We start from the raw sequence: 56,750 nt of genomic DNA, 5'->3' as shown, positions 1-56,750 counted from the left end.
GAGCGACCCGCGCGCCGATCGCGGCGGGCAGGCCGTAGCCGAGCGTCGCGTAGGTGGGCGTGTACAGCAGCGAGTGCGGATGCCGTGCCTGCAGCACGCTGCCCAGCGCCATGTAGACGATCTGCGAGGAGTCGCCGGCGACGATCGCGTCGGCGGGCAGGGCGTCGGCGATGATCTCGGCGAGCGCGACGGCCTCGGGTGCGGTCGCGCGCATCTCGGCATCGATCGCCGCCCGCTCGGCCGGCAAGTCGGGCGTGGGTCGCGGCTCCGACGGGAGCAGCGCCAGCAGTACTCTGCCGACGGCAGCCGCGTCTCCGGTGATCCCGACGGTCGCGACCAGGTTCTTGTCGCGCTGCGCGGGCGAGATGTCGACGCGCACGACGGTGCCACGCGCCTCCAGCCGCGGAGCCCACAGCTCGGCCTCGCCCAGCTTCGAGCCGATCACGAGCAGCACGTCGGCGTCTTCCGCCACGGCACGGGCAGCGGCGAGCCGCAGGTTCGATCCGAGGGAGAGCGGATGCCCTTCATCGACGACGCCCTTGCCGTTGAGCGTCGTCAGCACCGGAGCCCCCAGGCGCTCGGCGAGCGCGGTGACCTCGGCAGCGGCATCCGTCGCGCCGCCGCCGGCGACGATCACCGGGGTGCGGGCGGAAGCCAGCAGGCGCGCGGCATCCGCGACGGAAGAGGGGTCGCCCGCGGCGGGATCGGGCGCGGGGCGCGCTTTCCGATCCGCGAGGGGGACACGCGCGGGGGCTTCGAGAACATCGAGGGGGATCTCGATATGCACGGGCCGCGGGCGACCGGTTCGGAAGAGGGTGAAGGCGTCGTGCACGGCCTCGACGGCCTCGGCAGCCGAACGCACCCGGCGCGACCACTCGGCGATGGCGCCGACCATGGCCGTGGCATCCTTCGTCTCGTGGAGGGTGCCGACGTCGGCGAACTCGGCACCCAGCGGAACGCCGGGTGAGAGCACGATCATCGGACGCGACTCGCAGAACGCCGTGCCGATCGCGCTCATGGCGTTCTGCAGTCCCGGTCCGGAGGTCGTGATGACGACACCCGGGAGGCCGGTCTGCTGCGCCCAGCCGTCGGCGCCGTAGCCGGATCCCTGCTCGTGACGGTTCGTCACCGCGCGGATGCCGAGGTCGGCGAGCGGCCGATACAGCTCGAGGTTGTGGGTGCCCGGGATCCCGAAGATCGCGGTCACCCCGTAGGCGCGGATGGTCTCGAGGACCGCGCGGCCCGCGGTGTCGGCGTAGGTCTCGTCGGAATCAGGCACGGTACCGACGCTCCCCATCGACCCAGGTCTCACGCACCGTGATCGCGGCGATGTCCTCCCCGGCGACCGCGAGCGGATCATCGGAGAGCACGGCGAAGTCGGCGTACTTGCCGACTTCGAGCGAGCCCAGGTCGTCTTCGCGGCCGATCGAGATCGCGCCCTCGATCGTGTGGGCGCGGAGGGCGGCGAGCGCGGTCACCCGCAGGTCGTCGGGGCCGAGCTTGTGCCCGCGACGCGTCACTCGCGTGACGGCGGTCTGGACGGCCTCGAGCGGGATCGGCTCGGCGACCGGGGCATCCGAGGAGATCGTGAACGGCACGCCGGCGCGCTCGAACTCGCCGAGCGGGTTGAAGCGCTCGCCCGGAGTGCCGATCGCCTCTTCGACGCCCTCGCCCCAGTTGAAGTAGTGCTGGGTCTGGTTCACCGGACGGATGCCGGAGACGGCCATCCGCTCGATCTGCTCGGGCGTCGGCAGCCCGCAGTGCTCGATGCGGTGCCGGGCATCGGCATCCGGACGCTCGGCGAGCGCGGCCTCGATCGCGGAGACCACCATCTCGATCGCGGTGGGTGACTGCGCATGCGTCGCGGTCTGGAGACCTGCGGCGTGCGCCTTGCTGATCAGGGCGGTGTACTCGGCGGGCTCGTGGTACAGCTGGCCCGTGCGGCACGGGTCGCCCACATAGCCGTCGGGGAAGTACGCTGTCCAGCCGCCGAGCGTGCCGTCGGCGTAGAGCTTGATGCCCGCGAAGCTGAGGTGGGCATTGCCGAACTGGCCGACGAGTCCCATCTCGAGCGCTTCGTCGAGCAGATGCGAGAGCAGGTACATCGACACGCGCAGCTCGAGGCGCCCGGCCTCGGCGAGACGCAGGTACATGTCGAACTCGCGGCGCGTGACCTGCGCGTCTCCGATCGAGGTGACGCCGCCGGCGAGGAACCGCTGGGTCGCGGCATCCAGTTGGCGCAGGTGCTCCTCGGGCTCGTCGGCGAGGTGGAAGTTCGGGCCGTGGTGGCCGATCTTCACGCCGTGCACCCCGGTGAGGATGTTGCACGCGGCATCCGACAGCTCGCCCGTCAGCTCGCCGTCGGCGTCGCGGAAGAACTCGCCGCCGTCGGGGTTCGGGGTGTCGCGGTCGACGCCGTTCACGGTGAGCGTGTGCGAGTTGACGACGCCGCCGTGACCGGACGCGTTCATCAGGTACACCTCGCGGTCGGCCGCGACCTCGTCGAGCTCGAAGCGAGTCGGATGCCGCTTCTCGGCGAGGTTGCGCTGCTCGTAGCCGTAGCCGCGCACCGGCCGTCCCGCGGGGGTCTCGGCGGCGGCCGCCTGCAGCAGCGCCACGATCTCCGGGATGCTGCCGGCCTTCTCCGGCCCGCAGTCGACCCAGGTCATCAGCTGGCCGTACATCAGGGGGTGCGCGTGCGCGTCGACGAAGCCGGGGACGACGACCGCGTCGCCGAGGTCGACCCGTTCGGGGGCGAGGCCGGCGCGGTCCGCGGCGGACTCGCACTCCTCCACGCTGCCGACCGCGAGGATCCGCCCGCGGTCGGTCAGCATGGCCGTGGCCGTGGTGGCGACGGCATCCGCGGTGTGGATCGCCCGTGCCGTGAGGAGTCGCGGCGCGGTCTGAGCCGAGCGGTCGAAGGGGGTGAGCTTTCTCATGGGAGCCTGTTCGCGATCGTGTCGGTGCGGGCGGGGAAGGAGTCGGCGCCGATCAGGGCAGCCGGTTGGCCGTGGTGTCGGTGCGGGCGGTGAACGATGCCGTGACCGGAGCCTCATCCGAGTGCTGCGGCGCGAGACGCGTGCAGATGCCGGCGATGACGGCCATGCCGATGAACATCGCGATGACCGACCAGACGCTGCCGGTCCAGGCGATGAGCTGCGTCGCGAACCAGGGCGAGAAGCCCGCCCAGAGCGCGGCGCCGACGCCGTAGGACAGCGCGAGCGAGGTGTACCGGGCCTGAGGACGGAACATCTGCGCGAGCAGGGCTGCGATCGGCGCGTAGGTCGCGCTCATGGCGATGCGCACGAGCGAGGCGAAGAGGAAGATCAGCGGTTCGACCCGGCCCGGCATGATCAGCAGGAACGGCACGAACGTGAGCACCGAGGTGACCAGACCGATGTACATGACGTTCTTGCGACCCCACTTGTCGCCCAGCCAGGCGACCGGGAGCGTCACGACGAACTCCACGAACGAGGCGATCGTCATCGCGTCGAGGATGACCTGCTCGCTGATCGCGATGGGCTCGCCCGTGGCGTAGGCCGTGGCGAACGTGGTCGCGAGGTAGTAGCCGCCGGTCGAGATCGGCAGGATGCCGATGCCGAGCAGGATCGGGCGCCAGTTCGTCCGCAGTGCGAAGGCCAGCGGCATCGACTGCTTGCGACCCTCGACCTTCGCCTCGAAGACGGGCGTCTCCTCGACGCGGTAGCGGACCCAGAACCCGACGCCCACCAGCACGATCGACAGCAGGAACGGGATGCGCCATCCGCCGTCCATGATGAAGTCCGGGCTCACGCGCGACATGATCGCGAAGATGCCCGAGGCGAGGAGCGCACCGGCCGGGTTGCCGAGCTGCGTGAAGCCGCCGTAGAACGTCTTCGACTTCTCGGGGGCGTGCTCGACGCTCATGAGCACCGCGCCGCCCCACTCGCCGCCGACCGCGAGGCCCTGGAGGGCGCGGAGCAGGATCAGGAGGATGGGCGCGAGGATGCCGACGTTCTCGTAGGTGGGGAGGCAGCCGACCAGGACGGTCGCCGCCCCCATCAGCAGCAGGGTGATGACGAGCGAGGTGCGGCGGCCGAGCTTGTCGCCGATGTGGCCGAAGATGATGCCGCCGAGGGGGCGGACGAGGAAGGCGACGGCGAAGGTGGCGAAGGCGGCGGCCGTCTCGGCGAGCCGGTCGCCGCTCGGGAAGAACAACGGGCCGAAGACGAGGGCGGCGGCCGTCGCGTAGACGTAGAAGTCGTACCACTCGATGGTGGTGCCGACGAAGGCGGCGACGCCTGCGCGTCGCGCCTTGCTGTGCGTGGAAGTCATGGGGTAACCGCTCCTTTGCGGAAGATGTCGGATATCGGAGGATGCTACGGGCGCATGGAGCTGGCGGCAAGGCCAGAACTCCAGCGATAGGAGCCATTCACTGGAGAAATGATCGGCTGATGAAGCAAGTATCGCCTTCCCGCCGGTAGAGCGACCTCCTATGCTGATGATGTGCTCGCGCCCGCGAGCGATCCCGGGAAAGTGACGAATCGAGGGAGATCCATGGATTTCGACGCCGAGCTCATCCGGGCGCTCCAGGAAGACGGACGCGCCAGCATCCGCTCGCTGTCCGTGCGTCTCGGGCAGTCCCGGGCTGCCGTCGCGGCGCGGTTGAAGGCCATGCTCGAAGATCGCACCGTGCGGGTGGTCGCCGCGGTCGATCCCGTCTTCCTCGGTCAGCACGTCCTCGCACACGTCTCGATCCGCACCGACGGCGCCGTCGAGGTCGTCGCGGAGCACCTGCGGGACCTCGACGAGACGGTGCTGGTCTCGGCGGTCGGCGGAGCGCACGACGTCGTGACCGAGATCCGCGTCGGCTCGATGTCGGAGCTGCACGACCTGCTCGCCCAGATCCGCGCCATCACGGGCGTGCTCGACATCAGCACCATCATCTACTCCACCGTCGTGAAGGGGTTCTTCGTCTCGGAGTACCACGGCGGGGTGACGCTCGACGCGATCGACGAGGCGCTGATCGAGCAGCTGCAGACGGACGGGCGCCGGAGCTTCCGCGCGCTGGGTGAGCAGGTGCGGCTCTCGCCTTCCGCTGTGGCCACCCGCGTGCAGCGGCTCATCGACGCGGGAGTCATCAAGATCAGCGCGGTCGAGGCGCGCGGTCTCGCGCACCGACAGCTGTCGATGGGCGTCGGCATGATCCTCGGCGACGACGACGAGGCCGTGATCGACGAACTCCGGCGCGGCCGCGGAGTCGACTTCGCCGCGCGCACGCTGGGGCGTTTCGATGCGGTCGCGACCCTCGTCGAGCCCTCGGCGGGCGCGCTGTACGCGAGCCTCGAGCGCCTGCGCGCTCTGCCCGGCGTCACACGCATCGAGGCGTGGCTGCACCTCGCCGTACTGAAGGAGGACTACGCCCGCACGCTGCGGCCGCTGCGCACGGAGTGATCCGCTCAGTCCGGCATCCACGTGCGGCGCGCCGTCACCGCCCGTTCACCGGGCAGCGCCAGACTTCGACCATGAGCGAACCTGACGCGCGTCCCGGCGTTCCGGAGCCTGCCGCCACCGCGAACAGCGGCGCCGTCGGCGTGATCGGCTTGGACCTGCGCGGCGAGACACCCGCCCCGAGGAAGCAGGTCTACTCGTGGGCGCTGTGGGACTGGGCGACGCAGCCCTTCAACACCGTGATCCTCACGTTCGTGTTCACGGCGCTGTACCTGGTCGGCGAGGGCTTCCTCCCCGCCGACATCGCCGCGCTCGACTCGTCCGACCCGGCCCGCATGGCCGCCGAGGCCGACCTCGCGTCGGGGCTCGGACTGGGGTCGACGATCGCGGCGTTCGGCATCCTGCTGCTCGCTCCCGTGCTCGGCCAGCGAGCGGATGCCGCCGGCCGGCAGAAGCTGTGGCTGGGGATCGGCACCGGCGCCCTGGTCTTCTGCATGCTCGGCCTGTGGTTCGTCGAACCGACCCCCAGCCTGTTCTGGCTCGGCGTCGCGCTGATCTCGGCGGGGTCGGTGTTCGGCGAGATCGCGGCGGTGAACTCCAACGCGATGCTCATCGGCATCGCGACCCCGAAGAACGTCGGTCGCATCTCGGGCCTCGGCTGGGGTTTCGGGTACATCGGCGGCATCCTCGCGCTCGTCGTCGTGGTCGTGCTCGACACCTTCGACTGGTTCGGGATGTCGACCGACAACGGCCTCGCCTACCGGCTGATCGCGGTCGGATGCGCGGTCTGGACGATCATCTTCAGCATCCCGATCTTCCTGAACGTGCCGGAGCCCTCGCTCGGCCGCCCCGAGCGCAAGGTGGGCTTCTTCCAGTCCTACGCGCTTCTGGTGAAGGACGTCGCCGGTCTCTACCGCGACCCCGAGACCCGGCCGACCTTCTGGTACCTGCTCTCGAGCGCCGTCTTCCGCGACGGGCTCGGCGGCGTCTTCGCGTTCGGCGCCATCATCGGCACCGCGGTGTTCGGCTTCGAGACGCAGGCGATCATCATCTTCGGCATCGCCGCGAACCTCATCGCCGGCGTCTCGACGATCCTCGCCGGACGCCTCGACGATCGCCTCGGACCGAAGCGCATCATCCTCGCCTCGATCGGGTCGATGGTCGTCGCGGGCCTCGCGGTGTTCTTCCTGCGCGACGGCGGCGCGATGGTGTTCTGGGTCGGCGGGTTGATCCTCTGCGCATTCGTCGGGCCCGCGCAGGCGGCGGCTCGCTCGTTCCTCGCACGCGTCACGCCGGCGGGCCGCGAGGGCGAGATCTTCGGGCTCTACGCCACGACCGGCCGCGCGGCCAGCTGGATCGCCTCGGGCGCCTGGACGGTGCTCATCGTGGCGACGAGCCAGACGGCGTACGGCATCCTCGGGATCGTGCTCGTCCTGATCCTCGGGTTCGTGCTGCTGCTCCCGGTCAAGGCGCCGCGCTGACCTGTCGCCGGGCTCGTGTTCAGAGGAGCGTCTCGCCGACGTCGGCGAGAAGCATGTACAGCGTGCGCTCCTCACCGGGGAAACGAGTGAACCCGTATCGCTCGTAGAACGGCACCACGCCCTCGGTCATGGCATGCACGAGGATCGCGCGGATGCCGATCGCCTCGGCGGCCTCGACGGCCCGGACGGTGGCATGCTGCAAGAGTGACGCGCCGAGCCCCTGGCCGGCGAACGCCTCATCGACCGCAAGCCGACCGAGCAGCACCACCGGTTATCGGATCGGGCTGCTGACGGGAAAGCTCCGCCGGCACGGCGTCGCGAACGATCGCGCTGGACGACAGACAGTAGTAGCCGGCCACCCGGCCGTCACGCAGGACCGAGACCATCGTCCGTGAGGCGCCGGATCGTTCGTTGCCTCGCGCTCGCGCGCGCAGCCACGCGTCGAGCTGTTCCTCGCCGCACCGGAAGTCGCTGACACGATCGCCGGCGGCTATCGGTCTCGGTCGCAGGAACTCAGTCAACGAAGACGGAACCACGGGTCAGGAGCGAGCGGAGTCCGTCCAGGTTCTGAGCGGGACGATCGAGCACCTCGAGGAACGCATCGAACCGGATCGCGTCGACTCGCAGCTGACGATCGCGCTGGATGACCTCGTCGGCCCGAGCCACCAGCGTCTCGGCCGAGAAGTCGGTGACCGATCGCCCCTGCAGGGCCGCGGCCTCCTCGATCGCCGCCTTCTGCGCAGAGGTCACACGCAGTTCGATCCGCCGATCCTTGAGGGGAGATGCCATGCCGTCGATTGTACGGCAATCTTCCGTACGAGGGGCGGTCCTGTCCACACGTCGCGACGGGAGTAGCCTGACCGCGTGACCGTGATCATCGCCTTCCTCGCCAACGTCCTGGTCGCGATCGCCAAGACCGTCGCCGCGATCCTCACGTCGTCGGCGTCCATGGTCGCCGAGGCGGCGCACTCGTGGGCGGATGCCGGCAACGAGATCTTCCTCCTCATCGCGGACCGCCGCGGTGCACGCACGAAGGACGCGCGGCATCCGCTCGGCTACGGACGGAACGCGTTCGTCTGGTCGCTCGTCGCGGCGTTCGGGATCTTCACCGCCGGGTCGATCGTGTCGATCATGCACGGCATCCAGGAGCTGTCCGTCGGCGGGCCGGTCGAGAGTCCGGTCATCGCCTATGTCGTGCTCGGCGTCTCGTTCTTGCTCGAAGGCGCCTCGTTCACGCAGGCGATGGTGAAGTCACGCCGACTGGCGAAGGAGCGCGGCTCCTCGACCTGGGACTTCGTGCTCTCGACGAGCGACACCACCCTGCGTGCGGTGTTCTTCGAGGACTCGGCCGCCCTGATCGGACTGGTGCTGGCGGGCGGCTCGATCCTCCTCCATCAGGTGACGGGCGTCGCCGCCTGGGACGCCGTGGGGTCGATCCTCATCGGGATCCTGCTGGGTGTGGTCGCGATCATCCTGATCGGACGCAACATCGAGTTCCTGGTGGGCACCACGGCGTCGCCGAAGCTGCGGGCGCGCGTCGGCACCGCACTCCTCGCCCTGCCGCAGATCGAGCGCGTGACGTATCTGCACATCGAGTACGTGGGTCCGAACCGGTTCTTCCTCGTCGCGGAGGTCGATCTGGCCGGCGACGAGCAGGAGCACGACGTGGCCCGGCGCCTGCGCGACGTGGAGCGGCAGATCGAGGCGCACGACGCGATCGAGACCGTGGTGCTGTCGCTCTCGGTCGACGACGAGCCCTCGCTGGAGTTCGCGGTCTCGTAGGACGGCTGCTCAGCGCTGCCAGTTGTCGGCGAGCTTGTTCAGCAGCCGCGCGAGCTCGGTGCGTTCCTCCTCGGTGAACGCCGCCAGGGCGCCGGCGAGCATCTCCCGACGCTCGCCCCGCATGCCGCGCGCGAGCCTTCGGCCTTCGTCGGTGAGCGCGATGCGGGTGCGGCGCGCGTCGTCGGGATCAGCTTCGCGGCGCACGAAGCCTCGCTCGACCCCCTGCTGCACGAGACGCGAGGCCCGCGGCTGATCGACGCCGATCGCCTCTCCGAGAGCGCTGACGCTGAGCGGAGCGGATGCCGCGGCGAGCGCCTCCAGCATCCGGACGCGCGCAGGCCCGCCCATGCGTCCCGAGGGGTCGGCCATCCAGGGCGGCATACCGGGGTGCCCGCGGTGGTGGTCGGCGTGCTCACCGCGCGGGCCGCCGTGCCAGCCGTGCGGGCCACCGCGCCCTCGCTCTCCGGCGCCTCGCTCTCCCGGCCCCCGCTCTCCGGGACGGCGACCGCGCAGACGGGAGAGCGCCTGGGCGATGGCTTCGGCGGGATCGTTCGAGTCGGTGGTCACGTATCGATTTTACATGCGACTTGACATGGAACATTACTGCATGTCACACTACATATACATGACATGTGACAAGCACATGCACACTGACATCCAAGGACTGCTCATGAACACCGATACACAGAACCCCCAGAACACCTCCCGCCCCTTCGGCTACTGGCTGAAGGCCGCCGACCGCCTCATGGCGGCCGAGTTCGCCACCGCCTTCGAGGCGGAGCAGGCGAGCCGCCGCGACTGGCGGATCCTCAACGTCATCGACGGGACCGTCCCCGCGCGGCGCCCGCTGAACGGCCACAAGCTGCACCGCCTGGTCGAGCGCGGCTGGGTCGCCGCAGACGGCGACGGCTGGACGCTCACCGACGAGGGCCGCGCGGCGAAGGAGCGCCTCGGCGCCATCGTCGACGGCATCCGTGCGAAGGTCCAAGGCGCCGTCTCCGACGAGGAGATGGCGACCACCCTCGCGTCGCTCGAGAAGATCGCCCGCGCCTTCGGCTGGGACGAGGAGACCCCGCTTCCGCGTGGCCGTAGCCACGGCTTCGGCGGGCGCGGCGAAGGTCGCGGATTCCCGGGCCGATCCGGTCGACCCTTCGGCCGCGGGTTCGGTCCGGGCTTCGGTCCGGGGCGCGGCTTCGGTCGCGGGTTCGGCCCCGACGCCGACCGGCGTGACGACGAGTGCCGCCACGGCGAGCGCGGGCACGGCCACCACGGCCACCCGGGCTTCCGCGAGGGCGAGCACGGTGAGCACGGTGAGCGCGGAGACCACGGTCACCGCGGTCACGGCCCGCACCGTGCCGCGCGGTTCGCGCAGCACGCGTACGAGCGCGGCTTCGACGCGGGCTACAGCCGCGGTCGCGACGCCTGAGCTCCAGGCTCATGAACGAGGGAACGCCCCACTCGACACACCAGTCGGGTGGGGCGTTTCGTCACAGTCGGAGCAGCGCGACCGCGTCTTCATCAGCACCGGCGTCGACCGCGTAGCGGATCTGCACCCCGACATAGGCGTACCAGTCGGACAGCCCCGCGCGCACGGCATCGCTCACCGGGCCCGGCTTCGAGTCGACATCTGCCGCGTCGACGCGCTCGGCACGACCACGGGGCAGGCTCAGCCGAAATCGACGGATGCCGCGGTCAGGACCCCGGCGTGAGACGCGAGGCAGACGCCGACATCAGCTGAGGCCGACTCCGTCGCTCGCGCCCTCGTACCTCGCAAGGTAGCGCTTCGCAAATTTGCGTATGAAGCCGCTCGGCGAGTCCAGGAGTGGTCGCACCTGTGCGGCATACGCCCCGGCCCGCATCTTTATGAGAGTACTGAGGGCTTGCCCCTCCACGTCCGGGTCACCGAGTTGCGAGGCGATCTGCGGCGCATATGCCGCGAACTTCACGGAGCCGCACGCGAGGATGAACGATTGGCGACCACGCAGAGCGGCTGGATTCGTCACGATGGCGATGATCTGCTCGCACAAGTCGTCGTCGTCGCGCAGTGCGGGGTGCTCGGTGAGCAAGCCCCAGATGTCTGAGCCGTACCTCCACACCACGTGTTCGAAGCTGTGCCACCCGGGGATGTAGGCCCCTTCGCCATTCACCGCCCCGGGAAGCTCCGCTGGTCGCTCGCTCGGAACGAGCTGGCGTGCTTCGTCGAGCAGCGCCAGTATCGCCTCGCGAGCCTGCGCCCTCGTGAGCGTCTTGCCATCAACCATCAAACCCTCCGCGTTGCCGACGCAACGAATCGCTACGAGCGACCGAGCAGAAGAACCTCAAGGCGCCGGCGGGTCTTCAGAGTAGCGTCACGAACGCAGACGTTGCGGCCCCAGCGTCGGAGGTCGCGAACGGGAAGCTCCCGGAGCTCAGCAGGAACACGAGCAGCACGACCGCGGCGGCGAGCAGCACGAAGAGGAAGCCGTAGATCGCGACGGTGAGCCCACGGTAGCCGCCCGAGGTCGGGACCTCGGGCGCGACCGAGGGCTTGGCCCAGTCGTCCGCCACGGCAGCCGGCTGGTCGCCGTCGAGGATCGCGGGACGCGGACGCTCGGACGAGCGAAGACGAGCCTCGGGAGGCGGCGGGGGGATCACCGCCTCGGGAACCGCGGTCTCCGACGGCGGCGGGGTCAGGAGTCCCTCCGGGATCGGGATCTCGGGGGGAGGCGGCGGGATGACGGCATCCGCGGGCGCGATCACCGGTTCCTCCGGGGTGACCGGTTCTTCCGGAGTCGTGCCGCTGCCGTCGCTCATGTCAGCCCCCTGCTGCTCCGACGTCGGTCACGCCGACATCCGTCCGATGGAAGTTCTGGAAGGAGCGAGAGGCCGTCGGCCCCCGCTGGCCCTGGTACCGGTTGCCGTAGGGGCCGGAGCCGTAGGGGTTCTCCGCCGGAGACGTGAGACGGAAGAAGCACAGCTGGCCGATCTTCATCCCGGGCCAGAGCTTGATCGGCAGGGTCGCGACGTTCGCGAGCTCGAGAGTCACGTGCCCGGTGAACCCCGGGTCGATGAATCCGGCCGTCGAGTGCGTGATCAGGCCGAGGCGGCCGAGCGACGACTTGCCCTCGAGGCGCGCGGCGACGTCGTCGGGGAGGCTGACCTGCTCGAACGTCGCCCCCAGCGCGAACTCCCCCGGGTGGAGGATGAACGGCTCGTCCGGCTTCACCTCGATGAGACGGGTGAGCTCGGGCTGATCCTCGGCCGGATCGATGAACGGGTACTTGTGGTTGTCGAACAGCCGGAAGTACCGGTCGAGGCGCACGTCGATGCTCGACGGCTGGATCATCTCCGGCTCGTGCGGTTCCAGGCCGACGCGGCCCGATGCGAGTTCTGCCCTGATGTCGCGATCGCTGAGAAGCACGGGTTCAGCCTAGTTGTCCCCTGCGCTCTTGTCGGAAGCATCGTCATCCGCTAGATTGTGTTGACGTCGACATGTTGACGTCAACACATATCGGAATGGACAAGGATGTCTGAAAGAAGAGCGACCTCACCCCGGCGCGCGCTCGCCATGGCCGCAGTCCTCGCGGCGACAGCGAGCGGTCTCGCCGCCCTCCCTCAGGCGGCCAGCGCCGCTGAACCCGATCTCACCCTCACACCCAATCCGGCATACGCCGGCGGGCCCTTCCAGGGGTGGGGATCGAGTCTCGTCTGGATGGCGAATGCCACCGGCTCCTACCCCGAAGGGCTGCGCGACGAGCTCATCGACAAGGTCTTCGGCGACGACGGCCTGAATCTCAACATCGCGCGCTACAACATCGGCGGCGGCAACGCCTCCGATGTGCCCGACTACCTGCGCCCCGGAGGCGCGGTGCCCGGTTGGTGGAACCCCGACGCTCCCCTGTCGGACGAGAACGGCGAGATCACCTCGACCTACGCCGACCGCGACCGCTTCCGCGCCGCGTGGACGGGCGAGAACGCGAGCGACTACGACTTCTCAGCGGATGCCGCGCAGCTCGCCTGGGTGTCGGCGATCAAGGATCAGGTCGACACCTGGGAGGCCTTCAGCAACTCGCCGCCGTACTTCCTGACCGAGAGCGGATTCGTCAGCGGTGGCAGCGACGCCTCGGCCGACCAGATCCGCCAGGACTCGCTCGGCACCTTCGCGACCTACGTCAAGACGGTCGTCCAGCACGTCGAAGAGACCCAGGGCATCTCCTTCGACACGATCGACCCCCTGAACGAGCCGAACACCAACTACTGGGGCACGACTCTCGGCGACGACGGCTGGCCCACGAGCGCGAGCCGGCAGGAAGGCGCGCACGCCGGACCCGCTCTGCAGGCCGAGGTGCTCAAGGCCCTGGCCGCCGAACTCGCCGAGCCCGACACCACGACAGATGCCGCGATCTCCGGCCCCGACGAGACCAACCCCGACCGCTTCGTCGAGGACTGGAACGGATGGGACGCCGAGGCGCGCGACGTGGTCGCCCAGCTCAACGTGCACACCTACGGCACGGGCGGCCGGCACCTCGCCCGCGACATCGCGAAGAGCGCAGACAAGCCGCTGTGGATGAGCGAGGTCGAGGGCAACTGGGGCGGCGACAGCTGGAACCCGGATGCCATCGAGAACGGCCTCGGCATCGCGCAGCTGGTCAGCGACGATCTGCGTGAGCTCGAGTCGGACGCCTGGGTGCTCTGGCAGCCGGTCGAAGACCTCTACAACATGGAGAAGGTCGAGAAGAAGAACTGGGGGTCGATCTTCATCGACTTCGACTGCAACGCCGACGGCGATTCCGCCCGCCGGATCGCCGACGGCGACGCAGACCCTTCCTGCGGCATCCGCACGAACGCGAAGTACAACACGCTGCGCAACTTCACGCACTACATCGAGCCGGGCGACAAGCTCGTCAGCGCCGGCGATGACGACACCACGGCGGCGATCGACGGCGACGGCTCGGGCGCGACGCTCGTGCACACGAACACGAGCGACCAGGAGCGCACGATCACGATCGACCTGTCGCTCTTCGGCGACATCGACCAGGGTGCGACCGTGACCCCGATCGTGACGACCGAGTCCCCGGCATCCGACCCCGAGGCGAACGCGCTCCGCACCGGCAGCGCGGTGTCCGTGGCCGCCGACGGCACGGCGACGCTGACGGTGCCCGCGAAGTCGGTGACCACGTTCGTGGTCACCGGTGTCGAGGGTGTCGCCGACGAGGCACCGACCCTGCGCGACGGCGAGTCCTACACCCTCACCGGCGTGCAGAGCGGGCACGCGCTCACCGTGGTCGCCGACAGCACCCAGCTCGGCAGCGCCCGCGAACCCGAGCTGATCGACGCGCAGACCTGGACGGCGACGCTCGTCGACGACCAGCCCGGCACGTCGCGCGACCGCTTCGCCCTGCGCGCCGCCGACGGTCGCACGCTCGTCGCCGACGGCGACAGCACGGTCCTCCGCGACGTCGACGATGCCACGGCATCCGCCGACCCCTCGGCGCTGTGGATGATGACGACGACGAACGGCACGACGTTCAGCCTGCTCAACGCCGGCCGCGGGAAGGTGCTCGACGTCGGAGGCTCTTCGACATCCGTCGGCGCCTCCGTCGGCGTCTGGCAGTCGAACTGGGGCGCCAACCAGCAGTGGCGACTCGACGAGGCGCGCGATGAGATCGCTCCGTACGCGAGCTTCCGCCCCGGCCAGGAGTGGCTCGACACGAACGGCGAGGTCATCCAGGCCCACGGCGGTCAGGTCGTCCCCTCGACGGACGACGACGGCCGCACGATCTACTACCTCTACGGCGAGGACCGCACGAACGGCTACCACTCGGCGCCGGGCGTGCACGTCTACAGCTCGTACGACCTCTACAACTGGGAGGACCGCGGCGTCGCGCTTCGCGCCCTGGCATCGGAGGAGCAGTTCGACGAGCCGTACTTCGAGGCGCTCTACGGCGACTACTCGCAGGAGCAGAAGGATGCCGTGTACCGCGACCTCGGCACCGTGCCGGTCGACGGCGTGACCCCGCCGATCATCGAGCGTCCGAAGGTCATCTACAACGAGAGCACCGGCAAGTGGGTGATGTGGGCCCACATGGACGGTCCCTCCGCGACCTCGTCGGCGCAGTACGCGAAGGCCAACGCGGGTGTCGCCGTGGCGGATTCGCCCTTCGGCCCCTTCCGCTACATCGACAGCTACCGGCTGAACTACGCGCCAGCGGATGCCGATCCGCCGAACAACGCCCCGAACAACCGCGGCATGGCGCGCGACATGAACCTGTTCGTCGATGACGACGGGACCGGGTACATCATCTACTCGAGCGAGGAGAACGCCACCATGTTCATCTCGAAGCTCAACGACGAGTACACCGACCTCGCGACTCCCGCGGACGAGGCCGTGCTCGGGGTGGACTACAACCGCATCTTCGTGAACCAGTCCCGGGAATCCCCGGCGATCTTCCAACACGACGAGCGGTACTTCCTGATCACGTCCGGGACGACGGGGTGGAGCCCCAACCCGTCGCGGTGGGCGACGTCGACCGACCTCATGGGCGCGTGGACCGAGATGGGCGATCCGTTCCCGTGGTGGGCGCAGAACAATTCGTGGAACTCGCAGCCCTCCTCGGTGATCCCGGTCGATCCCGATCACGGGAAGTACATCTACATGGGCGACCGCTGGAACGGCGGCACCGATCTGAAGAACGCGCAGATGGTGTGGCTGCCGATCAGCATGGGCGAGGGCGGAGACTCCCTCTCGGTCGAGGTGCACGACGAGTGGACTCTCGATCAGCTCGACCAGTGGTCGGCGTGGGATGTCTCGGCGGTTCCGGAGACGATCCCGGTCGGCGGCAGCTTCGACGTGCCGGTCGTGAACGTGACCCGGAATGGCGTCGCGACCGAGCAGCCGGTCACCTGGAGCTTCTCCGGTTCGTTCGACGTGCCCGGCATCGTGACAGCGACGGGCACTCTCCCGGAGTTCGGCGGGCGCACCTTCACCCGCACGATCGCCGTCGTGCCCGACGGGCTCCGCTACGCGGTGAACGCCGGCGGTCAGGAGACGGCGGACTGGCTGGCGCTGCGGGAAGCCGCGGGCGTGAGCGACATGCAGAACACCGGTGCGGACCAGGCGTTCGGCGAGGACGCCGAGACCGGCGCATCCTGGGGCTACATCAGCGAAGGCAGCAAGACGTCGGGGTCCGCGGACGGCACCATGTTCTCCACCTTGCGCTACGCCGTCGAGGGGCGCGACATCGCGTACCGCTTCGGCGACCTCGAGCCCGGGAGCTACAGCGTGCACGTCGGCTACGCGGATCCGTGGGATCAGTGGGACGACCGCGGCGCGCGGGTGAGCGTCAACGGCACCGTCGTCGAGGAGGACCACGACTACGTCGCGGCCGACGAGACGCGCAGCTACGGCGACATCACCGTGGACGATGCCGGCGAGATCGAGCTGGTGCTCTCACCGACGCGCGACGCCGACGTGCAGGTGAGCTGGATCATGGTGACGCTCGACGAGCCGACGACCCCGGCGGATCCCGAGATCGCGATCTCCGCGGATGCCGTCACCGCCGGCGACAGCATCACCGTCGAGGTCGCCGGACTCGAGCAGGAGGAGGACGTGTCGTTCGCGCTGCACTCCGACCCGGTGGACATGGGCACGGTGACGGCCGACGCGGCCGGAGCAGCGTCGCTGACGTGGAGTGTGCCGACGAGCGTTCCGGCGGGCCAGCACCACGTCGTGATGACACGGGCCGACGGCTCGGAGTTCCGCGCCGCACTGACCGTGCGGGCGGCGGACCCCGGCACCGGACCGGGAACCGGCACCGGCGGAAACGGCGGAGCCTCCAGCGGCACGAGCGGCGGAGGCGGACTCGCGGCGACCGGGCTGGACGGCAACGCGCTCACCGTGACTCTGGCCCTGGCGGCCCTCCTGCTCGTGGGCGGCGGACTCGCCTTCGCCGGACGGCGACGCTGGCGCCGCTGATCGGTTGACGCAACGGGGCCATCGTGGAACAGCATCCGCGGTGGCCCCATGCTTTTGCCATCCGGCGGCGGGCAGGTAGGCTTGCGTTCACCCGCTCCTCGGAACGGGTTCGGGACTGTAGTTCAATGGCAGAACTTCTGCTTCCCAAGCAGATAGCGCGGGTTCGATTCCCGTCAGTCCCTCCATGTGAGTCCTTTCCGCACCGGGCGAATCCGTCCGAAGTGCCGATGACAGATAGGTCTCTGGTACGACGCGCTCCCGGATCATCATCGATACGGTGGGATCGTCCGCTGCACGCCCGAGGAGTCCGTCCATGCCCCGCATCGATGTCTGCCTCGCAGCGGCGGTGTGGCTGGCGGGCGTCTGCACCGTGATCGGGCAGGCGCAGTCCGGGGCCGAGTGGGTGATTGTCACGGCTTTCGCGGCCGCGTGCAGTGCCCCGCTGCTGTGGCGCAGCGTCGCTCCGCTTCGGGTCGTCGCGGTGATCGGCGCCGTGGGACTCACCGGCCAGCTGCTCCCGACCTCATCGCTGCTCGACGGACCTTTCCTCCTCGCCTTCGCGCTCGCGATCGGCACGGCGGGTTCCTCTGCCGACGGCCGGCGCCCCGTGCTCGTGGTCACCGCAGCGATCCTGCCTTCACTCATCGTCGGAGCGTGGCAGGCGGAGGACGTGGGCGGGTCCGTGCTCACCGTCGGCTGGCTGGCGCTCGCCTTCACGATCGGTCGTGCGATCGGGCTGCGCCGCTCGTACCTGGCGGTTCGCGCGGCGAACCTGCGGCTCGAGCGCGCGCGGGAGATCGAACGCGAGCTCGCGGCCGAACGACTGGCGATCGCACGCGATCTTCACGACGTGATCGCGCAGTCGGTCGAGACGGTCTCGATGCAGGCGACCATCGGTGCGCACCTCTTCGACAGCGACCCGGACGCGGCGCGCGACGCGCTGCTGAGGATCCGCAGCGCCAGCACGAGCACCTCGCGCAGCATCCGCGAGATGCTCGGAGTCATGCGTGCGTCCGATCAGGCGAGCGACCGCCTGGCGGGCCTCGAGGACCTCGCGGACCTCGTCTCGGCAGCCCGGAGCGAGGCGTGCGCGGCCTCGTTCGCGATCAGCGGCGAGCCCCGCGTCGTCGATTCGTCGATCGGCCCGGCGCTGTACCGGGTCGTTCAGGAGGCCCTGACGAACGTGCGTCGGCACGCGCGGGCCTCCCTCGTCACCGTCGAGCTCGCGTGGCAGCCGGCCGAGATCGCGGTGACGGTCGCAGATGACGGCGTGGGCGCATCCGATGACCTCGCAGAGGGCTACGGTCTACGCGGCATGCGCGAGCGGCTGGCCCTGATCGGCGGCCGACTCGAGATCGACACCGCGGCTCAGCGCGGCTTCCGCGTGCGCGCGAGCGTCCCGACCGAGGCGGTTCCATGATCACGGTGCTGATCGTCGACGACCATCAGCTGGCCAGAGCGGGCCTGCGGGCGCTGATCGATTCCGAGCACGATCTGCGCGTCGTCGGCGAGGCGGGAGACGGTCCGAGCGCCGTGACGAAGAGCCGTGAGCTGCGACCCGACGTTGTGCTCATGGACATCAGGATGCCCGGCGGAGACGGTCTCTCGGCCACGCGCGCCATCACCGCCGACCCGGAGCTGGCGCACACCAGGATCGTTGTGCTGACAAGCTACGACTCCGACGACTCGGTATCGACCGCTCTCAAGCACGGCGCGAGCGGCTACCTGCTGAAGGACTTCGAGGCCCCGGCGCTCGTGCAGGCCATCCGCACCGTGGTCGCCGGCGACGCGCTGCTGGCCCCGGCGATCGCTCGCCGGATCGCCGAGACGTGGTCGCCCGCTGACACCCGACCCGATCCGGCGACGGAACCCCGGTTGGCGGATCTGACAGAACGCGAGCGCGACGTGCTGCTGCTCGTCGCGCAGGGCCGGAACAATGCGAGATCGCCGCCGAGCTCCACATCAGCCACGGCACGGTCAAGACTCATGTCAGTCGAGCCCTGACCAAGCTGGGTGCCCGAGATCGAGCGCAGCTGGTGATCATCGCCTACGAGACCGGGATGGCGGGGCCGCCTCGCCCTGTCGTCCGCGATCAGCGTGACGGGTCCTCCTCTCCGTCATAGCCGCGGAGCTGGTCGCCCGCGAGGAACCCCAGGATCGCCTCCAGGTATGCGGGGCCGGCCTGATCGGTGATGCCGTGCCCGGCGCCGGGCAGGTAGACCAGCGTCGAGGCCGGCAGAGCATCCCGGTAGTCCCGGGTATCGACCCACGGCACGTAGTCGCATTCCGCCCGGAGGACCAGGGCGGGGGTGTCCAGGTTCCGCAGAGCCGGGCGCGGATCGGGCACCGTCTCGAAGTCGGCGTTCGTCATCTGGTTCGTGTAGAAGCCCTGCGGGTTCTGGTGGACCTCGCCGTCGCCGGGCGGCCCTCCGGGGCAGCTCGCCAGATGGCGTCCGGTGACGGCGATCTCGTGCAACCGCGAATCGGCCTCCGCATCGCCGATCAGAGAATGCGAAGCCTGAGGGTTGTTCTCCAGCAGGACCGACTGCAGCAGGAATCGCGGATCCGAGGTGAGCTCGTCGTACCGCTCGCGGTCGGCCCCGGTGAGCTCGCCCCACGGATCCACATCCGTGTCGGGGTGCGCGGCCGGCCAGATCTCGCCCGGCGAGGTGAAGACGACCTTGTCCACCCGATCCGGATGCGCGGCCAGGTACTGCGCCGCCAAGGAGCCGCCCCAGGACTGCCCGATCACGATCAGCCGTTCGGCGCCGATCAGCTCTCGCACCGCTTCGAGATCGGCGACGTTGCGTTCGACCGTGTAGCCGGTGACGTCGCTCAGCCTGGTGGAGCGACCCGCGCCGATCTGGTCGTAGCTGTACACGTCGTAGCCCGCCGCGTTCAGTTCGGCGGTGCCGTAGGGCAGGCCCTCGCTGGGGGTGCCGGGGCCGCCGTGCAGGAAGACGACCGGCACCGGCTTCGTCGGACCGGTCGCGGGGCTCGTGGTGTACGCCAGTCGACTGCCGTCGGGCAGTTCCCAGAACGCGACACCTGCGGGAATCGGCGCCGATGGCTGCACGGGGAACGGCTGCAGGAAGGTGAGGCCGAAGAGAAGCGCCAGAGCGGCCGACCATGCGACGCTCACGATCAGAGCCGGCCGCCACCCGCGCCCTGCGACGGCTGATCCTGCGCGACCGATCAGCAGGGCGACGACGAAGGCGACCACGAGCCCGGCCCCGAGGAAGAGCACGGCGGACGGGAGCTCGGCGGCCACGAGCAGGATCGCGAACGCGCCGGCGACCACCGCGACCAGGCACCCGATCGCGACGATCAGGACGCCGAAGAATCTTCGGGCGATGCGGACGGAGGGGCGTGTGCGGTGGTGTTCAGAGGTGGTCACGTCGATCGACGCTACGAGAGTCGCGGATCGCACGCGTCCGGCGGGAGGCCGAACCCGCATCTGTCTCCGGTCGCACGGCGGAGTCCGTCTGGCGGGTGATTCGCTCGCGACGCGCACCGTGTTTCAATCGAGGGCATGACGAAGCCTCTGCTCTCTGTTCTCGAAGACCATGTCTCGCGCGGTACGGCCCCGGGAATCGTCGTCGTTCGCGGCAGCGCCGACGGACCGGACGAGGTCTTCACGGCGGGTGATCTGCCGGCCGATGCGATCGTGCGCATCCAGTCGATGACGAAGCCGGTCCTGGCGGTCGCCGCACTGCGCCTCGTGCAGGACGGGCGCCTCGGTCTCGACGACCCGATCGAGCGATGGCTCCCGGAGTTCGCGGATCGTCAAGTGCTGCGCACGCCCGATTCGCCACTCGATGATGTCGAGCCGGCGGAGTCGCCGATCATGGTGCGGGATCTGCTGACGAACATGTCGGGGTACGGCATGATGACGGCGCCGTGCCCGTTGCAGGATGCGATGATCGCCAACCGGACACAGGCCGGCCAGGAACCCGTCGCCCTCGGTGCGCAGGAATGGTTGGACGCCCTCGCCGACCTGCCGCTCGCCTTCCAGCCGGGGACCGGATGGCGCTACCACCACTCCTTCGGGATCCTCGGCATCCTGCTCTCCCGCCTGGTCGACGGGTCACTCGAGGATCACCTTCGCGCCGACCTGTTCGCGCCGCTCGGCATGGTCGACACCGGGTACACCGTGCCGATCGAGCAGGCGCATCGGCTGCCTGCCGCGTATCGCCACGACGAGAGCGGCGCGCTGGTGGAGATCGAACCCGCGGCCGGCGGGTTCTCCGTCGCCCCGGCCCCGTTCGACCTGAGCCATTCGGAGCTCGTGTCCACGGCATCCGACTATGCGGCATTCGCGCGGATGCTCGCCGCCGGCGGTGTCCACGGCGGTGAGGTGTTCCTCGAGCCGCAGCTGCTCGAGCTGCTGCGCACGGATCAGGTGCCCGACGCGGCGAAGGCGGAGGACAGCTTCTTCCCCGGGTTCTGGAACGCGACCGGCTGGGGCTTCGGCGTCGCCGTCGTCACGGAGGGCGATCACGCCGGACGCTACGGCTGGTCCGGTGGCCAGGGCACCGACTTCTCCATCGACCCCGACGGGTCCTTCCAGATCGTGCTCACACAGGTCGAGATGGGCGAAGCCGTCATGGAGCTGTTCGCAGACACCCTCTGACGAGGGGTCACTCAGGCGGCAGCACCGGTCTCCCACCGCGGTGACGGCAGATGGATCAGCACCAGCCCGATGGCCGCGATCACGGCGTTCCGGAAGGCGGGATCGAGACCGTTCCAGGCAGTCGAGCGCCACATCTGGAACCACTCTCCGCCGATCGAGATGAAGCCGCCGACGAACAGCAGGATGATCATGACCAGTCCGACGGACGACCACACCCGCGCGGCATGGAACCCGTGGCCGAAGAATCCGCGGACGAAGAACACGACCGCGGTGATCAGGACGATGGCACTGGCCGACTCCCAGACGATCACGCCGATGTACGCGATGTTCCACACCACCGGGTCGGTGATGGCCCGCCACATCACATCGGGATCCAGGCCCTTGCCGGCATCCTGCCCGAAGTTGGTGGTGTCCATGGCCAGGACGTGCTGCACGAAATCGAAGTTCGTGCCGTAGTCGGTGATGTTGCCCAGGGCGACGAGGAAGATGTAGAGCCCGTTCACGAGAACGAGTGCGGCGGCCGCGAACGGAAGCGAGCCGAGAACGTGCCAGCGGGGTTCGACCCCGGTGCGAGCGTCGGTCATGGCCACAAGATAGTGGACGAGGGCGATGCGGTGCCAGGCTTTCGCGCAGGGGGACCTCTCGTCAAACCCGCGGCCGGAAGGAGATCGCGATCGGCGTCGCTGCATCCTCCGTCTCGACCAGGATGGCACCGTCGACCCGCATCGCGCTCACCGGCGACTCGCCGATCCGGGCCGTCGCCTCGTCGACTACGCCGTCCGGGTCCGGCAGCCGGATGCGGCCCCGCTGATCGGTCACCGCGTGGATCTCCTCTCCGGAGCGGGTCCATCGCAGCCACGGAGCATCCGACGGCCGCAGACGCTCTTCGGGGTGCGCACCGAAAACGGCATGGCCGTGCCGGCTGTTCCACTCCCCGATCCCCTCGAGCGTCCGCCGCTGCAGGTCGGGTATGCGACCGGATGCTTCGAGTCCGATGTTGAGCAGGAGGTTGCCGCCGCGCGAGACGACGTCGACCAGCAGCCGCACGGCGTCGTCGGCCGAGAGCATGTGCCCACTCGTCTCGTTGCGGTTATGCCCGAAGGACAGTCCGATGCCGCGGCAGTTCTCCCAGGCCTCGCCGACCTCGACGGCCGTGCCGTGCACGTACTCGCTCGTGCGGAAGTCCCAGTGCGATTCCCCCCATCGGTCGTTGACGACGCCGTGGGGCACCGCGTCGTAGAACGTGCGGAAGGCGTGGGCGAGGCTCTTCGGCCCCGGCTCGATCCCCGCAGCCGGCCAGCGGATGTCGCCCCACAGGACATCGGGGCTGTACCGCTCGATCAGGTCGATCACGTGATCATGCGCGTACTCGGCGTAGGCGAGATCGTCCGGGGCCGGATCGTCATCGTGCTCGATGGGCGGCAGATCGGAGAAGTGCCAGTCGAGCCCGCCGGAGTAGTAGACCCCGAAGCGGAGGCCCGCGGCGCGCGTCGCCGCGGCGAAGGCGCCGACAAGGTCCCGCCGCGGGCCGCGAGCGACCGTGTTGCGGCCCTCGGTCCCCGGCGCATCCCAGAGCGTCACGCCGTCGTGGTGCTTCGTGGTCGGGATGAAGTACCCGGCGCCCGTCGCCGCGACCACGGCCAGCACCTCGTCGGGGTCGAACTCCTCGGCCTTCCATTCGTCGAGGAAGTGGTCGTACGGCGCACCGCCGTGCACGGTCTGCTGATGCTCGTGCGCCGGCGAACCCTCGATGCGGATCGTGTTCGCGTACCACTCCGCGTAGGGATTGTGCGAGTACCACTGCTCCCGAGGCACCGCTCCAAGCTCCCCCGTCGGCTCCGCCCACGCAGGAACGGAGTACGGCCCCCAATGCACGAAGATCCCGAGCGCCGCACCGCGGAACCACTCCGGCAGCGGACGCTCGAACCCGCGGTACGCCTCTGGCCTCACAGCATCCGGTTTGAACATCGCCATTCTCGGCTCCTTCCGTCACACCCTTGTGGGTCGGATCGTCTATCACGTATCCTATAGGAAATATGCGCTCAAAGGAGAGAGTTTCATGACCGACGCATCGTTCCTCCGTACGACCGAGCGAATCCCCGGCGGTGAATGGTTCAGCGGCGCGGGCTTCGGCATCTTCGTGCACTGGGACCAGGCCTCGCAGCAGGGCATCGAGATCTCCTGGCCGCTGGTCGGGCGCTCGATCATCCCCGGCGTGGACGACGTCGACGACGCGGTCACCGTCGCCGGCTATCAGTCCACTGCCCCGACGTTCAACCCGACCGAATGGGATGCTGCCGACCTCGCCCGCCGCGTCAAGGCGGCCGGCGCGACCTATGTCGTCTTCACCGCGCGCCACCACGCCGGCTACAACATGTTCTTCACGGAGCAGTCCGACTTCGGCGTCGAGCACGGGCCGTTCGGCCGCGACATCACCCGCGAGTTCGTCGACGCCGTGCGCGCCGAGGGGATGAAGGTCGGCATCTACTACAGCCTCCCGGACTGGAATCACCCGGACTACCCCGCGTTCCGCGATGAGGACCTGCCGTACAAGCTCGAGCACTGGCCGGCCGCAGGCCTCGCCGAGTTCGCCGACACCCCGGGCGCCACGGATCGACACCGCCGCTCGAGCCCCGAGGAATGGGAGCGCTACCTCGAGTACGTCCGCGCCCAGCTGCGCGAGCTGCTCACGAACTACGGCACGATCGACCTGCTCTGGTTCGACGGGGACTGGGAGCGCTCGGCCGCCGAATGGACCGCACCGGGACTGCGCCGCCTCATCAAGGAACTGCAGCCTGACGTCGTGATCAACGACCGCCTCCCCGGTCAGGGCGACTATCGCACGCCCGAGCAGGGCTTCCCGCTCACCGTCCCGACCGGCCCGTGGGAGCTGTGCCTGACCATCGGCGACCACTGGGCCTGGCGCAAGGGACCCGACAACGAGAAATCGGCGCGCTCGCTGCTCGTGACGCTCATCGACGTGGTGGCGCGCGGCGGCAACCTGCTGCTCAACGTCGGCCCCGGCCCCGCCGGCACGCTGCCGCACATCGAGAACGAGCGTCTGCAGGAATTCGCCGAATGGATGCGGGCGCACGCCGAGTCCGTGACCGGCGTCGAGCCCACGCAGGGCATCGACTTCCACGGCCCCAGCACCGCCCGAGAGGGACGCCTCTACCTGCACCTCACCGCACTCCCGGTCGACGAGATCATCGTGCGCGGGCTCCCGGTGCGGCGCATCACCCGCGTGCACCGCCTCGCCGACGGCCTCGAACTGCAGCATGACGCCAGCTTCGAGGTGCACGAGTCCTCCACAGCGGGCGACGACTCCGGCGAGCTGCGCATCGTCGCCGCGGCTCCCAGCGGCGCTCTGATCGACGTGATCGCCATCGACTTCTCCGACGACTGACCCGAGCAGCACCCCCCACCCCGCATCGAAAGCAGCATCCAATGAAGGAGGCAGTCAGTATGAATGCAGTCTCGAACCGGCGCGTGAAGCGCCTCATCCTCACCGGCGCGGCCGGTCTCACGGCCCTCACACTCGCCGGCTGCGCCGGCGCCTCGGGCGGCGGCGGCGAGGCCGGCGGACCGCTCGTGCTCTACACCTGGGCCGCGAGCGAGGGCGACCAGGCCCAGTGGGCCGACTTCATCGACGGCGCGAAGGCCGAGGACCCCGACCTCGACATCTCCGTCGAAGGGCCGAGCTTCGCCGACTACTGGACCAAGGTCAAGACACGCCTCTCCGGCTCCAATCCGCCCTGCCTGCTCACGACGCAGGCGGCGCGGGCCCAGGAGCTCGGCGACCTGCTCATGCCTCTCGACGACCTGATCGAGAAGAGCGGCTTCGACGTGGACAACATCGACGCCTCGATGCTCAGCGGCATGACAGTCGACGGCACGATCCGCGCGATCCCCTACGACGCCGAGCCGATCGTGCTCTTCTACAACGTCGAGGCGTTCCAGGCCGCCGGCCTCGACCTGCCTGGTACCGAGTACACCCGCGACCAGTTCATCTCCGACGCGAAGGCCCTCACCGACGGCGAGAAGAAGGGCCTCGCGCTCGCGCCGGGCGTCTTCATCCCGAACGCCTGGTCGCTGGCCGACGGCGTGCCCGCCGTGACCGAAGACGGCGAGCTCGACCTCACCAACCCCGACTTCGTCGACCAGATGCAGAGCTTCTTCGACCTGGTCGCGGTCGAGGGCGTCGCGAAGGCGCCCGAGGCGGCCGACGGCTCCGAGGTGTCACAGCAGGCGTTCACCAGCGGTGCGGTGCCGATGCTCATCGAGGGTCCGTGGATGTACGGCAGCTTCGCGGATGCCGCAGACTTCACCCTCGGCGTCAGCATCGTCCCCTCCACCAGCGGCGAAGCGGCGGCGATGACGGCCGGATCCGGATTCGGCATCGCCGCGAACTGCGAGCGCCCCGACGAGGCGTTCGCCGCGATCGAAGCCCTCACCTCGCTCGCCGTGCAGGAGAAGCAGGCCGAGGCCCGAGGCATCGTGCCGGCTCGCATCGAGGCGCTCCCGGCCTGGGCCGAGGGCAAGACGGAGGGCTCCTCCGCGGTCGTCGAGGCCCTGCTCTCGAACGCGACCCCGCAGCGCACCACCACGACCTGGAACCAGGTCGAGACCCTGATGACCCAGTACGGCGTGCAGGGGTACCGCGGTGAGCTGACGGCCGAGGAGATCATGGAGACGATCCAGAACTCGGTCCAGGGCTGAGCGGATGGCGATCATGAGCGATCGGAGTGAGGCCCCGGCATCCTCCACGATGCCCGCCGGGGCGGGGGTGCCGATCGGCGCCCCCGCCCCGGCGGGGCCTCGGCTGCCGCGCCGACGCGGTCACGGATGGGTGGCGCTGGCGTTCCTCGCCCCCGGGATGATCGGGTTCGTCCTGTTCATCCTGACCCCGCTTTTCGGGTCGGCCTTCATCAGCCTCTTCGACTGGAAGCTGTTCGGCACCCCCGAGTTCATCGGCGTCGAGAACTACCTGAAACTGTTCCGCGATCCGACCTTCTACACGGTGCTCGGCAACACGGTGATCTTCGCCGTCGTCTACACGGCGCTGAATCTCTTCGTCGCTCTCGTGATCTCGCTGTGGCTCGGCACCCGGATGAAGGCGGCCGGCGCCTGGCGCGTGGTCTTCTTCCTCCCGGTCATCACCCCGATGGTCGCGAACGCTCTCGTCTGGCGTCTGCTGCTCTCGCAGGACGGCCTGGTCAATTCGATGCTCGCCACGGTCGGCATCGACGGTCCGAACTGGCTGTCCGATTCCGCCTGGGCGCTGCCCTCCGTGATCGCGATGTCGGTCTGGCAGTCGTTCGGCTACAACGTGATCGTGCTGTCGGCCGGTCTCAGCGCCAACCCGAAGGAGCTGCTGGAGGCGTCTCGCATCGACGGCACCAGCGCCTGGCAGCGTCTGCGGTACATCATCCTGCCGCTGCTCTCGCCGTCGCTGTTCTTCTGCTCGACGATGACCATGATCGGCGCCTTCCAGGTTTTCGTCCAGCCACTGTTCCTCACGCAGGGCGGTCCGGGCGAGAGCACCAACACGTTCGTGCTGTACCTGTACCGCAACGGATTCGTCTTCGACCGACTCGGCTACGCCTCCGCCCTCGCGTGGATCCTGTTCGTCGTGGTGATGCTCATCACGGCCCTGCAGTTCGTCGGCCAGCGCAAGTGGGTGAACTATGAGTGAGATCCGAGTGAGCCTCCCCCGTCGAGCGCATCAGCGCCGTGCATCCGTCAAGGTATGGCTGAACACCGCGGGCATCGCGATCGTCGCGCTGATCTTCGCGTTCCCCTTCATCTGGATGTTCCTCACGGCACTCAAGCCGGAGAACGAGGTCTTCACGGCGACGCCGCAGATCTTCGGGTCCGAGATCCGCTGGGCGAACTTCGTCGAGGCGTGGACGGTCGTCCCCTTCGGGCGTTTCATCCTCAACGGCCTGTTCGTCGCGATCGCCGGCGCCGCGCTCTCGGTCGTCGTCGCCGTGCTGTCGGCCTACGCGTTCTCGCGACTGCGGTTCAAGTTCCGCGACCAGCTGTTCCTGCTCTTCGTGCTCACGCTCGTGCTGCCCCAGGAAGTGCTCGTGGTGCCGCTGTTCATCATGATCAACAGCTGGGGCTGGAACGACAGCTACGGCGCCCTGATCATCCCGTTCGCCTTCACCGCGTTCGGCACGTTCCTGATGCGGCAGTTCTTCCTCACGATCCCGATCGAGTACGAGGAGGCAGCACTGATCGACGGGGCCTCGCGGTTCCGCACCCTGTGGTCGGTGCTGCTGCCGCAGCTCGTCGCGCCGCTGAGCGTGCTCGCGGTCTTCTCCTTCATCGGCTACTGGAACTCGTACCTCTGGCCGCTGATCATCATCAACACACAGGACATGGCGACAGTGCCGCTCGGGCTCGGGATGTTCACCGGCCAGTTCGGCACGCAGTGGTCGCTGCTCATGGCGGCGTCGACGCTCGCCGTCATCCCCTCGCTGATCCTCGTGCTGCTGCTGCAACGGCAGCTCATCAAGGGGGTCACCCTGGGCGGACTCGGAGGACGATGATGAACACAGCCCAGACCGTGCCGGACGCCACGGCCGGCAGCCGCATCGTGCACGTCGAGGCACAGCTTTGCGACCTGCCGGTAGAGACGCAGCGCACCGACGCCCTGCAGACCTTCGTCAAGCAGGAGACGATCTTCGTGCGGCTCCGTACCGCCGACGGCACCGAGGGCGTGGGCTACAGCTACACGATCGGCACCGGCGGCGGGGCGGTGCTGAGCCTGCTGCGCGAGACACTGCTGCCGGCACTGATCGGCCTCGAGGCCGAGCGTCCGGAGGCCGTCTGGCTCGCCTTGTTCGGCATCACCCGCGCCACCACCGTCGGGCCGATCACCGCACTCGCCCTCGCCGCGATCGACACCGCGGTATGGGATGCGAAGACCCGTCGTGCGGGCCTTCCGCTCTGGGTCGCGGCCGGCGGGGCATCGCCCTCGATTCCGATGTACGACACCGAGGGCGGCTGGCTGCACTTCGGCACCGACGAGCTCGTCGCCCACGCCCATGCCGCGAAGGAGCGCGGTATGGGCGGGGTCAAGATCAAGGTCGGGATGCCGCGTGGCCACCAGGACCTCGAGCGGTTGCGCGCCGTGCGCGACGCGGTCGGCCCCGGCATGGACATCATGGTCGACGCGAACCAGTCGTTCACCGTCTCGGAGGCCGTGCGCCGCTCCCGACTGTTCGAACAGGTCGACGTGTTCTGGTTCGAGGAGCCACTGCCGGCGGAAGACATCGAGGGGCATCGGCAGCTCGCCCGCTCGACGTCGGTGCCGATCGCGGTCGGCGAGAGCATGTACTCGCTCGGTCATTTCCGTGAGCACCTGCAGCGTGGTGGCGCGTCCATCGTGCAGCCGGACGTGGCGCGGGTCGGCGGCATCACACCGTGGCTCAAGATCGCGCACCTCGCGGAGTCGTTCAACGCCCCCGTCGCCCCGCACTTCCTCATGGAGCTGCACGTGTCGCTCGTGTGCGCGATTCCGAACGCCCTCTACCTCGAGCACATCCCGCAATTGCGGGCCGTGACGACGGATGAGCTGCGCATCGAGGACGGCCGCGGCTGGGCGCCGACGACTCCGGGCATCGGCATCGCCTGGGACGCCTCGGCCCTCGATCGTGTGAGCGTCGGATGACGACTCCCGACCCGGTCCCGATCGGTCGCGGCGGCCTGACCGCTCCACCCCTCGGTTACGGCGCCGCGTCGCTCGGGAACCTCTATCAGGCGCTGTCCGAGAACGAGTGGCCCGAGATCGTGCCGGCGGCGTGGGCCGGCGGCATCCGATATTTCGATACCGCTCCGCACTACGGGCTGGGTCTCGCAGAACGGCGGCTGGGTGAGAGTCTGCGGGCGCTGCCTCGCGACGAGTACGTCGTCTCGACCAAGGTCGGGCGGCTGCTCGTGCCGCAGGATGCCGCGAGGCGCACCGACCACGAGAACCTCTTCGCCGTGCCGGCGGACCACCGGCGCGTGCGCGACTACTCGCGCGACGGCGTGCTGCGCTCGATCGAGAGCTCGCTCGAGCGGCTCGGCCTGGATCGCATCGACCTGGTACTCGTGCACGACGCCGACGAGCACGAGCGCGAGGCCCTCGACGGCGCCTTCCCCGCCCTGAGCGAGCTGCGAGACCAGGGCGTGATCACCTCGTTCGGCGCAGGAATGAACCAGAGCGCGATGCTCGCGCGCTTCGTTGCCGCGACCGATGCCGACGTGATGATGGTCGCCGGGCGCTGGACGCTGCTCGACCAGTCCGCGGCCGACGACCTGCTGCCGCTCGCGCTCCAGCGCGAGGTGTCGGTGATCTCGGCAGCGGTCTTCAACTCCGGCATCCTCGCGACCGACGCTCCGGGTGCGGGCGATACCTTCGACTACGGTCCCGCCGCCGGCGCCGTCGTGGAGCGCGCACAGGCGATCGCTTCCGTCGCACACCGCCACGGCAGCACGCTGCCTGAGCTCGCGGTGCAGTTCCCGCTGACCCATCCGGCCGTCGCTGCGGTCGTGACCGGCGGCGCCAGCGCGGCGCAGGCGACCCGTAACAGCGGGCTCATCGACCGGCCGGTCGCAGACGCCGTCTGGGACGAGCTGCGCGATCGCGGCCTCGTCGCCCCTTCCCGCATGCACGCGCGGCAGCCGGGGGCGCGGGTGGAGCAACCCGTACGATGAGTCTCATGTTCAGCGACGACGTGGCTCGCAGCCCCCGGGCGCTCCCCGCGCGACGGGCCCTCGTCGACGACGTGTACGACGCCGTGCTCGCGCTCCTGATGGACCGCGCTATCGAGCCCGGCGCGCGCGTCAACATCGACGCCGTGGCCCGCGACCTCGATGTCTCGCCGACACCCGTGCGGGAGGCGCTCGCCCGCCTGGAATCGGAAGGCCTCGTCGCGAAGCGCGCGTTGAAGGGCTACGTGGCTGCGCCGCTCCTCGACGCCGCCGGACTGCGCGATCTCTATGACATGCGCGAGCTCCTCGAACCGGAGGCCGCCCGACGCGCGTCCGCGAACCTCGACGACGCGACGGCCGCTGAGCTCTCGGAATCCGTCGGGCAGATGCGCACGGCATCCGCCCCTGACGATGACGAGCACTTCCAGAACTACCGGCGCTTCATCGAGGAAGACCTCCGCTTCCACCACCTGATCGCCGATCGGGCACTCAGCCCGCTCCTCACCGAGGCGATCGTGCGACTGCGCTCGCACATGCATCTCTACCGACTCAACTTCCGGCACGACTTCGAAGAAGACACGGTCAGCGAGCACGAGCAGATCCTCGACGCGCTGCGTCGACGTGATCCGGATGCCGCGGCGACGGCCATGCGGACACACATCGAGAATTCGTACCAGCGCCTCGGCCCCATCCTCGCGCGTCGAGCCGAGGCGCCGACCGACCGCTGACAGACGGCTGGCCGACGGCTGGCCGATTCGGGTTGCGGTGCGTCGAGCGAACCCGGATGATTAATTCATGACGTCAAGTATCAGTCTCCCTCGCGTCGACCCCCTCGGGACGCGCGCCCTCGCGCACCTCCGCCGCGGCGGTGTCAGCGTGGTGTTCGCCGCCGACGCGTTCGGGGCGCCGGCACTCGCGCACTGGGGTCGAGCGCTCGACGACGACGATGTCGCCGGCATGATCGCCACGGCGACCCCGGCGGTGATGAACAGCTCGATCGACATCCCCCGGTCGTTCTCGATCGCCGCCGGCCGCGCACACGGATGGTCGGGCACTCCGGCGATCGAGGCGGATGCGACGGGTGCCGTCATCGACGGCTTCACGCTCATCTCGACGGACGCCGCGGAGTCCGAGGTGCAGTTCACGATGCACGACGCGGCCTCGCTCGCCGACGTGGTGTTCGCCTATCGGCTGGACGCCGCCGGCATCCTGCACGCCACGATCGAGCTCCGCAACACCGCCGATCGGGCGGTCGACGTCCGCGCCGCTCGCGCGCTCCTCCCGCTGCCCGGTCGCGCAGAGGAGGTGCTCGACTTCTCCGGACGCTGGACCAACGAGCGCCGCCCGCAGCGTTCGCCCATCCACGACGGCACCCGGCTCCGCTCCTCCCGGCGCGGGCGGCCGGGGCACGATTCCGCGCTGCTCACGATGGCAGGGACCGCGGGCTTCCGGTTCCGCGCGGGCGAGATCTGGGCCGCGCACCTCGCCTGGAGCGGCAACCAGGAGACACTCGTGGAACGCCTCCCGGAGGGTGCCGGCGTGCACAGCTCCGTACTGGGTACGGGCGAGCTCGTCGATGCCGGCGAGATCCGCCTCCGACCCGGCGAGACCTACCGGTCGCCGGAGGCACTGTTCGTCTGGAGCGATGAGGGGATCGACGGCGTCACCGCGCGACTGCACGCCGCCATCCGCTCCCGCCCCGAACACCCCCGATCGCCACGCCCCCTGCTGCTCAACACGTGGGAGGCCGTGTACTTCGAACACGACCTCGACACACTCTCCGCCCTGGCCGGGTCTGCCGCGGAACTCGGCATCGAGCGGTTCGTGCTCGACGACGGCTGGTTCCGCGGGCGCCGCGACGACCACGCCGGACTCGGCGACTGGTTCGTCGACGACGAGGTCTGGCCCGCCGGGCTCCGGCCGCTGTCGGACCGGGTGCACGAACGGGGCATGCAGTTCGGCCTCTGGTTCGAGCCCGAGATGGTGAACCCCGACTCCGACCTCGCCCGCACCCATCCGGACTGGCTCCTGGGCGAGGAACGGCAGCTCGAGTCGCGTCATCAGTTCGTGCTCGACTTCTCCCGCGAGGAGGTGGCCACGTACGTCGTGGACCGCCTCGACGCGGTGATCACCGAAGCGGCCGTCGACTTCGTGAAGTGGGACCACAACCGCGATCTGCACGCAGCACTCGGGGCCCACGGCGATCGGCGGGTACGGGCGCACACGCAGGGCGTCTACCGCGTGCTCGACGAGATCCGCCGTCGGCATCCGCTGCTCGAGATCGAGTCATGCGCGAGCGGTGGCGCACGGGTCGATCTCGGGATCCTCGCGCGCACCGATCGCGTGTGGGCGTCGGACTGCAACGACCCCGTCGAACGCCAGAGCATCCAGCGCTGGACGCAGACCCTGCTGCCGCCCGAGCTGATCGGCTCCCATATCGGCGCCGCCGAGTCGCACACCACACACCGGCACGCGTCGTTCTCCTTCCGGGCGGTCACCGCTCTGTTCGGGCACGCCGGCCTGGAATGGGACATCGACACGGCAACCGAGGACGAACGCCGTGGGATCGCGGCGTGGGCGGCGCTGTACAAGGAGATGCGAGGCCTGATCCACTCGGGCGTCACCGTTCGCGCCGACACGGTCGACGATGGTGCGCTGTTGCACGGCATCGTCGCACACGATCGACGCGAAGCACTGTTCGCGTGGGTCCGCACCGAGACCAGCGGCGTCGCTCACACGCCGCGCGTGCAGATCCCCGGACTCGATCCGCGCACGCACTACCGCGTGCGGGTGCGCGACGAGGCCGGTCCGGCGAGCCGCCACGAGGTCGAGGACCCGTCATGGCTGCGGCAAAGCGACGACCTCATCTGCACGGGTGCCGTGCTCGAGCAGGGACTGCCGCTGCCGGTGCTGAACCCCAGCCAGGCGATGCTCCTGCACTTCACGGCCATCGAGGCCTGAGGCATCCACTCAGGGTTGCACAATTCCTGAGGCAGAGTTATATTACGTTGTAAAGTAATCCACCTCGAGAAGGTAGCCATGACGCTCAGTGTCGAGCATGACCTCCCCGCCACCCCGGCGGAGACGCCTGCGATCGCACCCCGGCGCCCCTCGCGTCTCGTCCGGAGTCTGCGCCGCTACTGGCAGCTGTACCTGCTGCTCCTGATCCCCATCATCTGGTTCATCGTCTTCCGCTACATCCCGATGGCGAACGCCGTGATCGCGTTCAAGAACTACAACCCGATCGACGGCGTGTGGGGCAGCCCCTGGGTCGGCCTCGACAACTTCGCGAACCTCTTCCGCAACCCGGTGTTCCCGCGGCTCGTCGGCAACACGTTCCTCCTGGCCGGCTACACGCTGATCGCGAGCTTCCCGCTGCCGATCATCCTCGCGCTGGCCCTCAACGAGGTGCGACTGCGCTTCTTCACCCGCACGGTGCAGCTCGTCACCTACGCGCCGTACTTCATCTCGACCGTCGTGGTCGTCTCGATGACGATCCTGCTGCTCTCCCCGAGAGTCGGGCTCCTCGGCAGGACGTTCAGCTTCTTCGGCGCCGGACAGGTCGATCTCCTCGCCGATGCCGACTTCTTCCGCCACATCTACGTCGCGACCGACATCTGGACCACGACCGGATACTCGGCGGTCATCTACCTCGCCGCCCTCGCCTCGGTCGACACGTCGCTCTACGAGGCGGCCAAGATCGACGGCGCGACCCGCCTCCAGAAGATCTGGAACGTCGACATCCCCGCCCTGCTGCCGACCGCGACCATCATCCTCATCCTGGGTGTCGGCAACATCATGGCGATCGGATTCGAGAAGGCGTTCCTTCTGCAGAACGCGCTCAACCTGTCGACCTCGGAGATCATCCCGACGTACGTCTACAAGACCGGCATCCTGAACGCGAACTTCAGTCTGGGAGCGACCATCGGTCTCTTCAACGCCCTGATCAGCCTCGTGCTGCTGGTGGTCGTGAACGGCGTCTCCAAGCGAGTGACGGGGAACGGACTGTGGTGACCACGATCAACACCGAGGCCCTCCTCACCGAGGAGATCGTCGTCGCGAAGAACAAGAAGCCCCGTCGGCGGCGCGACCCCAGGATGCGCGGTGTGAAGGTCAAGGAGACCAGGGCCGATCGCGTCTTCATCGTCGCGGCCTACATCCTGCTCTCCGTATTCCTTCTGGTGGTGCTGCTGCCCCTGCTCAACATCCTCGCCAGCTCGCTGTCGAGCCCGCAGGCCGTGTCGTCCGGGCGCGTGCTGTTCTGGCCCGTCGAGTTCACCTTCCGCGGATACGAGGAGGCGCTCGGCAACCCGGCGATCCTGCGCGGTTTCGGCAACTCGATCTTCTACACCGTCGCCGGCACCGCCATCAGCGTGCTCGGCACGGTCGCGATCGCCTATCCGCTGTCGCGGATGCAGCTCGTGGGACGCAAGGTCATCACCGGCGGCGTCGTCTTCACGATGCTGTTCAGCGGCGGCGTGATCCCGATGTACCTCGTGGTGCAGTCGCTCGGCCTGCTCGACACGCGCTGGTCGATGCTGCTGCCGAATGCGATCGGCGTCTGGCAGGTGATCATCGCGATCGTCTACTTCCGCTCCGCCGTTCCCGACGAGGTGTACGAGGCGGCGCAGCTCGACGGCGCGAGCGAACTCCGCATCCTGTGGACAGTCGTGCTTCCGCTGGCCAAGCCGTTGATCGCGGTGATCGCCCTGATGTACGCGATCATGCAGTGGAACTCGTACTTCGACGCCCTGCTCTACCTGCGCGACGCCGACCTGCAACCGCTGCAGCTCGTGCTGCGCGGCCTGCTCATCCTGAACGACTCCGGCGGCGGCGGCGACGTTGCCGAGCAGCTGCGACGCCGCGAGCTCGCCGATCTGCTCCGCTACTCGACGGTCGTGATCGCGACCATACCGATGCTCGTCGCCTACCCGTTCGTGGCGAAGCACTTCAACAAGGGCATCATGGTCGGCGCCGTCAAGGGCTGACCCCCACAGACCCACCACATCACCCATTAACCGGGCAAAGGAGATTCCGGCAATGAGACACAGCATCATCAGAGGGGTGGCCGCCGCAGGCGTGCTGGCCCTAGCGACGGCGGCGCTGGCCGCCTGCACGTCGCCGAGTGACGACGACAACGGCCAGCTGGTCGCGTTCGGCCCCCAGGGCGACAACGGCTCGCTCGAGGACAACGCGTTCACCCAGCTGGTCGAGAAGAAGTTCGACATCGACTTCGACTGGCAGACCACGACCTACGACGGCAGCGTCGCGGGCGAGAAGCGGCAGGTCTCGCTCGCGAGCGGCGACTACCCCGACGCGTACTTCCTCGTGCCGTGGGTCGACGCCTTCTCGCGCAGCGAGGTGCTCAAGTACGGGCAGCAGGGAGTGCTGGTCCCGCTCGAGGACCTGATCGACGAGTACGCCCCCAACCTCAAAGAGCGCTTCGAGGAGAAGCCCGACTGGAAGCAGTCGGTCACCGCGCCCGACGGGCACATCTACGCGATCACGCAGTTCACCGAGTGCTTCCACTGCAGCTACCCTTCGAAGCTGTGGATGAACACCACCTGGCTCGACAAGCTCGGCCTGGAGCAGCCGACGACCACCGAAGAGCTCCGAGAGGTGCTGCGGGCGTTCAAGAACGACGACCCCAACGGCAACGGCAAGGCCGACGAGGTCGCGCTCAGCGCATCGGCATCCGAGCCCGTCATCAACTACTTCATGAATGCGTTCGCCTACGCACCGTACGGCAGCCCCTCGAGTCCGCCGCCGATGGTGATGGACGGCGGCAAGGTCGAGCTCTCGGCGACGTCGGACGGCTGGCGAGCGGGTCTGCAGTACATCGCATCGCTCGCCGAGGAGGGCTTGATCGACACGGCATCCTTCACGCAGAACGGTGAAGCGCTGCGCGCCCTCGGCGACAACGCGGAAGCCGAGATCCTCGGCGCGGCAGCAGTGCTGCACCCGTACGAGATCGTCACGGCCGACTCTCCCGACGGACGAGACAAGCACTACGACGCGGTGGCTCCGGTGAAGGGCCCGGACGGCACGCAGTTCGCCACCTTCCGCTCGCAGGTCAGCCCGCTGGGCATGTTCGCCCTCACGAACAAGTCGACCGAGGACGAGCGCGTCAAGGCGATCAAGCTCATCGACTACCTGGTGACCGACGAGGGCGACCGGCTCGGCGCGATGGGACCGGAGGGCGAGGCCTGGGTTCCGGCCGAGGACGGCGACCTCGCCCTTGACCCCGAGCTCGAGCCGACGTTCAAGCCGCTCACCTATGACGAGACGTCCAACGCCTCATGGCGCTCGATGGGCCAGTACTGGGACTCGCTCGAGTACCGCAACTCGCAGGTCGTGCCGGAGGACGTCTACTCCCCCGACGGCTACGAGCGCCGTCTGCTCGAGGCGACGCAGCTGTACGAGCCGTTCGCGCCCGACGAGGACCTGCTGTTCCCCGACAACAAGCTGTGGCCCGACCCCGACACCTCGGCGGAGATCGCCGAGCTGCAGACGAACATCGCGACCTACATCACGCAGGCGCAGGCGGAGTTCGCCACCGGTCAGCGCGACATCGACGACGACGGCGCCTGGCAGGCGTACATCGACGACCTGAACGGTCTCGGCGTCGAGCGCTACCTCGAGCTGCAGCAGAAGCTGTACGACGCGCTCTGATCACGAGAGCGGTGACTGCCCGGCGGGATGACCCCGCCGGGCAGTTCTGTGTCCGGGACGGATGCCGGGACTTCGGTCCCCGGACGCTGCGGATGCTGCGCGTCAGAGCACGAGGGACTGGATCGCGGCCGCGGCAGCGCCGCGGGCCCAGTCCTCGAAGGTGTGCGGGCGCACCACGATGCGGCAGCGCGCGGCCGCCCCGAACGCGTGCGCATCGAAGGCGCTGCGCAGGGTGGCGTCGTACAGGTCGAAGTTGGACACTCCCTCGCCGCCGATGATGACCAGTTCCGGTCCGGTCAGGTTCACGAGCGTCGCGATCGCGGTTCCGATGATCGCGGAGGCCTCCTGGAAGGCGGCCTCGGCAGCCCGATCGCCGCTGTGCGCGAGCTTGACCGCCTCGTCGATCGCGATGGGACGACCGTGCGCGGCCGACACCGCGGCTTCGATGGCCGCGGTCGAGGCGACGGCCTCGACGCAGCCCTGCCGGCCGCACGGGCAGATCCGCTGCGGGTCGGCGAGGGGCAGGTGCCCGATCTCGCCGGCGACGCCGTACGCTCCGGTCACGACCTGGCCGTTCAGGTGCAGGCCGCTGCCGATGCCGCGGCCGATCGTGACGATCGCGAACGAGGCCGTGCCGAGGCCGACGCCGAACCAGTGCTCGCCGACCGTCAGCGCGTGCACGTCGTTCTCGAGGGTGACCGGCCGACCGAGACGCTCCTGCAGCCGCGCGCCGAACGGCTCGTCGCGCCAGCCCATGATCGCCGATTCGCGCACGACTCCCGCCTGAGTGTCGACATCGCCCGAGACCGAGACGCCGAGACCGGCGATCGCGGCGGAGCGCTCGCCGAGCGCGGCCTCGAGCACGCCGACGACCTCGACGATCGCCTCGAGGACGGCATCCGGATCGTGGTGCGGGACCAGTCGGCGCTCGACCGCGAGCACGGCGGTGCCGAGGTCGGTGGCGACGGCGATGATCTCGTCGACGTTCACCTTCACGCCCAGCATGATCATCGCCTCGGGCACGATCGAGACCGGGGCGACCGGGCGTCCGGGGTTGCCGTCGCGGTGCGCGGCCGGGGGCGCGTCGACGAGGCCGGCGGCGACGAGCGGCGAGACCGCCTTCGTCACGGCGGCCTGCGAGAGTCCGGTCTGTCGCGCGATGTCGATGCGGCTGATGGGACTGCGCGTCAGGATCGTCGCGAACACCTTCGACCCGGCATCCGAGGCGGAGCGGATCAGGGAGGTGCGTGCGGCGGTGTCGTGGTCCATCGAATTCCTCAGTCGTTATCGGCTACGGTAGCGAATCCTCAGCCCCGCCGTGCGGAGGTTGAGGCACCGGAAGCCAGGTTCGTCGCCGCGAACTCCAGCGCGTTCTCCTCATCGAGGTCGCCGCCGGCCTCGTGGCCGTTGTACGGCCAGAGCACGATCTGCTTCTCGCCGGCGTACGCGGTGAAGGCGGGAAGGACGGATGCCGGCGGCGTGATGCCGTCACGCAGGCCGGTGCTGAGGATGGCCGGGGCGGTCGCGCGCTTGGCGTGGTTGACCCCGTCGAAGTAGCGCAGCGTGTCGAGGGCGGCGGCCGTGTCGAGCCGGCGATCGGCGAAGTACTGGGTCAGGAGCGCGTACGGCTCCTCGCTGCTCAGGTCCGCAGCGCGGTTCAGTTCGCAGAGGAAGGGCGCCTGGATGATCGCCACCGCGAGATCCGGCACCAGACCCGCGATCGCGAGCGCGATACCGCCGCCCTGGCTCGCTCCGACGACGCCGACGCGCGACGCGTCGACGGCCTCCAGCGAGCGCAGCGCCTCGACCGCGCGCACGGCGTCGGCGTACACCCGCCGGTAGTAGTACTCACGCGGCGAGCGCAGCCCCCGGGTGAGGAACCCGCCGGCAGACGGCCCGCCCTCGGGGTGGTCGTCCTCGGTGTCTCCGTGCCCCTGGCCACGCGCGTCCACCACGAGATGGGCGTATCCGGCGGCGGCCCAGCGCAGGTCGCGCAGTGCGTGACCTCGTCCGTTGCCGTAGCCGAAGAGCTGCACGAGTCCCGGCAGGGGTTCCGTCGCACCGTGGGGCAAGCGGAGCCAGGCGCGGATGCGCGTCCCGCCGAATCCGCGGAACGTCACCTCGAACACGTCGATCACCGTCAGCCGGGTCTCGCGCGGCTCGATCGTGACGTCGAGCGGAAAGCGCCTGGTCTCGGCGAGCGTCTCGGCCCAGAAGTCATCGAAGTCGCTCGGCTCGGTCTGGGTCGTCGGCATGTCGACGGTCGTCGTCTCACCGCGCATCGGCGGATCCTCCCACCACGGCGCCGGCGAGGTCGCCCACGGGCACGTCGAACACCCCGCCCGCAGCGATGGTCACCGATACTCGGACGCCGTCGTGCTCGATCACCACGTCGCGGTCTTCGTCGAGCCGGTTGCGCAGCTGCGCCTCGCTCAGGCGCCCGTCGCTCCACGCCAGGTCGACCTCGAGGCCGGTGCGCGCCCGGATGCCCTGCACGTCGCCCTCGCGCCACTCCGACGGGAGCGCTGGCAGCAGCCGCACGACGCCGCCATGGCTCTGCACCAGCAGCTCGGTGATCGACGCCGGGAACCCGAGGTTCGCATCGATCTGGAACGGCGGATGCGTGCTGAACAGGTTCGGCAGCAGCCCGCCCCACTCCGAACCGTCGACCGGGCCGTGCCGCATGGCATCGCCGTCGAACGCCGTGAGTGCCTCGTCCAGCAGCGACGCGGCGGTCTCGCCGTCGCGCATCCGTGCGCGCAGCGCGATCTTCCACGCCCAGGACCAGCCCATGGCGCCGGGACCGCGGGCGTCGAGCAGGCGGATGCCGGCGTCGAAGAGCTCGGGCGTGCGCTCGCGCGTGGTCACATCGAGCGGGTGGATGCCGATCAGCGGCGTCATGTGGCGGTGGAGCGGTTCGACCTCGACGACATCCTCCGACCATTCGCCGATCCGGCCGTCGGCGCGGACGATCACCGGGTCGAGGTGCGCGAGCGCCTCGTCGAGCTCGGCGCGCAGCGCGTCGTCGTCGATCTGCAGCACGTCGATCGCCGTCCGCGCACGTTCGAAAAGGCTCTGCAGGAGCAGGAGATCGGATGCCGACGTGAGACCGACCGCGGTCCCCTCGCCGTCGGGGGCGAAGAAGGAGTTCTCCGGAGAGGTCGACGGCGACGTGCGCAGTCGCCCCTCGGCATCCGGCACGAGCCAGTCGAGACCGAACTCGGCGGCACCGCGCAGCAGCGGCCAGATGCGGGTGCGCAGCAGTTCGCGGTCGCCGCCGAACTCGTACGCGTCCCACAGGCTGTGCGTGAGCCAGACGCCACCCATCATCCAGATCGCCCAGCTCGGTGCACCGTGGCCCCCGCCGACCGGCAGAGCCCAGCCCCACAGGTCGGAGTTGTGATGCCCGACCCATCCGCGGGCGCCGTACAGGCCGCGGGCGACGTCGGCGCCGTTGCGAGCGAGCTTCTCGACCATGCCGAGCAGCGGCTCGAACGCGTCGTCCATGCCGAGCACGGGAGCGGCCCAGTAGTTCATCTCGGTGTTGATGTTGATCGTGTAGTTCGAGGACCAGGCGGGCTGGAGCTCGTCGTTCCAGATGCCCTGCAGGTTCGCCGCCGGGGCGCCGCTCCGCGAGCAGGAGGCGAGCAGGTAGGCGCCGAACTCCGCGATCACGGTGGCCTTGAGCGGCAGGTCTGGTCCGTGCAGGATGTCGCGGTCGACGTCCCACGTGCCTTCCCGCCGGCCGCCGATCGCGAACCTCGCCGGAGTCGCGCGCCGTCGATCGGCGACGTGCTCCTCGAACAGCGTCGATGCGCCGCGGTGGACCGCGGCATCCGCCTGTTCCGTGGCGTGGTTCCGGATCGTCTCACGCGAGACGGTCCGCCCCTCCTCGTCTTTGCCGGCCCACCACGACGCGGCGCGGGACGATGTGGAGAGGGCGATCAGCAGCCGACGGGCTCCACGGAGGGTGACGCCCTCGGGCGTCCGCTCCGCGAGTCCATCGGTGCTCCAGGCGACGGCGACGGCCGCGAAGGCGTCGAACGCCTCGGAGTCGTCGGCGGCGTAGGTCAGTGGCGGGTCGACCGCCGTCTCATGCAGCGGGGCGCCGTCGATCGGCGCCACGATGTCGAGCGTGATCCCGCTCAGGTCCGGAAGAACCGCCGAGCCTGCGTCACGCAGGGCCGTGCGCAGGGAGACGGATGCCGTGAACGCGGCATCCGCGGTGATCTCGACGATCAGGGCCCGAGCGGGGGCCGAGATCCAGGACCGTCGGCGCACGGTGCCGCCGGGAATCGTGAGCGTCTCGGTGATCGCGGCCTCATCGAGGTCGAGCACGCGGGCGGGCGCGAGGGCCTCGGAGCCGTCGATGTGCACGTCGAGGTCGGCGAGCGGCAGGAACTCCTGCGAGTACGGCCCTTCGAAGGCCATCAGCAGGTCCTCGGCCTCTCGGGTGCGGCCCTGGTCGAGAGCGGCGCGGATGCGGGCGAGACGCTCGGGCCCGGCGCCGGCGTCGAGCACATCGCGCAGGGCGTCGGCAGGCCCGTCGGGCGTGCCCGACCACACGGTCGCGTCGTTGAGCGCATAGCGTCCGGACGCGCCGCCGAACAGCATCGCGCCGATACGGCCGTTGCCCAGCGGCGTGGCCTCGTTCCAGTTCGATGCGGGGAGATTCCACGCCAGGCGCAGCGTTCCTGCGGGACGAAAACGGGACTCGGGAGTGGGGAGCGGCATGGTCTTCCTTGACGAGATGGCTGCTTGCAATACGAGCCTAATCGTGATTAATTACCGACGTCAAGTAATTTGCGGCGGCTCCGATGCTGGACGGAGTAGCCGCTGCCGAACCTTCTGGGGGCTGCGCGAAGACGCGCGGGGTTCACCGTCGAACCGCCATGAGAGGAAAGACATGATCCACAACGATCGCCCGACCACGAGGCTGCGATGGCCGGCCGTTCTGGCCGCCGCCACCCTGGCGCTCGGCCTGGGCACGGCCTCGGCTCAGGCCGCCGAAACACCGGCGGCATCCGCACCGTCCGCGGCATCCGCCGCCACGACGGTCGCCGCCACCACGTCGACCGACGAGCCACTGGGCTCGCGGCCGTACATGGGCTGGAGCAGCTACAGCATGCAGGTCTACGCCGGGAACGGCCAGGCCTGGATCAGCGCCGACCAGATCATCGCGCAGTCCGACGCCATGCACGAGAAGCTGCAGCAGCACGGGTACGAGTACATCAACATCGACGCCGGCTGGAACGGCGGTGTGGATGAGAACGGCCGCCCGGTACCGAGCACGACTCTCTATCCCGATGGTCTGCAGGCCGTCATCGACCACGTCCACGCCAACGGCCAGAAGATCGGGCTGTACTTCATCCCTGGCATCTCGGCCGAGGTGTACGAGGCGGAGCTGCCGATCGCCGGCGCCCCCGAGTGCACGACCGGCGACGTCGTGAAGCGCCCCCTCCAGCAGGCCGACTACTGGGGCATCGGGCATCGCATCGACTTCTCGACCCCTTGCGGACAGGCCTACATCGACTCGATCGCCGACATGCTCGGCGAATGGGGCATCGACTTCGTGAAGTTCGACAGCGTCACCCCGGGCTCCGGGATCGGCGACCTGTCGATCGACGCCCGTGACGACGTCGCGGCCTGGTCGCAGGCGCTCGAGCGCAACGGCATCTGGTTCGAACTCTCGTGGGCCCTCGACATCCGCTACGCCGACTACTGGAAGGAGCATGCGAACGGCTGGCGCGTCGACTGGGACGTCGAGTGCTACTGCGAGAACGACGCGCTCACCACGTGGGACAACATCTCGCGCCTGTTCCCGAAGGCCGCCGAGTGGTGGCGGCACGCCGGCCCCGGCACGGGATGGAACGACTTCGACTCGCTCAACGTCGGCAACGGCTCGATGGACGGCCTGACCAAGGACGAGCGCCGCACCGCTGCGACGTTCTGGGCCGTGGGAGCTGCGCCGATGTATGTCGGCAACGACATGACGAACCTCGACGAGTACGGACTGGAGCTGCTGACCAACGACGAGGTCATCGCGGTGAACCAGGCGGGGCGTCCCGCACACCCGGTCTCGACGGCGACGCAGCGACAGACCTGGTACGCGGTGAATTCCGACGGATCGGTGACCGTGGCCGTGTTCAACCTCGGTCGCACCGACGCAGACATCACGATCCCGTTCGCCGACATCGGCATCGACGGCTCTGCGAAGATCCGCGATCTGTGGCGCAAGAAGAACCTCGGCAGCGCAACCGGCGAGTTCGTCGCCGAGGACGTGCCGATCCACGGCACGCGCCTGTTCACCTTCACGCCCGCGAAGAAGAGCACGATCACCCTCAACGACGACGACGCGCGGCTGCTCTACGACGGCGATTGGGGCCGCAACGGCGGCTATGAGGTCCCGGCACGTTCGCAGGCGCTGACGGTGTCGGTCTTCGACTCCGCGCAGGGCGGCGAGGCACCCGAGACCGGCGCATCGAACGTGGTCAGCGTCAACAACGACGGCCCGGGCATCGTGTACGGCGGCACCTGGAGCCGAAGCGCCGGTCGGGGCATGGGCGACTACCAGGACGACGTGCAGTACAGCGAGGCCGACGGATCGTCGTTCGAGTACTCCTTCGTCGGCACCGGCATCGACTGGGTGACCGAGACTCACTCCTCGCAGGGTGAGGCGGATGTCTATCTCGACGGCCAGCTCGTCGACACGGTCGACACGTTCCTGGCCGAAGGTCGCGGCGTGCAGCAGGTCGTCTACAGCGTGCGCGATCTGCCGAACGGCAGTCACACTCTCCGGGTGGTGAAGAAGTCCGGACAGTTCATGCTTCTCGACAAGCTCGACGTCATCCAGGAGGGCGTGCTCGACGTCGACCACGTGGCGTTCGACCGCGCGGAGCCGGCGGATGCCGTGGTGACACTTGGGCGCGACCCGGGCGAGCTGCTCGGTGTGTTCCGAGACGGCACCGCCCTCGTGGCCGGAGCCGACTACACGGTCGACGGCCGCGAGGTGGCCATCGGTGCCGCACTGATGGGTTCGTTCGCCGACGGCGACACGGCGTTGGAGTTCCGCTTCCGCGGCGATCTCCGCGACGACGTGCACTGGTCGAGCGTCGACGGCGCGTCCGTCTCGCTCGGCTTCACCGGTTCGAAGGTCACGCTCACGGGTGCGATCGGACCCGACCAGGGCACCGCCGAGGTCTACATCGACGGCGAGCTGGTCGACACGATCGATCTGCACGGCGATGCGCGGCTCACCCGTCAGGAGCTGTTCACGAGCGGCGACCTGCGCAAGGGCGAGCACACGATCAAGATCGTCAAGACGTCGGGTGACGTCCTGACGATCGACGGACTGTCGTACGTGACCCGCTGAGAGAACGACGGCCGACAGGAGAATGCCGGGGTGGACAGGGTCTCCCCCGCCCACCCCGGCACTCAGGTCGCCGTGATCACTTCTTGAAGGCGTCCTTGATGTTCTCGCCGGCCTGCTTGACGTCGGACTTGGCCTGGTCGGCCTTGCCCTCGGCGACGAGCTTGTCGTTGTCGGTCGCGTTGCCGATCGCTTCCTTCGCCTTGCCGGCGATGTCCTGAGCGGCATTCTTGATCTTGTCATCGAGTCCCATGGGGGGCTCCTTTCCTTGTGGTGATCATGACGTCGGGATGATCCCCCGACGCCTTATCGGCGTGCCGCGCAGCGACCGGCGATAAGTCTGGGTGGAGGCGACTCAGGAAAGCCGACGCTGATCGTGCGCGAGACGCGCGCGGAGACCGGTGTGGATCGAGACGTAGGTCTCCGGCTCGCGTCCGGTCAGGGCGGCGAGGTTGGTGAGCAGACGATCGAGGTGATCGACGACCTCGCGGGGATCCGTGTTCTGCCGCGGCGTGACGGCCACGTGCAGCACGGGCCGGCTCTTGATGTCATTGGCCGTGACGCTGGACGACAGGATCTCGTCGCGTGACGCCAGCGAGTTCTTCACGGCATCCGATACGAACGACTCGGTGACCGTGACCCGACCGAGCGGATTCTGCGCACCCGACGAGCGGAAGACGGTCTTCGAGCGGCGACCCGCGATGCTCGTGAGCGCGAGGATCAGCAGCACGACGACGACGAGGACCGCGGCGACCGCGACCCACGAGAGGGAGCCGCCCGCGATGACGGGTGCCGCGATCGCCTGGTCGAGCCAGGAGCGCGCGTCCTCTCCGGCGGCCGTCCAGACGTCGGCCGCGGTGGGCCAGCTCATGATCGCGATGCCGACCGCCCCGAGCGCGAGGAAAAGCAGTCCGATGATCAGCAGCAGCGTGCGGTTGAGTGCACGATTCGTGGTGTTCACAGCGAGTCCTCCTTCTCGTCCGGACGCTCGATGCGGATCCGCGTGCGAACGTTCCTGGTCAGCCGGTATGTCTGCAGCTCCGCCTCGGCGGCCGACTGCACGGCGCTCTTCTCGAGCGGGACGCCGGCGCCGGGGCGCACGGTCACGTTGACGCTGCGGTGGCCGACGCCGACGGTGATGTTCTCGCGAGCGAGGCCCGTCTCCTCCGACAGGTGCTGAGCCAGGGCGCTCGCGATGACGCCGTTATCGACGACGACCGCGCGGTCGCCCGCGTCGATGGTGTGCTTCGACAGACGCCCGGGGGCGACGGCGAGCCACACGAAGACCACGCCGATGAGGGCGAGGATCACACTGCCCGCGATCACCAGTCCGGCGGGCTGAGCGGTCGGAAGCCCGACCAGCCATCCGCCCGCGGCGGCGGGACCGAGGAGGAGCGCGGGCTGGGCAGCGAGGCTCAGCGCGATCTCCAGCCCGATGTACGCGAGGGCCAGGATCAGCAGGATGACGGCGACGAACGTCGCGACGGTGCGCGGCGAGTGCGTCTCGCGTCGGACGACGCGGCGCAGGACCGGGGTGCTCATCGCACTCGTCTCCTTTCGGGGATGGCGGCACCGGTGATGGTGAGGGTGATGCGCGTCACCTCACGGCCGAGGATGCCCGAGAGCCGCTCCTGCAGCTGCTCCTGGAGATGACGTGCCCGGTCGAGCACGGGCATCCCTTCGGCGATCGCGGCGGTGTCGTCGAGATCGGGCACGGGGAGCGGCGTCGCGATGCGGACGGCGATCCCCGCGGGGTGTTCGGCGACATCGACCTTCACGTCACCGCGGGGCACGCCGATGAGGGTCGCGGACGCCTGCTCGGTGACCGTGCGGTACGCGCGCTCTCTCACGTCGATGCGGCCTCGGACGGCTCCCCCTCCGGCGGCGACCCCCGCGGGACCGCCACCGGGGGCGAGGTGCTGGTCGACGCGCATCAGGAGGTGCGCCGCCCTGTGAAGGCGTCCGCGAGTCCGCGGACGTCGATCTTGCCGGAGGCGATCCGGCCGACGATCGCACCGATGCCGGCGAACAGGGCCATGAGGAGGAATCCCCAGAACCCGAACAGCAGCGCCGCGAGAGCGAGGAGAGCGCCGATCAGGGCGCCGGTGACGGTGGGACTCATGAGACTCGCGACTCCTCGTTCTCCTGGTTGTCGGTTCCGGGCACGTGCACGTCGTTGACCTCGACGTTGACCTCGACGACCTCGAGGCCGACGAGGCGGCTGATGGCGCCGGCGACGGCCGACCGCACGTTGCTCGCGACCTCCTGGATCGGGGCGGGGTACTCGACGACGATGGTCAGGTCTGCGGCGGCCTGTGTCTCGCCGACCTCGACCTTGACGCCCTGGGCGAGGTCGGTCGCGTTGATCACGTCGCGGATCGCACCGAAGGCGCGCGCTCCGCCGCCACCGAGCGCGAACACGCCGGGGACCTCACGAGCGGCGATACCGGCGACCTTGGCGACCACGCCGTCGGCGATGACCGTCTTTCCTGCGGCATCCGCGTCGGCGGGGATCCGGGACGTCGAGAAGCTCGAGGACCGATCCACGCGTGAGGCGGAGGTGGCGGGCTTCTCGGCGGGGGCGGCGGTGTTCTGGTCCTGGTTTGCCATGACGGGTCCTGTCTCGATCTGAGGGCCGGCCACCGGCCCCTGGGGGGCTTCGACCGGGAGCGATTTCCTCGCTCACAGGTAAGACGGGAGGTCCCGCCGATTCGTCACGAATCACTCCGACGACGTCGGGGAAACCGGCCGGCGTCAGCCGTCCAGCGGGAGCGAGCGGTCGTCGACGACCGAGCGCATCACCATTGTCGTGTTCAGCCGCTGCACCCCGGGAAGCGCGCTCAGCCGCTCGTCGTAGATCTGCTGGAAGTGGTCGAGATCCCGCGCGACGACGCGAAGGAGATAGTCCGGCTCTCCGAACAGCCTGTCGGCATCGAGGATGTACGGGATCGCCGCAACGGCTTCTTCGAACGTGGCGATGATGTCTCGGGTGGACTCCCGCATGGTGACGAACACGAGCGACTGGAAGCCGAAACCGACCGACGCCGGGTCCACGTCGGCACGGTAGCCGACGATCACGCCGTCGCGCTCGAGTTCGCGCAGCCGACGATGACAGGGAGACATCGTCAGCTGCACGCGCTCGGCGAGTTCGGTGAGGGTCTGCCGGCCGTCACGCTGGAGTTCGGAAAGAATCTTCCTGTCGATGGCATCCATACGATGATCCTTCCACGATAAGCCCCCGCAGGGAAGGAATTTGAAAGCACCTTCGCCCTCATCGCCAATAGCCTTTCCCCATGAGTTTCGCCGCACTGCTGGCCTTCTGGGGCGTCTCCGCACTCTTCGTCATCACCCCCGGAGCGGACTGGGCCTACGCCATCACCGCGGGGCTGAACCGCCGGGTGCTGCCCGCCGTCGTCGGACTGCTCACCGGCCACCTCGTCGCCACCCTGATCGTGGCCGCCGGTGTCGGCGCGATCGTGATGAGCATTCCGGGCGCCCTGACCGTGCTCACGATCGTCGGCTCCCTCTATCTCATCTGGCTCGGCATCAGCACCCTGCGGCATCCCTCCGTCGTGCGTCCCAGCGACGATGCGGCATCCGGCTCGGCCTGGCGCTGGTGGCTCAAGGGCTTCGGTGTGAGCGGGTTGAACCCGAAGGTGTTCCTGCTCTTCCTGGCGGTGCTCCCGCCGTTCACCGACGCCGATGCTCCCTGGCCCCTGGCGGTGCAGATCACCGTCCTCGGGTTAGTCCACATCGTGAGCTGCGCGGCGATGTACCTGGCGGTCGGGTACGGTGCGAATCGGATACTTCACTCCCGGCCCACCGCAGCGCGTGTCGTCAGTCGGGTGTCCGGCGTCGCCATGATAGCCATCGGTCTGTTCCTCGTCATCGAGAGGCTCCTCCACCCATGACCTCCGTCGAAACCCCCCTCGTGACTCCGGCCTACTTCGAGCCGATCGATCCGATCACCTTCCGCGCGACCTCCGGGGTGCAGGGCGCATGGAACACCGCGGAGCAGCACATCGCTCCCGCACTGGGGCTGCTCACCCATGTCCTCGAGACCGACCACCGCGCGCGTCATGGCTCCCCCCTCTCGCTCGCTCGCATCTCCTTCGACATCCTCGGCACGCTGGCCATCGACGCGGTCGAGACGCGGACGCACGTCATCCGTCGCGGGCGCACGATCGAACTGTCCGAGGCGGTGCTCAGCCAGGACGGCCGCGCGGCCGTCATCGCCCGCGGCTGGTTCCTCGCGGACTCCGACACCGAGGACGTGTCGGCATCCGCCCTGTCGCCGATCCCCTCCCGCGCGGACATGGCGCCGTGGGATGCGTCCGAGATCTGGCCGGGAGAGTATGTCACGACCGTCGACGTCCGGCGGGATGAGGAACGGCCGGGGCGCGCCCGATTCTGGATGCGGCCGAAGATCTCCCTGATCGCCGGCACGGCGGTCAGCACCACCGCGCGGATGCTGGGACTGGTCGACATCGCGAACGGCGTCACCCCGCTGATCGCACCGACCGTGATGGCGTTCCCGAACGTCGACCTCACCGCTCATCTGTTCCGCGCCCCGGTGAGCGACTGGATCGGCTTCGACACCACCGTCAGCTTCGGGCCCCGCGGTCACGGTCTCACGCATACCGTGCTGCACGACGACGTCGGGCCGATCGGCACGGTCCAGCAGTCGCTCACGCTGCGCGTGAATTCCCTCTGAACCTTTCGCCCACCCGTATCGTCTCTTCCTCGGAGGGTGCGTTTCCGCGCACCGGAGACGGGGGATGACATGGGGAAGCGGACGGTCGCGATGACTCGCAGAACCGCGGAAAGACGGCTCGAGGTGCGCGCGCACCGATGAACGACTTCCCAGCACCGACGGATGCCGATCGGCTGCTGCGAACCGCTCACGACCGTTATTCCGGAATGCTACGCGGCTTCGTGATCTCGCTCCCCTACGACGCCGCCCTCGCCGACGACGTCGTTCAGGAGACTCTCCTGCGCGCGTGGCAGAACCCCGAGATCCTGACCAGGCCCGAGCCCGTGATCCGGGCATGGCTGTGCAGGGTCGCGCGCAATCTCGTCACCGACGATCTGCGCAGCGCCCGCCGGCGGCGCGAGGTCGTGGTGGAAGCCCTCCCCGAGGGCGCGCACGACGACGACACCGACCGCCTCTTCGAGCGCTGGGTCATCGCCGAGGCCCTGTCGACCCTTCCCGCCGACCACCAGGCCGTCATCAGCGGCGCCTATCACGGAGGCAAGAGCGTCGCCCAGCTCGCTGACGACTTCGGCATCCCCGCCGGAACCGTGAAGTCACGTCTGCACTACGGCATGCGGGCGCTCCGCCTCGCCCTGCAGGAGAGAGGCGTCGTGTCATGACCGACGATGAGTACACCGAGTGGGATGCCGCGTACGTGCTCGGAGCGTTGAGCGTGACCGAGCGCCGGCAGTTCGAACGACACGTCTCCGGATGCCGTTCGTGCCGGCAGTCGGTGAGCGAACTCGCTCCCCTGCCCGCGCTGCTCGCCGCCGCCCCCGCGCCGGCCGTCCGAGCGGCGGCGCCCGCGGATGCCGCGGCATCCGATCTCCCCTCGTTCGCCGCGCTGGCCGATCGCGTACGCGACGGGAGGCGGAAGAGCCGGATGCTGCTCGCCGCGGCCGCCGTCGGACTGATCCTCCTCGGCGGAGCGGCCGGCTACGGCGTCACCCTGGGCCTCCGCACTCCCGCGGTCGTCGCGGCCGGAGAATCCGTGCGCCTCGACCCGGTCGGGAACAGCGGCGTGCGCGCCGACCTGTCGCTCACGGGGGAACCGTGGGGCACGCGACTCGACTGGTCGTGCTCCTACCCGCCCGGCATCGCGCCCGACCACGACTACGACGACGCCGACCGGGACTACGAGCTCGCGGTCGTCGACGCCACCGGCATCCGCACCGTCGTCGCGACCTGGAAGAGCGACGGCGGGCCCCGCACGACCGGGCTCTCCGCGGCGACCTCGACCCCGCTCGACGAGATCTCCCGGATCGAGCTGTCGGCAGCATCCGGCATCCTGCTCGCCGTCGCCCCGCGCTGACCCACGACCACAACGCCATCACCACCGGAGGAAGAACATGTCCACTCGCTCTGAGGTCGCCCACGCCGCCCCTGCACGATCCGCCCTCGACGCCCCTTCGGCACGCGTCTTCGGCGGCCTCACCCGGATCACGCTCGGATTCGTCTACCTGTGGGCGTTCATCGACAAGCTCTTCGGCCTCGGTGTCGCCACGCCGCCGGAGGGATCCGTGCTGGCGGGGCAATCGCCGAGCGCCGGATACCTGGGCCACACCGAGGGTGCACTCGCGGGTGTCTTCCGTTCCATGGCCGGCAACCCGGTCGTCGATGTGCTGTTCATGCTCGGCCTCGGCGCCGTGGGCGTCGCGCTCGTCGCCGGCGTGTGCCTGCGTCTCGCCGCCGTCGGCGGCACGCTCGTGATGGGCGGCATCTACCTCAGCGCGCTGCCCCTCTCGAACAACCCGATCGTCGACGAGCACCTCGTGTACATCCTCGTCGGCTGGCTCCTCGCCGCGATCGGCGCCGGATCGATGATCGGTCTCGGTGCCTGGTGGCAGTCGCAGCCGCTCGTGCGGGGCCGCCGCTGGCTGTCCTGACGTCCCATCCGTCGAGCGCTCGGCGACGAACAAGAGGCATGCGCCGTCTCCGATCGCTCGCATCCGTCGTCGCCCTCGCCCTGGGCCTCTCGGCCTGCAGCACCGTGCCCGTGCCGACACCCGATGCCTCGCCGACCTCCGGGAGCGGACCGCTCGTCGCCTTCTACGGAGACTCGTACACACTGGGCACGGGCGCGAGCGATCCGTCGCTGCGCTGGTCGACGATCATCAGCGCCGACCGCGGATGGAGCGAGTTCAACCCGAGCGTCAACGGGCTCGGCTTCGTCAACCACCGCCTGGACTTCGACGAGGACGACCTCCCCGAACTCGTCATCGAAGCGCAGCCCGACATCGTGTTCGTCACGATGGGCCTGAACGACACCTTCAGCTTCGACCGGCGCGCCGACCTGATCCGCGACACCATCACCGCCGACCTCACCCGCATCCGCGATGCTCTGCCGGAGGCGCGGATCGTGGTCGTCGAGCCGTTCTGGTACACCGAGGAGCGCCCCGAGTCCCTCGAGACCATCATCGGCTGGGTCGAGGCAGCGGCCGCAGCCATCGACGCCGACCGGATCCCGGGCGCGAGCCACTGGCTCGACGGACACCACGCCGGGTCCGAGGACAGCTGGATGGCGTCCGACGGGCTGCATCCGTCCGACGTCGGGTACGCCCACCTGGCCGAGCAGATGGATGCCGCCCTGGAGAAGCTCGATCCGCCGCTCTGATCAGAGAGCGGTCGCCGCCACCACCTCGTTCACGGTGCGCAGCACCGGGGACGACCCCAGCGCCTCCGCATCGAGCGGCTTCGGCGAGGTGATGGCGATCCGGATCGGCTCTCCGGGGATCACGTCGATGTCGGCGTCGTCGGTCCACGCCTCGGCCACCAGCCGATCGGGGAACAGACAGAGACCGCGGACGAACTCCCCCGCCGCGATGTCGACCGTCTGCTGACCGTCACGCCATTCTCCGACCTCGACGCGAAGGACCGCGTCCTGCAGCGCGAGCTCCTTGTCCTCGACGAACACGTGGCTCGTCGCCCGCGCACCCGAGACCTCGACACGCACGACCTCGCGTCGCGGGTCGTCGGGCGTGGCCACATCGGCATCGAGCGGCTCCCCCACGCTGTCCAGCGCGGGAACCGTGAGCGAGACCGCCTGCTCGGCGAGCACGGTGCCGTCGAACGCGAGGCGACGGATGCTGCCCGCCACCGTCCAGTCCTCGATCGAGTCGTTGACCGCGACGAGCATCAGGGTCCCGTCGGGCATCGGCTGCACGGTGACGATGCGCTCGGCGTTCGACCGGCGCAGGCCGTGCCAGAGCGGCTTGCGGCGCCCGTCGCCGTCGACCGCGGCCCAGGACGTCACGGGCCAGCAGTCGTTGAGCTGCCAGACGATCGTGCCCATGCAGTGCGGACGCTGCGAGCGGTAGCGCTCGATCGCGAAGACGATGGCGCGCGTCTGGTTCAGCTGCGTGAGGTAGTGCCAGTCCTCCATCGACTGCGGCTCGGGCAGGTGCGGCTCCATGCCGCGGGCGAGCTTCTCGTTGCCGTCCGCAGCCTTCTGGTGCAGCAGCATCCCCGGCGATTCCGGCGTGAGGGGCTGGTCGTGAATCGAGCGCGTGAGCGTCGACCACGTCGGCGGCCCCTGGAAGCCGAACTCCGAGACGAAGCGCGGCTCGTAGTCGGCGTAGGTCGTGTAGTCGACGCGGTTCCAGACGTCCCAGATGTGCACGTTGCCGCGGTCGAAGTCGTTGGGGTGGAACTCCATGGAGCCCGAGAACGGACTGCCCGGCCAGTACGGCGTGGTCGGGGCGAGCTCGGCGACGATCGGCGGAAGCAGCTCGGTGTAGTAGCCGAGGCCCCAGGTGCGGTCGCCGACATCCTCCTGCCAGTTCCAGTCGAACCAGCCCCAGATGTTCTCGTTGCAGCCGTTCCAGAGCACGAGGCTCGGGTGGGTCGAGAGCCGCAGCACGTTGTCGCGCGCTTCGGCGATGACCTCGCTGCGGATCGGCTCCTCCTCGGGGTACGCGGCGCACGCGAAGAGGAAGTCCTGCCAGGTCAGCACGCCGAGCTCGTCGCAGATGTCGTAGAACTCGTCACGCTCGTAGATGCCGCCGCCCCAGACGCGCAGCAGGTTGAGATTGGCGCCGACGGCCTGCTCGATGCGGGCGCGGTAGCGCTCCTCGGTCAGACGCGAGGGGAAGCAGTCGTCGGGGATCCAGTTGGCGCCGCGGATGAACAGCGGGATGCCGTTGATGATGAAGGTGAACTTGGAGCCCGACTCGTCGTCCGACGTGTCGAGCTCGACGGTGCGGAAGCCGACCCGGCGGGTCCAGGAGTCACGGGCGGTCTCGCCGTCGTGCAGCGACACCTCGAGCTCGTACAACGGCTGCTCGCCCATGCCGCGCGGCCACCAGACGGCGGCATCCGGCACGCGCACCTCGGCGTCGACGGATTCACCGCTGACGGGCACCTCGACCTGCTGACCGCCGATCGAGACCGTGATCACGCGACCCGTGGCGTCGGCATCCGTCGTCGCGAGCAGCGCTGTGACCCGCACCACCCCGGTGTCACCCTCGAGTGTCAGGGCGGGACGCACCTCGGCGAGCCGCGCGCCCGACCACGACTCGAGCCGCGCGTCCTTCCAGATGCCGGCCGTGACGAGTTGGGGTCCCCAGTCCCACCCGAAGTTCGCGGCCATCTTGCGGATGAACCCGAACGGCGTCGGGTACGCATTCGGCAGGTCGCCGAGCTCGGCGATCACGCCCTCCGCATACTCCCACGCGGAATCGAAGACGACTTCGAGCTCGTTCGCGCCCGCGTGCAGTCGATCAGTGACGTCGAAGCGGTAGGTGCGGTGCTGGTTGAACGTGCGCCCGACCTCTTCGCCGTTCAGCGTCACGGTCGCGACGGTGTCGAGGCCGTCGAAGACCAGCTCGGTGCGCTCCTCACCGGCATCCGCCCACTCGATGGTCGTGCGGTACGCCCAGCGCGTGTGACCGATCCACTCGTCCTTCAGCTCGTTCAGGTCGAGGTACGGATCGTCGATCAGCCCGGCCGCGAGGAGGTCGGTGTGCACGGTTCCGGGGACGGTCGCGGGGATCGAATCCGGCAGCGCTGCCGCGGGGGTGCCGGCATCCGGGGCGACGGCGCGGAGCGTCCATCCGTGAGTGAGGGAGGAGACCAGAGGCACGACGGACCTGCTTTCTGTGGGGGATGCCGTCATTCTTCCAGGTGCGTCCCGCGAGGGAGTGTCGTGCACCTCGTCGGTGACGTCGACGACCTCACAGAGCACGATCGGTCCGGCAGGTGGTCGACTCCGAGGCCTCGACCGGGGAATACCCTGAGTGCGATTGTGTTGGATACCCTAGGGGGGTATTCTTCCGGCACGAACGAATACGTCGACGAACAGCCGGGCCTGACCCACCGTCCGTCCCAGCCCGGCTCGACCCGGGCGCATCCGAGCAGGGGTTTCCGATGAGCCAGCACGATGAGCACATCCATCACACGACACACGAAGATCACCGCACCGCTCCGACGGCGCATCATGACCACGCGGCGGTGAGCCACGACAACGGCGACGCTCGTCACGATCACGCCGGCCACGGCGATCACGAGGGCCACGGTGGCCACGGTGGCCACGGTGAACACGTGGGCCGGTTCCGGCGGTTGTTCTGGATCATGCTGGTCATCGCGGTACCCGTTGTCGGGTTCTCGACGATGTTCTCGATGCTGCTCGGGTACACCTTGCCGGAGGCCGCGTGGATCGGCTGGGTGTCCCCGGTTCTCGGGACCGTCATGTACGTGTGGGGCGGGGCCCCGTTCCTCACCGGCGCGGTGAGTGAGCTTCGGGCGCGCAAGCCCGGAATGATGTTGCTGATCACCCTCGCGATCACGGTCGCGTTCCTCGCGTCCTGGGGCGCGAGCCTCGGGGTGCTCCATCATGAGCTGGACTTCTGGTGGGAGCTGGCGCTGCTGATCGTGATCATGCTGCTCGGTCACTGGATCGAGATGCGCTCCCTCGCCCAGACGACCTCAGCGTTGGATTCCCTGGCTGCGTTGCTGCCCGACGAGGCCGAGAGGATCGAGGGGGACACGACCGTCACGGTAACCCCATCTGATCTGCAGGTGGGTGACGTGGTGGTGGTACGCCCCGGTGGGCGGGTGCCTGCGGATGGGCGGATTGTGCAGGGATCGGCCAGCATGGACGAGTCGATGATCACCGGAGAGTCCCGGCCCGTGCGCCGGAGTGACGGCGACCCGGTCATCGCCGGGACCGTCGCGACCGACTCGGGCGTGCGGGTCGAGATCACCGCGATCGGTGAGGACACCGCACTCGCGGGGATCCGGAAGCTGGTGACCGAGGCGCAGAGCTCGTCTTCGCGCGCGCAGCGCCTCGCGGACAAGGCCGCGGGGTGGTTGTTCTGGTTCGCGCTCGGCGCTGCCGCGATCACCGCGATCGTCTGGACGGTCGTCGGGCTGCCCGACGCCGCGGTGATCCGCACGATCACCGTGCTGGTGATCGCCTGCCCGCACGCTCTCGGCCTGGCGATCCCGCTCGTCGTGTCGATCGCGACAGAGCGTGCCGCCCGTGGTGGCGTGCTGATCAAGGACCGCCTCGCGTTGGAGAGCATGCGCACCGTCGATACCGTCCTGTTCGACAAGACCGGCACCCTCACCAAGGGCACCCCTGCCGTGACGGCGATCAGCCCCGCCTCCGGGACCGATTCCGACCAGCTGCTGGCCTGGGCCGCGGCCGCGGAAGCCGACTCCGAGCACCCGCTCGCTCGCGCGATCGTGAGCGCGGCGAAGGAGAGGTCTCTCGCTCTCGCTGCCTCGTCCGACTTCGAATCCTCCCCGGCTGTGGGGGTCCGTGCACGGGTGGATGGACGCGTCGTGCAGGTCGGTGGCCCCTCCATGCTCGAACAGGAGCACGCCTCCGAGCTCGCGGTTGCCGATGAGTGGCGTGGTCAGGGTGCGATCATCCTCCACGTGCTCGTCGACGGTCAGGTCGCGGGCGCGCTGCGCTTGGCGGATGAGATCCGTTCCGAGTCGCGTCACGCGGTCGAAGCCCTCCATGAACGCCGCATGCAGGTGGTCATGATCACCGGTGACGCCGACGCGGTAGCCGCCTCCGTCGCGGGCGCGCTCGGCATCGACCGATACTTCGCCGGGGTGCGACCGGAGGACAAGGTATCGAAGGTGAGGGAGCTTCAGGGCGAGGGTCGCAAGGTCGCGATGGTCGGAGACGGTGTCAACGACGCCCCTGCGCTCGCGCAGGCCGACGTCGGTATCGCGATCGGGGCGGGAACGGATGTCGCGATCGCCTCCGCGGGCGTCATCCTCGCCAGCGACGACCCCCGATCGGTGCTGTCGGTGATCGAACTGTCACGGGCCAGCTACCGGAAGATGAAGCAGAACCTCTGGTGGGCCGCCGGCTACAACCTGCTCTCCGTCCCGCTCGCGGCCGGAGCGCTCGCCCCCATCGGGTTCGTACTGCCGATGTCTGTGGGCGCGGTGCTGATGTCGCTGTCGACCATCGTCGTCGCGCTCAACGCGCAGCTGCTGCGCCGCCTGGATCTTCGCCCGGACGCCATCGCGGGCAGGTAGCAGAAGACCTGTCAGACGCGAGACGTAGGCTGAGACGAACGGGAGGTGGGCATGTCTCTGATCGACGCAGGGCAACGAGTGCGGGGACAGCGCACGCTGACACACACCGTCCTCGCCGTCCTCGCGGTCGCCGTGGGGATCATCGCCGGACTGCTGGCGATGCACTCCTTCAACTCGCACGCGACGACTGTCGGCCACCACGACACCGTCGCCGTCAGCACCGATGCGGGAGTGTCCGAACGTCACCACGACACGTCCACAGCCGCCCAGCTGCCGGGCTCGCCGACATCGGATGCGGGATGCGCGACGTGTGAGAGCGGGGACTCGATGACCTGGATGGCGTGCGTGCTCGCACTCCTGGTCGCCACCATCCTTCTCGGACGGAGCGGGCTCGGCTGGCGGCACACTCCGTTGGTCGCGATTCTCGCGTCCGTGACGACACGCTGGCCCGCCCGCGCTCACGCCCTCCCGCCAGC

52 protein-coding genes and 1 tRNA gene (2 of these 53 only partly in view) are annotated in these 56,750 nt (G+C 69.1%); 30 read left to right on the top strand and 23 right to left on the bottom strand.

Going from position 1 to position 56,750, the window contains the following annotated elements:
• The 3 genes in view from DC434_RS02430 to DC434_RS02420 are tightly spaced (at most 52 nt apart) and all read right to left on the bottom strand, a layout consistent with a single transcriptional unit that may run on beyond the window.
• On the bottom strand, window positions 1–1,279 hold the 5' portion of the coding sequence (locus tag DC434_RS02430) for a thiamine pyrophosphate-dependent enzyme (protein WP_243408767.1). It extends 332 nt beyond the left edge of the window; the window shows 1,279 of its 1,611 coding nt (coding positions 1–1,279); it begins with the start codon at window positions 1,277–1,279; the stop codon falls past the left edge of the window.
• Window positions 1,272–2,939 carry an amidohydrolase gene (locus tag DC434_RS02425; protein ID WP_116633659.1) on the bottom strand — a complete coding sequence of 556 codons (1,668 nt, stop codon included), beginning with the start codon at window positions 2,937–2,939 and terminating at the stop codon, window positions 1,272–1,274. Before DC434_RS02425 ends, DC434_RS02430 begins: the two co-directional genes overlap by 8 nt.
• Before the next feature lie 52 nt (window positions 2,940–2,991).
• Window positions 2,992–4,314: an MFS transporter gene (locus tag DC434_RS02420; RefSeq protein ID WP_116633658.1), complete on the bottom strand. Its 1,323-nt coding sequence runs from the start codon at window positions 4,312–4,314 to the stop codon at window positions 2,992–2,994.
• Between the two features lie 222 nt (window positions 4,315–4,536).
• Here DC434_RS02420 and DC434_RS02415 point away from each other — a divergent pair, with 222 nt between their 5' ends.
• Together DC434_RS02415 and DC434_RS02410 are read left to right on the top strand one after the other, a co-directional pair.
• A complete protein-coding gene (locus DC434_RS02415; RefSeq protein WP_116633657.1) occupies window positions 4,537–5,433 on the top strand; it encodes an Lrp/AsnC family transcriptional regulator in 897 nt (298 codons plus the stop codon).
• Window positions 5,434–5,504: 71 nt separating this feature from the next.
• Complete coding sequence (locus tag DC434_RS02410) at window positions 5,505–6,911, top strand: MFS transporter (RefSeq protein ID WP_116633656.1); 1,407 nt, start codon at window positions 5,505–5,507, stop codon at window positions 6,909–6,911.
• A gap of 19 nt (window positions 6,912–6,930) precedes the next feature.
• On the opposite strand, the gene DC434_RS20305 is transcribed toward DC434_RS02410, so the two are convergent.
• Window positions 6,931–7,179, bottom strand: a complete 249-nt coding sequence (locus tag DC434_RS20305; protein ID WP_243408766.1) for a GNAT family N-acetyltransferase — start codon at window positions 7,177–7,179, stop codon at window positions 6,931–6,933.
• Window positions 7,180–7,424: 245 nt separating this feature from the next.
• Window positions 7,425–7,700, bottom strand: coding sequence for a DUF1778 domain-containing protein (locus tag DC434_RS02400; RefSeq protein ID WP_116633655.1), 276 nt, complete (start codon window positions 7,698–7,700; stop codon window positions 7,425–7,427).
• Window positions 7,701–7,775: 75 nt separating this feature from the next.
• Here DC434_RS02400 and DC434_RS02395 point away from each other — a divergent pair, with 75 nt between their 5' ends.
• Window positions 7,776–8,693, top strand: coding sequence for a cation diffusion facilitator family transporter (locus DC434_RS02395; RefSeq protein WP_116633654.1), 918 nt, complete (start codon window positions 7,776–7,778; stop codon window positions 8,691–8,693).
• 9 nt (window positions 8,694–8,702) lie between these two features.
• Here DC434_RS02395 and DC434_RS02390 read toward each other — a convergent pair whose 3' ends face one another.
• Window positions 8,703–9,260 (bottom strand): MarR family winged helix-turn-helix transcriptional regulator, encoded by a 558-nt coding sequence (locus DC434_RS02390; protein WP_243408765.1) that lies wholly within the window; start codon window positions 9,258–9,260, stop codon window positions 8,703–8,705.
• A 103-nt stretch (window positions 9,261–9,363) separates the two neighbouring features.
• On the opposite strand from DC434_RS02390, the gene DC434_RS02385 reads away from it, so the two are divergent.
• A complete protein-coding gene (locus DC434_RS02385) occupies window positions 9,364–10,119 on the top strand; it encodes a hypothetical protein (protein WP_116633653.1) in 756 nt (251 codons plus the stop codon).
• Window positions 10,120–10,423: 304 nt separating this feature from the next.
• Here the strand turns inward: DC434_RS02385 and DC434_RS02375 are convergent, their stop codons facing one another.
• The 3 genes from DC434_RS02375 to dcd all read right to left on the bottom strand — a co-directional run bounded on the left by DC434_RS02375 (window position 10,424) and on the right by dcd (window position 12,093).
• Window positions 10,424–10,954 (bottom strand): hypothetical protein, encoded by a 531-nt coding sequence (locus DC434_RS02375; protein WP_116633652.1) that lies wholly within the window; start codon window positions 10,952–10,954, stop codon window positions 10,424–10,426.
• 76 nt (window positions 10,955–11,030) lie between these two features.
• Window positions 11,031–11,486 (bottom strand): hypothetical protein, encoded by a 456-nt coding sequence (locus DC434_RS02370; protein WP_116633651.1) that lies wholly within the window; start codon window positions 11,484–11,486, stop codon window positions 11,031–11,033.
• A gap of 1 nt (window position 11,487) precedes the next feature.
• A complete protein-coding gene (gene dcd, locus DC434_RS02365; protein ID WP_116633650.1) occupies window positions 11,488–12,093 on the bottom strand; it encodes a dCTP deaminase in 606 nt (201 codons plus the stop codon).
• 105 nt (window positions 12,094–12,198) lie between these two features.
• Here dcd and DC434_RS02360 point away from each other — a divergent pair, with 105 nt between their 5' ends.
• From DC434_RS02360 to DC434_RS20450, 5 genes are all read left to right on the top strand, one after another.
• The gene (locus tag DC434_RS02360) at window positions 12,199–16,647 is read left to right on the top strand and encodes a glycoside hydrolase (RefSeq protein ID WP_116633649.1); all 4,449 of its coding nucleotides are present in this window, start codon (window positions 12,199–12,201) and stop codon (window positions 16,645–16,647) included.
• Between the two features lie 111 nt (window positions 16,648–16,758).
• Window positions 16,759–16,832 (top strand) — tRNA-Gly (locus DC434_RS02355).
• A 128-nt stretch (window positions 16,833–16,960) separates the two neighbouring features.
• Window positions 16,961–18,067 (top strand): histidine kinase, encoded by a 1,107-nt coding sequence (locus DC434_RS02350; protein ID WP_116633648.1) that lies wholly within the window; start codon window positions 16,961–16,963, stop codon window positions 18,065–18,067.
• The gene (locus tag DC434_RS02345; protein ID WP_347707142.1) at window positions 18,064–18,651 is read left to right on the top strand and encodes a response regulator transcription factor; all 588 of its coding nucleotides are present in this window, start codon (window positions 18,064–18,066) and stop codon (window positions 18,649–18,651) included. The genes DC434_RS02350 and DC434_RS02345 overlap by 4 nt, the downstream gene beginning before the upstream one ends.
• Window positions 18,591–18,770, top strand: a complete 180-nt coding sequence (locus DC434_RS20450) for a helix-turn-helix transcriptional regulator (RefSeq protein WP_347707143.1) — start codon at window positions 18,591–18,593, stop codon at window positions 18,768–18,770. The genes DC434_RS02345 and DC434_RS20450 overlap by 61 nt, the downstream gene beginning before the upstream one ends.
• Here DC434_RS20450 and DC434_RS02340 read toward each other — a convergent pair.
• Window positions 18,740–20,044 carry an alpha/beta hydrolase gene (locus DC434_RS02340; protein WP_165807975.1) on the bottom strand — a complete coding sequence of 435 codons (1,305 nt, stop codon included), beginning with the start codon at window positions 20,042–20,044 and terminating at the stop codon, window positions 18,740–18,742. The genes DC434_RS20450 and DC434_RS02340 overlap by 31 nt on opposite strands.
• Before the next feature lie 135 nt (window positions 20,045–20,179).
• Between DC434_RS02340 and DC434_RS02335 the strand changes: the two genes are divergently transcribed.
• On the top strand, window positions 20,180–21,280 hold the full coding sequence (locus DC434_RS02335; protein ID WP_116633646.1) for a serine hydrolase domain-containing protein: 1,101 nt from the start codon (window positions 20,180–20,182) through the stop codon (window positions 21,278–21,280).
• A gap of 11 nt (window positions 21,281–21,291) precedes the next feature.
• Here the strand turns inward: DC434_RS02335 and DC434_RS02330 are convergent, their stop codons facing one another.
• Both DC434_RS02330 and DC434_RS02325 read right to left on the bottom strand, forming a co-directional pair.
• A complete protein-coding gene (locus DC434_RS02330; protein WP_116634009.1) occupies window positions 21,292–21,864 on the bottom strand; it encodes a DUF2165 domain-containing protein in 573 nt (190 codons plus the stop codon).
• 61 nt (window positions 21,865–21,925) lie between these two features.
• Window positions 21,926–23,254 carry an alpha-L-fucosidase gene (locus DC434_RS02325; protein WP_116633645.1) on the bottom strand — a complete coding sequence of 443 codons (1,329 nt, stop codon included), beginning with the start codon at window positions 23,252–23,254 and terminating at the stop codon, window positions 21,926–21,928.
• Window positions 23,255–23,339: 85 nt separating this feature from the next.
• Here DC434_RS02325 and DC434_RS02320 point away from each other — a divergent pair, with 85 nt between their 5' ends.
• From DC434_RS02320 to DC434_RS02270, 11 genes are all read left to right on the top strand, one after another.
• Window positions 23,340–24,686, top strand: coding sequence for an alpha-L-fucosidase (locus DC434_RS02320; protein WP_116633644.1), 1,347 nt, complete (start codon window positions 23,340–23,342; stop codon window positions 24,684–24,686).
• A 59-nt stretch (window positions 24,687–24,745) separates the two neighbouring features.
• The gene (locus tag DC434_RS02315) at window positions 24,746–25,999 is read left to right on the top strand and encodes a sugar ABC transporter substrate-binding protein (protein WP_243408764.1); all 1,254 of its coding nucleotides are present in this window, start codon (window positions 24,746–24,748) and stop codon (window positions 25,997–25,999) included.
• Window positions 26,000–26,012: 13 nt separating this feature from the next.
• Complete coding sequence (locus tag DC434_RS02310) at window positions 26,013–26,975, top strand: sugar ABC transporter permease (protein WP_243408763.1); 963 nt, start codon at window positions 26,013–26,015, stop codon at window positions 26,973–26,975.
• Window positions 26,968–27,834 carry a carbohydrate ABC transporter permease gene (locus DC434_RS02305; RefSeq protein WP_116633642.1) on the top strand — a complete coding sequence of 289 codons (867 nt, stop codon included), beginning with the start codon at window positions 26,968–26,970 and terminating at the stop codon, window positions 27,832–27,834. Before DC434_RS02310 ends, DC434_RS02305 begins: the two co-directional genes overlap by 8 nt.
• On the top strand, window positions 27,831–28,958 hold the full coding sequence (locus DC434_RS02300) for a mandelate racemase/muconate lactonizing enzyme family protein (RefSeq protein ID WP_243408762.1): 1,128 nt from the start codon (window positions 27,831–27,833) through the stop codon (window positions 28,956–28,958). The genes DC434_RS02305 and DC434_RS02300 overlap by 4 nt, the downstream gene beginning before the upstream one ends.
• Window positions 28,955–29,986: an aldo/keto reductase gene (locus tag DC434_RS02295; protein ID WP_116633640.1), complete on the top strand. Its 1,032-nt coding sequence runs from the start codon at window positions 28,955–28,957 to the stop codon at window positions 29,984–29,986. Before DC434_RS02300 ends, DC434_RS02295 begins: the two co-directional genes overlap by 4 nt.
• Before the next feature lie 5 nt (window positions 29,987–29,991).
• Window positions 29,992–30,711 carry a GntR family transcriptional regulator gene (locus DC434_RS02290; RefSeq protein ID WP_116633639.1) on the top strand — a complete coding sequence of 240 codons (720 nt, stop codon included), beginning with the start codon at window positions 29,992–29,994 and terminating at the stop codon, window positions 30,709–30,711.
• A 67-nt stretch (window positions 30,712–30,778) separates the two neighbouring features.
• Window positions 30,779–32,944: an alpha-galactosidase gene (locus tag DC434_RS02285; protein ID WP_116633638.1), complete on the top strand. Its 2,166-nt coding sequence runs from the start codon at window positions 30,779–30,781 to the stop codon at window positions 32,942–32,944.
• Between the two features lie 78 nt (window positions 32,945–33,022).
• The gene (locus tag DC434_RS02280; protein WP_243408761.1) at window positions 33,023–33,997 is read left to right on the top strand and encodes an ABC transporter permease subunit; all 975 of its coding nucleotides are present in this window, start codon (window positions 33,023–33,025) and stop codon (window positions 33,995–33,997) included.
• Window positions 33,994–34,971: a carbohydrate ABC transporter permease gene (locus tag DC434_RS02275; RefSeq protein WP_243408760.1), complete on the top strand. Its 978-nt coding sequence runs from the start codon at window positions 33,994–33,996 to the stop codon at window positions 34,969–34,971. The genes DC434_RS02280 and DC434_RS02275 overlap by 4 nt, the downstream gene beginning before the upstream one ends.
• A gap of 52 nt (window positions 34,972–35,023) precedes the next feature.
• Window positions 35,024–36,655 (top strand): extracellular solute-binding protein, encoded by a 1,632-nt coding sequence (locus tag DC434_RS02270; RefSeq protein WP_116633637.1) that lies wholly within the window; start codon window positions 35,024–35,026, stop codon window positions 36,653–36,655.
• Between the two features lie 102 nt (window positions 36,656–36,757).
• Here DC434_RS02270 and DC434_RS02265 read toward each other — a convergent pair whose 3' ends face one another.
• The 3 genes from DC434_RS02265 to DC434_RS02255 are packed head-to-tail and all read right to left on the bottom strand — an operon-like array spanning window position 36,758 to window position 41,389.
• Window positions 36,758–37,924, bottom strand: coding sequence for an ROK family transcriptional regulator (locus DC434_RS02265; protein ID WP_116633636.1), 1,167 nt, complete (start codon window positions 37,922–37,924; stop codon window positions 36,758–36,760).
• A gap of 38 nt (window positions 37,925–37,962) precedes the next feature.
• Window positions 37,963–38,937, bottom strand: a complete 975-nt coding sequence (locus tag DC434_RS02260) for an acetylxylan esterase (RefSeq protein ID WP_116633635.1) — start codon at window positions 38,935–38,937, stop codon at window positions 37,963–37,965.
• Window positions 38,927–41,389, bottom strand: coding sequence for a glycoside hydrolase N-terminal domain-containing protein (locus tag DC434_RS02255; RefSeq protein WP_116633634.1), 2,463 nt, complete (start codon window positions 41,387–41,389; stop codon window positions 38,927–38,929). Before DC434_RS02255 ends, DC434_RS02260 begins: the two co-directional genes overlap by 11 nt.
• Before the next feature lie 172 nt (window positions 41,390–41,561).
• Between DC434_RS02255 and DC434_RS02250 the strand changes: the two genes are divergently transcribed.
• Window positions 41,562–44,027: a X2-like carbohydrate binding domain-containing protein gene (locus DC434_RS02250; RefSeq protein WP_165807974.1), complete on the top strand. Its 2,466-nt coding sequence runs from the start codon at window positions 41,562–41,564 to the stop codon at window positions 44,025–44,027.
• Window positions 44,028–44,103: 76 nt separating this feature from the next.
• On the opposite strand, the gene DC434_RS02245 is transcribed toward DC434_RS02250, so the two are convergent.
• The 7 genes from DC434_RS02245 to DC434_RS02215 all read right to left on the bottom strand — a co-directional run bounded on the left by DC434_RS02245 (window position 44,104) and on the right by DC434_RS02215 (window position 47,237).
• Window positions 44,104–44,277, bottom strand: coding sequence for a CsbD family protein (locus DC434_RS02245; RefSeq protein WP_116633633.1), 174 nt, complete (start codon window positions 44,275–44,277; stop codon window positions 44,104–44,106).
• Window positions 44,278–44,379: 102 nt separating this feature from the next.
• Window positions 44,380–44,985, bottom strand: coding sequence for a hypothetical protein (locus tag DC434_RS02240; RefSeq protein ID WP_116633632.1), 606 nt, complete (start codon window positions 44,983–44,985; stop codon window positions 44,380–44,382).
• Window positions 44,982–45,566: a DUF6286 domain-containing protein gene (locus tag DC434_RS02235; RefSeq protein WP_116633631.1), complete on the bottom strand. Its 585-nt coding sequence runs from the start codon at window positions 45,564–45,566 to the stop codon at window positions 44,982–44,984. The genes DC434_RS02240 and DC434_RS02235 overlap by 4 nt, the downstream gene beginning before the upstream one ends.
• Entirely contained in the window at window positions 45,563–45,958 is a 396-nt protein-coding gene (locus DC434_RS02230; RefSeq protein WP_207769872.1) for a hypothetical protein, read from the bottom strand. The genes DC434_RS02235 and DC434_RS02230 overlap by 4 nt, the downstream gene beginning before the upstream one ends.
• Window positions 45,958–46,146 carry a DUF2273 domain-containing protein gene (locus DC434_RS02225; RefSeq protein WP_116633630.1) on the bottom strand — a complete coding sequence of 63 codons (189 nt, stop codon included), beginning with the start codon at window positions 46,144–46,146 and terminating at the stop codon, window positions 45,958–45,960. The genes DC434_RS02230 and DC434_RS02225 overlap by 1 nt, the downstream gene beginning before the upstream one ends.
• Entirely contained in the window at window positions 46,143–46,634 is a 492-nt protein-coding gene (locus DC434_RS02220; RefSeq protein WP_116634004.1) for an Asp23/Gls24 family envelope stress response protein, read from the bottom strand. The genes DC434_RS02225 and DC434_RS02220 overlap by 4 nt, the downstream gene beginning before the upstream one ends.
• 144 nt (window positions 46,635–46,778) lie before the next feature.
• A complete protein-coding gene (locus tag DC434_RS02215; RefSeq protein ID WP_116633629.1) occupies window positions 46,779–47,237 on the bottom strand; it encodes an Lrp/AsnC family transcriptional regulator in 459 nt (152 codons plus the stop codon).
• A gap of 80 nt (window positions 47,238–47,317) precedes the next feature.
• On the opposite strand from DC434_RS02215, the gene DC434_RS02210 reads away from it, so the two are divergent.
• From DC434_RS02210 to DC434_RS02185, 6 genes are all read left to right on the top strand, one after another.
• Window positions 47,318–47,935 carry a LysE family translocator gene (locus tag DC434_RS02210; RefSeq protein WP_116633628.1) on the top strand — a complete coding sequence of 206 codons (618 nt, stop codon included), beginning with the start codon at window positions 47,318–47,320 and terminating at the stop codon, window positions 47,933–47,935.
• Complete coding sequence (locus DC434_RS02205) at window positions 47,932–48,738, top strand: thioesterase family protein (protein ID WP_116633627.1); 807 nt, start codon at window positions 47,932–47,934, stop codon at window positions 48,736–48,738. Before DC434_RS02210 ends, DC434_RS02205 begins: the two co-directional genes overlap by 4 nt.
• A gap of 137 nt (window positions 48,739–48,875) precedes the next feature.
• Window positions 48,876–49,397, top strand: coding sequence for a sigma-70 family RNA polymerase sigma factor (locus DC434_RS02200; RefSeq protein ID WP_116633626.1), 522 nt, complete (start codon window positions 48,876–48,878; stop codon window positions 49,395–49,397).
• Window positions 49,394–50,089, top strand: coding sequence for a zf-HC2 domain-containing protein (locus DC434_RS02195; protein ID WP_116633625.1), 696 nt, complete (start codon window positions 49,394–49,396; stop codon window positions 50,087–50,089). Before DC434_RS02200 ends, DC434_RS02195 begins: the two co-directional genes overlap by 4 nt.
• 37 nt (window positions 50,090–50,126) lie before the next feature.
• Window positions 50,127–50,663: a hypothetical protein gene (locus DC434_RS02190; RefSeq protein ID WP_116633624.1), complete on the top strand. Its 537-nt coding sequence runs from the start codon at window positions 50,127–50,129 to the stop codon at window positions 50,661–50,663.
• A 38-nt stretch (window positions 50,664–50,701) separates the two neighbouring features.
• The gene (locus DC434_RS02185) at window positions 50,702–51,391 is read left to right on the top strand and encodes an SGNH/GDSL hydrolase family protein (RefSeq protein ID WP_116633623.1); all 690 of its coding nucleotides are present in this window, start codon (window positions 50,702–50,704) and stop codon (window positions 51,389–51,391) included.
• On the opposite strand, the gene DC434_RS02180 is transcribed toward DC434_RS02185, so the two are convergent.
• Complete coding sequence (locus DC434_RS02180) at window positions 51,392–53,857, bottom strand: glycoside hydrolase family 2 protein (RefSeq protein ID WP_207769871.1); 2,466 nt, start codon at window positions 53,855–53,857, stop codon at window positions 51,392–51,394.
• A gap of 284 nt (window positions 53,858–54,141) precedes the next feature.
• Between DC434_RS02180 and DC434_RS02175 the strand changes: the two genes are divergently transcribed.
• Entirely contained in the window at window positions 54,142–56,274 is a 2,133-nt protein-coding gene (locus DC434_RS02175; protein WP_165807973.1) for a heavy metal translocating P-type ATPase, read from the top strand.
• Between the two features lie 51 nt (window positions 56,275–56,325).
• On the top strand, window positions 56,326–56,750 hold the 5' portion of the coding sequence (locus tag DC434_RS02170) for a DUF6153 family protein (protein ID WP_116633621.1). It continues 37 nt past the right edge of the window; the window shows 425 of its 462 coding nt (coding positions 1–425); the start codon lies at window positions 56,326–56,328; its stop codon lies beyond the right edge, outside the window.

The organism is Microbacterium sp. TPD7012 (assembly GCF_003075395.1).
Classification (GTDB): Bacteria; Actinomycetota; Actinomycetes; order Actinomycetales; family Microbacteriaceae; genus Microbacterium.
The sequence above is the reverse complement of the archived record's forward strand: the minus strand, read 5'-3'. Positions and strand labels throughout refer to the sequence as shown.

What these genes read in the sequence shown, in the direction of transcription:
- DC434_RS02425 (WP_116633659.1), bottom strand. Translation starts at nt 2,939, where the DNA reads ATGAGAAAGCTCACCCCCTTCGACCGCTCGGCTCAGACCGCGCCGCGA.
- DC434_RS02420 (WP_116633658.1), bottom strand. Translation starts at nt 4,314, where the DNA reads ATGACTTCCACGCACAGCAAGGCGCGACGCGCAGGCGTCGCCGCCTTC.
- DC434_RS02415 (WP_116633657.1), top strand. Translation starts at nt 4,537, where the DNA reads ATGGATTTCGACGCCGAGCTCATCCGGGCGCTCCAGGAAGACGGACGC.
- DC434_RS02410 (WP_116633656.1), top strand. Translation starts at nt 5,505, where the DNA reads ATGAGCGAACCTGACGCGCGTCCCGGCGTTCCGGAGCCTGCCGCCACC.
- DC434_RS02400 (WP_116633655.1), bottom strand. Translation starts at nt 7,700, where the DNA reads ATGGCATCTCCCCTCAAGGATCGGCGGATCGAACTGCGTGTGACCTCT.
- DC434_RS02385 (WP_116633653.1), top strand. Translation starts at nt 9,364, where the DNA reads ATGAACACCGATACACAGAACCCCCAGAACACCTCCCGCCCCTTCGGC.
- DC434_RS02375 (WP_116633652.1), bottom strand. Translation starts at nt 10,954, where the DNA reads ATGGTTGATGGCAAGACGCTCACGAGGGCGCAGGCTCGCGAGGCGATA.
- DC434_RS02370 (WP_116633651.1), bottom strand. Translation starts at nt 11,486, where the DNA reads ATGAGCGACGGCAGCGGCACGACTCCGGAAGAACCGGTCACCCCGGAG.
- DC434_RS02360 (WP_116633649.1), top strand. Translation starts at nt 12,199, where the DNA reads ATGTCTGAAAGAAGAGCGACCTCACCCCGGCGCGCGCTCGCCATGGCC.
- DC434_RS02350 (WP_116633648.1), top strand. Translation starts at nt 16,961, where the DNA reads ATGCCCCGCATCGATGTCTGCCTCGCAGCGGCGGTGTGGCTGGCGGGC.
- DC434_RS02345 (WP_347707142.1), top strand. Translation starts at nt 18,064, where the DNA reads ATGATCACGGTGCTGATCGTCGACGACCATCAGCTGGCCAGAGCGGGC.
- DC434_RS02335 (WP_116633646.1), top strand. Translation starts at nt 20,180, where the DNA reads ATGACGAAGCCTCTGCTCTCTGTTCTCGAAGACCATGTCTCGCGCGGT.
- DC434_RS02330 (WP_116634009.1), bottom strand. Translation starts at nt 21,864, where the DNA reads ATGACCGACGCTCGCACCGGGGTCGAACCCCGCTGGCACGTTCTCGGC.
- DC434_RS02325 (WP_116633645.1), bottom strand. Translation starts at nt 23,254, where the DNA reads ATGGCGATGTTCAAACCGGATGCTGTGAGGCCAGAGGCGTACCGCGGG.
- DC434_RS02320 (WP_116633644.1), top strand. Translation starts at nt 23,340, where the DNA reads ATGACCGACGCATCGTTCCTCCGTACGACCGAGCGAATCCCCGGCGGT.
- DC434_RS02315 (WP_243408764.1), top strand. Translation starts at nt 24,746, where the DNA reads ATGAATGCAGTCTCGAACCGGCGCGTGAAGCGCCTCATCCTCACCGGC.
- DC434_RS02310 (WP_243408763.1), top strand. Translation starts at nt 26,013, where the DNA reads ATGAGCGATCGGAGTGAGGCCCCGGCATCCTCCACGATGCCCGCCGGG.
- DC434_RS02305 (WP_116633642.1), top strand. Translation starts at nt 26,968, where the DNA reads ATGAGTGAGATCCGAGTGAGCCTCCCCCGTCGAGCGCATCAGCGCCGT.
- DC434_RS02300 (WP_243408762.1), top strand. Translation starts at nt 27,831, where the DNA reads ATGATGAACACAGCCCAGACCGTGCCGGACGCCACGGCCGGCAGCCGC.
- DC434_RS02295 (WP_116633640.1), top strand. Translation starts at nt 28,955, where the DNA reads ATGACGACTCCCGACCCGGTCCCGATCGGTCGCGGCGGCCTGACCGCT.
- DC434_RS02290 (WP_116633639.1), top strand. Translation starts at nt 29,992, where the DNA reads ATGTTCAGCGACGACGTGGCTCGCAGCCCCCGGGCGCTCCCCGCGCGA.
- DC434_RS02285 (WP_116633638.1), top strand. Translation starts at nt 30,779, where the DNA reads ATGACGTCAAGTATCAGTCTCCCTCGCGTCGACCCCCTCGGGACGCGC.
- DC434_RS02280 (WP_243408761.1), top strand. Translation starts at nt 33,023, where the DNA reads ATGACGCTCAGTGTCGAGCATGACCTCCCCGCCACCCCGGCGGAGACG.
- DC434_RS02270 (WP_116633637.1), top strand. Translation starts at nt 35,024, where the DNA reads ATGAGACACAGCATCATCAGAGGGGTGGCCGCCGCAGGCGTGCTGGCC.
- DC434_RS02265 (WP_116633636.1), bottom strand. Translation starts at nt 37,924, where the DNA reads ATGGACCACGACACCGCCGCACGCACCTCCCTGATCCGCTCCGCCTCG.
- DC434_RS02260 (WP_116633635.1), bottom strand. Translation starts at nt 38,937, where the DNA reads ATGCGCGGTGAGACGACGACCGTCGACATGCCGACGACCCAGACCGAG.
- DC434_RS02255 (WP_116633634.1), bottom strand. Translation starts at nt 41,389, where the DNA reads ATGCCGCTCCCCACTCCCGAGTCCCGTTTTCGTCCCGCAGGAACGCTG.
- DC434_RS02250 (WP_165807974.1), top strand. Translation starts at nt 41,562, where the DNA reads ATGATCCACAACGATCGCCCGACCACGAGGCTGCGATGGCCGGCCGTT.
- DC434_RS02245 (WP_116633633.1), bottom strand. Translation starts at nt 44,277, where the DNA reads ATGGGACTCGATGACAAGATCAAGAATGCCGCTCAGGACATCGCCGGC.
- DC434_RS02235 (WP_116633631.1), bottom strand. Translation starts at nt 45,566, where the DNA reads ATGAGCACCCCGGTCCTGCGCCGCGTCGTCCGACGCGAGACGCACTCG.
- DC434_RS02230 (WP_207769872.1), bottom strand. Translation starts at nt 45,958, where the DNA reads ATGCGCGTCGACCAGCACCTCGCCCCCGGTGGCGGTCCCGCGGGGGTC.
- DC434_RS02225 (WP_116633630.1), bottom strand. Translation starts at nt 46,146, where the DNA reads ATGAGTCCCACCGTCACCGGCGCCCTGATCGGCGCTCTCCTCGCTCTC.
- DC434_RS02220 (WP_116634004.1), bottom strand. Translation starts at nt 46,634, where the DNA reads ATGGCAAACCAGGACCAGAACACCGCCGCCCCCGCCGAGAAGCCCGCC.
- DC434_RS02215 (WP_116633629.1), bottom strand. Translation starts at nt 47,237, where the DNA reads ATGGATGCCATCGACAGGAAGATTCTTTCCGAACTCCAGCGTGACGGC.
- DC434_RS02210 (WP_116633628.1), top strand. Translation starts at nt 47,318, where the DNA reads ATGAGTTTCGCCGCACTGCTGGCCTTCTGGGGCGTCTCCGCACTCTTC.
- DC434_RS02205 (WP_116633627.1), top strand. Translation starts at nt 47,932, where the DNA reads ATGACCTCCGTCGAAACCCCCCTCGTGACTCCGGCCTACTTCGAGCCG.
- DC434_RS02200 (WP_116633626.1), top strand. Translation starts at nt 48,876, where the DNA reads ATGAACGACTTCCCAGCACCGACGGATGCCGATCGGCTGCTGCGAACC.
- DC434_RS02195 (WP_116633625.1), top strand. Translation starts at nt 49,394, where the DNA reads ATGACCGACGATGAGTACACCGAGTGGGATGCCGCGTACGTGCTCGGA.
- DC434_RS02190 (WP_116633624.1), top strand. Translation starts at nt 50,127, where the DNA reads ATGTCCACTCGCTCTGAGGTCGCCCACGCCGCCCCTGCACGATCCGCC.
- DC434_RS02185 (WP_116633623.1), top strand. Translation starts at nt 50,702, where the DNA reads ATGCGCCGTCTCCGATCGCTCGCATCCGTCGTCGCCCTCGCCCTGGGC.
- DC434_RS02175 (WP_165807973.1), top strand. Translation starts at nt 54,142, where the DNA reads ATGAGCCAGCACGATGAGCACATCCATCACACGACACACGAAGATCAC.